Genomic DNA, 57,671 nt, shown 5'->3' with positions numbered 1-57,671 from the left:
GCTCCGGGATCACCAGCGGCGGCAGGAAGCGCAGCACGTTGCCGTAGGTGCCGGCGGTGAGGACCACCAGGCCCTCGGCGTGGCAGGCCTTGGCGATCGCGGCGGTGACCTCCGGGTTCGGCTCCTTCGAGCCCGGCTTCACCAGCTCGACGGCGATCATCGCGCCGCGGCCGCGGACCTCGCCGATCACGTCGAACTTCTCCTGCATCGCCCGCAGGCGGCCCAGCATGACCTCGCCGATCCGCTGCGCCCTGCCGTTGAGGTCCAGCTCCTTCATCGTCTCGATGGAGCCCAGGGCGGCCGCGCAGGCCACCGGGTTGCCACCGTAGGTACCGCCCAGGCCGCCGGCGTGCGCGGCGTCCATGATCTCGGCGCGACCGGTCACGGCGGCCAGCGGCAGACCGCCGGCGATGCCCTTGGCGGTGGTGATCAGGTCCGGGACGATGCCCTCGTCGTCACACGCGAACCACTGGCCGGTGCGGCAGAAGCCGGTCTGGATCTCGTCCGCGACGAACACGATGCCGTTCGCCTTCGCGTACTCCACGATCGCCGGCAGGAAGCCCTTGGCCGGCTCGATGAAGCCGCCCTCGCCCTGGATCGGCTCGATGATGATCGCGGCGACGTTCTCCGCGCCGATCTGCTTGTTGATGATGTCGATCGCCTGCGCGGCGGCCTCGGCGGCGCAGTTCTCCGCACCGGTCAGCCAGCGGTAGGGGTAGGCCACCGGCACCCGGTGGATCTCCGGGGCGAACGGACCGAAGCCCTGCTTGTACGGCATGTTCTTCGCCGTCAGACCCATGGTCAGGTTCGTACGGCCGTGGTAGCCGTGGTCGAACACCACGACGGCGGTGCGCTTGGTGTAGGCGCGGGCGATCTTCACCGCGTTCTCGACCGCCTCGGCGCCCGAGTTGAACAGCGCGGTGCGCTTCTCGTGGTCACCCGGGGTCAGCTCGTTCAGCTGCTCGGCGACGGCCACGTAACCCTCGTACGGGGTCACCATGAAACAGGTGTGCGTGAAGGCGGCCAGCTGCTCGCTCGCCTTGGCCACCACGGCCTCGGCGCTGTTGCCGACGTTGGTCACGGCGATGCCGGAGCCGAAGTCGATCAGCGAGTTGCCGTCCACGTCCTCCAGCACACCGCCGTTGGCACGGGACACGTACACCGGCAGGGTGGTGCCGACGCCGGCCGCCACCGCACCCAGCTTGCGGGCCTGCAGCTCCTGCGACTTCGGACCGGGGATCGCGGTGACCAGACGGCGCTCCTGCGGGAGCGGCGTTGCGGCGCTCATGGGGTTTCTCCAGACTTCTCGGCTCGGTGGTTCGCAGGCTACGGCCGCCCTCCCCGCCCAGGCATGCGCCACTCGGTAGCAGTGCGCCGTCCGACTTGTCCTGCGCGGCCAGCGCGGGTTGCGCGACTACCCGCAGGCCCCGCTCCACTACCCTGAGCGCGGGCGTGTCGCCGGTACGGCGGCATGGGTATGGCGGCACCGACGGCGGTCGGGCCGGGGCGGGCGAGGGAGCGGGGCCGTACATGGCACAGGACGGGTCACACCACCACGGCGAGCGCACCACCACCAGACCCCCGACCCCCCTGCCCCACCAACGGCCCGGCGCCTCCCCCTCGTCCTTCGACCTCCCCGCCTGGGCCTGCGCCCCCCGCCCCGAAGCCGAACCTGGCGTCTACCGCCTCGGCTACCGCCGGATCGACCCGGAGCGGTCGGAGGCGGCCAAGGTCGAGACCTGGCCGCTGCTGCTGCGGGCCGGGCTCAACGCGGTGGTGGCCTGGCTGGCCTTCGTCTACGGCACCCAGCTGGTGCTCCACGTGATCGTGATGACCGTTTGGGTCGAACACCCCACCGAGACCCTGGTGACCGTTGTCGGACTCTCCGTCAACCTCGTGGTTGCAGCAGCTGTCATCAAGGTCTTCGGCCGGATGGGCCGCTGGCCCGAGGTGTGGCGCCGGTACGTGGCGCCGCTGCTGTCGCGGACGGTGACGCAGGAGCAGCGCGCCGAGGAGGACGCCCCGGCGGCGGCCGAGGCGGCGCGGCGGCAGGACCCGTGGGACGGGCTGCGGCAGGGCGGCGCGGCCGACGCGGCGGCGCGGCTCGACGCGGAGACCGTGGGGGACGTCGACTACGTGCGGATCCAGCGTGCCTGGGAGTCCGCGCAGGCGGACCCGGTGTTCGTGCCGGCCTTCGCCGAGCAGGTGGCCGCCCGCGGTGCTGCGGCCTTCGCCCACCCCTCCGAGGCGCGTGTGCTGCCCGGCCGCGCCGAGCAGCACGATCTGCTGCTCGGTCAGGTCCGGCTCGGTACCGCGCAGGACGTGCCGAAGAACCCGTTGAGCCACCGGGCGGCCGGTTTCGCGCTGGATCCGGCGCTGCTGGGCACCTCGGTGCTGGCCGTGGGCCCGGCCGGGACGGGGAAGACCGCTCGGCTGGCCCGGCCGGTGGCGGAGGCGTTGTGCCTGCAGGCGCTGGCCGGCACCGCGTGTGCGGTGGTGGTCGGGTCAGCCGACGCCGATCTCGGCCCGGACGCCTGGTACGACGTGGTGATCGCGCCCGGGGACCTGTCCTCGGTGTACGGGCTGGACCTCTACGGCGCCGCGCGGGACCCGGACGAGGGGGCCGCCCGGCTGGCCGAGGCGCTGCTGCCGGAAGAGCTGACCGCCCGCGCGGAGAACGCCCGCACCGCGCTGCAGCAGGTGGTGGGACCGTTCCACGCCGCGTACGGCCGCTACCCGGGGGTGCGTGAACTGCGGGCGCTGCTGGGTGGTGATCCGGACGCGCTGGCGGCCCTGGTGAAGGCGCTCGGCACGGCGGGCCGGCTGGCGCTGCACGAGCGGGACCTGGAGTACCGCGAGCGCCAGCGGGACCGGGCGGACGACCCGGGGGCGCTGCTGGCGGACCGGCTGGCGCTGCTGGACCGGCCCGCCTTCGAGGGTGCCTTCACGACCGACGGCACCGGCCGGCCCCCGTTCGCGATGCGGGTGCTGGACCACCCGCTGCGGGTGCGGGTGAAGCTGCCCGAGCGCAGCCACCCCGAGGTGGCCCGGATGCTGTCCCGGCTGGTCGTGGGGCAGTTCGTCCAGGCGGCGGGGGTCCGCGAGGACCGCTCGCTGTTCGCGGGCCTGGTGGTCGACGACGCCTCGGCGGCGCTGGACGCCACCGCGGTGCGCGGGCTGCAGCGGATGCGCGGTGCGAACGCGGGCGCGGTGCTGTTGTTGCGCACCCTGGTGGACCTGCCGGAGGCGCTGCGGGCGCCGCTGTTCGGCGCGGTCGGCTGCCGGATGGCGTTCCCGGGGATCGCGCCGTGGGACGGGCGGCTGTTCTCGGAGGCCTGGGGGACGCACCTGGTGCAGGAGACGGCGGTCACCCACACCCCCGACACCTCCGGTGGGGTGATACGGCGGGCGGGGCGGGTCGGGCGGAAGGCGTTGTCGGGGACGACGGCGCAGACGGAGTCGGTGACGACGCGGGATGTGGAGCGGCTGCGGTGGTCGCCGTCGGACCTGGCGCACGCGTTGCCGGCGGGGCACGCGGTGGTGTCGTTGACGGCGGTGTCGGGGGAGCAGGTGCCGCCGTTGCTGGTGGATCTGCGGGGGTGAGTTCCGGGCGGGCCCCAGGGCGCGGCGGGAGACGGGGTGGAAGTCGCCTTCGAGGTGGATTCGGCAGTGCCGGTTGTCCGGAGCGTCCATAATGAAGGGGAGAGACCCTCACCATTCCCACGCCCCTCTCCTCGCCCGGCCGCAATGGCGCGGTCAGGTCGATCCCCCGAAGGTGCCATGCCCCCCACACTCGCCTCCGTCGTCCGCAACAGCTCGCTCCATCTGACGGTCCTCGCCGGCGCGGACCACCTGGAGCGGCCGGTCCGCTGGGTGCACACCAGTGAGCTGGACGACCCGACGCCGTTCCTGGAGGGTGGCGAGCTGCTGCTCACCACCGGTATCAAGCTGGGCCGTACGGCGGCGCAGCTGCAGGCGTACGTGCACCGGCTGGCCGATGCCGGGGTGGTGGGGCTGGGGCTCGGGGTGGGGTTGTCGCACACCGAGGTGCCGCAGCCGCTGGTGGACGCGGCGGCGCAGCGGGGGCTGCCGCTGCTGCGGGTGCCGGAGCCGACGCCGTTCATCGCGATCAGCAAGGTGGTGTCGGCGGCGCTGGCCGCGGAGCAGTACGAGGCGGTGACGACGAGCTTCGAGGCGCAGGAGGAGCTGACCCGGGCGGCGCTGGGCAAGGACGGTACGACGGCCGTGGTGCGCCGGTTGGCGGCGCGGCTGGGTGGCTGGGCGGCGCTGTACGACGGGTCGGGCGCGCTGTCGGTGGTGGCGCCGGACTGGGCGGCGCGGCGGGCCGGGCGGCTGGCGGCGGAGGTGGACCGGCTGCGTCGGCGGCCGGCGCCGTCGAGTGCCGCGCTGCAGGGGCGCGCGCCGGGGATAGACACGGCGGACGAGGACTACGTGGTGGTCCAGTCGTTGGGGGCGGACCGGCGGGCGCGGGGTTTCCTCGCGGTCGGGACCGAGGACCGGATCACGCCGACCGAGCGGTACGTGCTGAACGCGGCGGTGGCGCTGCTGACCCTCACCCTGGAGCGCTCGCGCGAGCTGCGGCAGGCGGAGGAGCGGATGGGCGCCGCGCTGCTGCGGATGGTGCTGGCGGGTGAGGTGGTGACGGCCCGGCAGGTGGCGGCGGGGCTGTTCGGCGGTCTGCCGGAGGGGACGATACGGGTCCTGGTGGCGGGTGCCGGTGCGGGGAACGCGGATGCCGCGGAGGCGCTCGGGGAGCTGGGCGACCGGGCGGAGCAGGCGGGTTCCCGGGTGGGCGAGAAGCTGCTGGTGGCGCGGGAGGACGGCGCGCACGGGCCGCGGCTGATGGTGCTGGCGCTGGACAACGGCGCGGTGCACCGGGCGTGCCTGGGTGCGGTGGAGGAGCACGAGGGCCTGTCGCTGGGCGTGTCGGCGCCGGCCGCGTTGGAGGAGGCCGGGACGGCGCACGCGCAGGCCGAGCGGGCGCTGGCGGTGGCGCTGCGCGGCGGCCGCCGGGCGGTGGACCACGAGGAGGTCGGCGCGGGTTCGCTGCTGCCGCTGCTCGGGGAGGACGCGGTGACGGCGTTCGCGGAGGGGCTGTTGCGGCCGCTGCGCGACCACGACCGGACGGCCCGCGGTGACCTGGTGGCGTCGTTGCGGGCGTGGCTGTCCAGGCACGGCCAGTGGGACGCGGCCGCGGCGGACCTGGGGGTGCACCGGCACACGCTGCGCTACCGGATGCGGCGGGTCGAGGAGCTGCTGGGCCGCTCGCTGGACGACACGGACGTGCGGATGGAGCTCTGGCTGGCTCTCCGTTCCGGCGAGGAGTAGACCACCCGGCCGGCACCGGCCCGAAAGCCTTGCCGCACCGCTCCCCGAGGCCTGCACGGACACCCGCCCCGAGGCCCGCACGGACACCCGCCCCGGGCTCGTTCGGACACCCGCCCGAAGGGCCGCCCGAACGCCCGCTCGGGCGCTCCGCTGGACGCGGTGGAGTGGCCCCGGACCCGAACGCTCCTAGTCGGCCAATCCGGTCGGCGCGCCGACCCACCTACCCTCGGGTTCTGGTCCCACGTCCGTGCGGGCCGTACGACGACGAGGAGAGGGCCGGTACCACGGTGACCACCACGTACGATTTCTGGCTCGCCGGCCGCCGGGCGAGCGGTGACGCCGACTTCGAGGTGCACAACAGCTGGGACGGCCGTCTGGTCGGCAAGGTGAGCATCCCGACCGAGGCCCAGGTCGAGGAGGCGCTGGACGCCGCCGTCGCCGCGCTGCCGGTGTTCGCCGCGACCCCGGCGCACCAGCGTGCCGCCGCCCTGGACCACGTGGCCAAGCGGCTGGCGGAGCGCACCGAGGAGCTCGCCCAGCTGATCACCGCCGAGAACGGCAAGCCGATCAAGTGGGCCCGTGGCGAGGTCGGCCGCGCGGTGTCGGTCTTCCGCTGGGCCGCGGAGGAGGCGCGCCGCACCAACGGCGAGACCATGCGGCTGGACACCGACCCGGGCGGCGTGGGCCGTTTCGCGGTGGTGCGCCGCTTCCCGCGCGGTGTGGTGCTGGGCATCGCCCCGTTCAACTTCCCGCTGAACCTGGTCGCCCACAAGGTCGCCCCGGCGATCGCGGTCGGCGCCCCGATCATCCTGAAGCCCGCTCCGGCGACCCCGCTGTCCGCGATGGTGCTGGGCGAGATCCTGGCCGAGACGGACCTGCCGGCCGGTTCCTGGTCGATCCTGACCGTGCCGAACGACCGGATGCCGGCGCTGGTGCAGGACGACCGCCTGCCGGTGATCTCGTTCACCGGTTCGGACAAGGTCGGCTACCAGATCATGGACTCGGTGCCGCGCAAGCACTGCACCCTGGAGCTGGGCGGCAACGCCGCGGCCGTGGTCCTCGCGGACTGGTCCTCGGAGGCCGACCTGGACTGGGCGGCCACCCGGATCGCGATGTTCGCCAACTACCAGGGCGGCCAGTCCTGCATCTCGGTGCAGCGGGTGATCGCCGACGCGTCGGTGTACGACGCGCTGGTGGAGAAGGTCGTGGCCAAGGTCAAGGCGCAGGTCACCGGTGACCCGAACGACTCCGCGACGGACGTCGGCCCGCTGGTCGACGAGAACGCCGCGAAGCGCGTGGAGTCCTGGGTGGAGGACGCGGTCGCCAAGGGCGCCAAGGTGCTGACCGGTGGCACCCGCGAGGGCGCGACCTACGCCCCGACCGTGCTGGCCGAGCTGCCCGAGGACGCGATCCTGGCCAAGGCCGAGGTGTTCGGCCCGGTGCTGTCGCTGCACAAGGTGGACGGCGTGGACGAGGCCTTCGCCGCCGTCAACGACTCCGCGTTCGGCCTGCAGGCGGGCGTGTTCACGCACGACGTGCAGACCGCCTTCCGCGCCCACCGGGAGCTGGAGGTCGGCGGTGTGATCATCGGCGACGCGCCGTCCTACCGCGCCGACCAGATGCCGTACGGCGGCGTGAAGGACTCCGGCGTCGGCCGTGAGGGCGTCAAGTACGCGATGGACGACTACACGGTCGAGAAGGTGCTGGTCCTGACCGGCCTCGACCTCTGATCGACTCGATCCCGGTCGGTCGGTTCGACCGCTGAACCGACCGACCGCCGAATCGGCCGACCGCCGAATCGGCCGACCGGCCATCCGGCCGATTGGCTGACCGATCGACCGATCGAGTGATCCGCTGACGCAGGGCCCGGTTCGACGAACCGGGCCCTGCGCGCGTTCAGCCGTCGTGCCCGGCCGCGGCGGCGACGGCCTCCTCGACGGTGGCGTTCCCGGCGACCAGCTCCAGGGTGAGTCCGGCGGCGCCGGGTTCGTGCAGCAGGGCGGCCAGGACGGCGGCCACGTCGGCCCGGTCCACCGCGCCGCGGGCGACCGAGGGGGCCAGCCGGACGAGGCCGGTGCCGGGGCCGTCGGTGAGCCGCCCCGGGCGCAGCACCGTCCAGTCCAGCGCGGTCCGGGCCCGTACCGCGTCGTCGGCGGCGCCCTTGGCGCGCAGGTAGGTCTCGAATACCTCGTCGGCGGGGTGGTGGGCGGCGGCGTCGGCGCCCATCGAGGAGACGATCACGTACCGGCGGACGCCGGCGATTTCGGCGGCGTCGGCGAGCAGGACGGCGGCGTCGCGGTCGACGGTGTTCTTGCGGGCGGCGCCGCTGCCCGGTCCGGCTCCGGCGGCGAAGACCACCGCGTCGGTGTCGGTGAGCAGTTCGGCGAGCCGGGGGGCGGTGGTGGCCTCCAGGTCGAGCAGCAGCGGCTCGGCTCCGGCGTCGATCAGGTCCCTGGCCTGTTCGGGGCGGCGGATGATCCCGGCGGGGCGGTCGCCGCGTGCGGCGAGCAGCCGTTCCAGTTCCATCGCGATCTGTCCGTGGCCCCCGGCGATGACGGTGCGCATGGCTCCGACGGTAGCCCGGGGGTGCCGCCTCGTCCTGGGGAAGCTCGCGGGGCACCGGGGAGGTGCCGGGGACCGGTGCGGTCGCGGACAGGACACAATGGGCCCATGACTTCGCTCGCCCACCCGCAGCTGCGCTTCACGCCCACCGTGGCGGACCCCTCCGGCCCCCGGGAGCTGGTGATCCTCGGCTCCACCGGGTCGATCGGCACCCAGGCCATCGACGTGGTGCTCCGCAACCCGGACCGCTTCCGGGTGGTCGCCCTGTCGGCGGCCGGTGGCCGGGTGGAGCTGCTGGCCGAGCAGGCGCTGCAGCTGGGTGTGCACACCGTGGCGGTGGCCGATCCCGCGGCCGAGCCGGCGCTGCGCGAGGCGCTGGCCGCGAAGGCGGCGGGCCGTCCGCTGCCGGCCGTGCTGGCGGGCCCGGACGCGGCGACCGAGCTGGCCGCCGTGGAGTGCCACTCGGTGCTGAACGGCATCACCGGGTCGATCGGCCTGCGGCCGACGCTGGCCGCGCTGGCGGCCGGCCGGGTGCTGGTGCTGGCCAACAAGGAGTCGCTGATCGTCGGCGGTCCGCTGGTGAAGGCGGTGGCGAAGCCGGGCCAGATCGTGCCGGTGGACTCCGAGCACGCGGCGCTGTTCCAGGCGCTGGCCGGCGGGACCCGTGCCGAGGTGCGCAAGCTGGTGGTCACCGCCAGCGGCGGCCCGTTCCGCAACCGCACCCGTGAGCAGCTGGCCGGGGTGACCCCGCAGGACGCGCTGGCGCACCCGACCTGGGCGATGGGCCCGGTGGTCACGATCAACTCGGCCACCCTGGTCAACAAGGGCCTGGAGGTGATCGAGGCGCACCTGCTGTACGACGTGCCGTTCGACCGGATCGAGGTCGTGGTCCACCCGCAGTCGGTGGTGCACTCGATGGTGGAGTTCACCGACGGGTCGACGCTGGCGCAGGCCAGCCCGCCGGACATGCGGATGCCGATCGCGCTGGGCATGGGCTGGCCGGACCGGGTGCCGGACTCCGCCCCCGCCTGCGACTGGACGAAGGCCGCCACCTGGGAGTTCTTCCCGCTGGACGACGTGGCGTTCCCGGCGGTGGAGCTGGCGCGTGAGGTGGGCACCCTGGGCGGTACCGCCCCGGCCGTGTTCAACGCGGCGAACGAGGAGTGTGTGGAGGCATTTCTGAAGGGCCGCCTCGCCTTCACCGGAATCGTGGACACTGTTGCCAAGGTCGTGGCCGAGCACGGACAGCAGGACGGTCGGTCGGCGGCCCCGGGAACTTCCCTGACGGTGGAGGACGTCCTGCACGCGGAGGACTGGGCGCGCGCCCGGGCCCGCGAGCTGGCGGCCGGCTGACGGTCGGCCGACGGCGGACTGACGGCCTCGATAGCGGTAGGACGAGACGATGAGCGGAGCGGCATGACGGAGGACCAGCGGTGGCAACGGTTTTGACGGTGGTCGGCATCCTGGTCTTCGTCATCGGGCTGCTCATCTCGATCGCCTGGCACGAACTCGGCCACCTCTCCACGGCCAAGCTGTTCGGCATCCGGGTGCCGCAGTACATGGTCGGCTTCGGCCCGACCCTCTGGTCGCGCCGCAAGGGCGAGACCGAGTACGGCATCAAGGCGATCCCGTTCGGCGGGTACATCCGGATGATCGGGATGTTCCCGCCGGGCGATGACGGCCGGATCACCAAGCGCAGCAGCTCGCCCTGGCGGACCATGATCGAGGACGCCCGCGAGGCCTCCTACGAGGAGCTCCAGGAGGGGGACGAGCACCGGCTCTTCTACACCCGCAAGCCCTGGAAGCGCGTCATCGTGATGTTCGCCGGGCCGTTCATGAACCTGGTCCTGGCGTTCGGGCTCTTCCTGACGGTCATGATGGGCTTCGGCGTCTCCATGAACGTGCCGACGGTCAGCACCGTCGCGCAGTGCGTGGTCAAGGCGGGCCAGCCGACCGACAACTGCCCGGCGGGCGCCCCGCAGACGCCGGCCGCGCAGGCCGGGCTGAAGGCCGGGGACAAGATCGTCTCCTTCGACGGCGACCGGATCCGCACCTACGACCAGCTCCAGGCGGACATCCGCCGGTCGGCCGGGCGGACCGTCCCCGTGGTGGTCCAGCGGGACGGGCAGCAGGTCACCCTCAACCCGACCATCGCCGTCAACGACGTCCAGAAGTACGACGGGAACAACGTCCCGATCAAGGGCCAGACCATCCAGGCCGGGTTCCTCGGATTCACTCCGGCGAGTGGTGTCGTCCGGCTGGGCTTCGGGCAGTCGCTCGACCGGATGTACGACATGGCCGAGGGCGGGGTGAAGTCGCTGGTCGCTCTGCCGGGCAAGATCCCCGGGCTGTGGAACGCCGTCGTCGGCGACGCCCCGCGCGATCCGGACTCGCCGATCGGCATGGTCGGCGCCGCCCGGGTGAGCGGCGAGGTCTTCTCCCTCGACATCCCCGGCACCCAGCGGATCGCGTTCTTCGTGAACCTGCTGGCCGGCATCAACCTGTCGCTCTTCCTCTTCAACATGCTGCCGCTGCTCCCGCTGGACGGCGGCCACATCGCCGGCGCGGTCTGGGAGGCGGTCCGCCGCCGATTCGCACAGCTGTTCAAGCGGCCCGATCCGGGCCCGTTCGACGTCGCCAAGCTGATGCCGGTGGCGTACGTCGTGGCCAGCATCTTCATCGGCTTCACGCTGCTGGTGATGGTCGCCGACCTGGTGAACCCGGTGAAGATCAGCTAGGGCGTTCGGGTACGGCGGGTGTGCTGGGGCCCGTTGCCGTGCCGTACCGTTGAGGCCGGGTGCGCGACGTCAGCGCACCCGGCCTCGGCCGTCCCAACGGCCGGGCGGTCGACCACACCTCTACCCCGGGGAACCCTGCGCACATGACCGCGATCTCGCTCGGTATTCCGTCCCTGCCGCTCAAGCCGCTCGCCAAGCGCCGGCACTCCCGGCAGATCATGGTCGGCAACGTGCCGGTCGGCGGCGACGCCCCGATCTCGGTGCAGTCGATGACCACCACCGTGACCTCGGACATCAACGCCACGCTGCAGCAGATCGCCCAGCTCACCGCGTCCGGCTGCCAGATCGTCCGGGTCGCCGTGCCCTCGCAGGACGACGCCGACGCGCTGCCGATCATCGCCAAGAAGTCGCAGATCCCGGTCATCGCGGACATCCACTTCCAGCCGAAGTACGTCTTCGCGGCGATCGACGCCGGCTGTGCGGCCGTGCGCGTCAACCCGGGCAACATCAAGGCCTTCGACGACAAGGTCGGCGAGATCGCCAAGGCCGCCAAGGACGCGGGCGTCCCGATCCGGATCGGCGTCAACGCCGGCTCGCTCGACAAGCGCCTGATGGAGAAGTACGGCCGGGCCACCCCGGAGGCGCTGGTCGAGTCCGCGCTGTGGGAGTGCTCGCTGTTCGAGGAGCACGACTTCCGCGACATCAAGATCTCGGTCAAGCACAACGACCCGGTCGTGATGATCAACGCCTACCGCCAGCTCGCCGCCGCCTGCGACTACCCGCTGCACCTCGGCGTGACCGAGGCCGGTCCGGCCTTCCAGGGCACCATCAAGTCGGCGGTCGCCTTCGGCGCGCTGCTGGCCGAGGGCATCGGCGACACCATCCGGGTCTCGCTCTCCGCCCCGCCGGCCGAGGAGATCAAGGTCGGCAACCAGATCCTGGAGTCGCTCGGGCTGCGCGAGCGCGGCCTGGAGATCGTCTCCTGCCCGTCCTGCGGCCGCGCCCAGGTGGACGTCTACAAGCTCGCCGAGGAGGTCACCGCCGGCCTGGAGGGCATGGAGGTGCCGCTGCGGGTGGCGGTCATGGGCTGCGTCGTGAACGGTCCGGGCGAGGCGCGCGAGGCCGACCTGGGCGTCGCCTCCGGCAACGGCAAGGGCCAGATCTTCGTCAAGGGCGAGGTCATCAAGACCGTCCCCGAGTCGAAGATCGTCGAGACCCTGATCGAGGAGGCGCTCAAGCTCGCCGAGCAGATGCAGGCGGCCGGCGTCGAGGCGGGGGCGCCGACCGTCGTCGCGGGCGAGTGAACCCGTAGCGTGTCCTGATGGCGCGGGGATGCCCGCGTGAAGTCTTCCGGAAGCGGGGCCGTCCGTTCGTGGACGGCCCCGCAGCCGTAGCCGGGTGGGGCCACGGAGTAGGGTGCGGCCAGAGTCGTCTCAGTGAGGTGCTGTCTCGATGCTCGATCGAGGTGTGATGCTCCCGAGCTCTTTCCAGGCCGCCCGGGCCCTGGCCACCACCCGGGTGCTGGAGCCGCCCGACCTCGCGGACGCCCTGGAGATCCTCCACCGCGACCCGGTCGCCAACGCCTTCGTCGCGACCCGCGTCGAGGCCGTCGGGCTCGACCCGTGGCGGCTCGGCGGGGAGATGTGGGGCTGGTACGACGGGGACGGCGCGCTGGACGCGCTCTGCTACGCCGGGGCGAACCTGGTCCTGGTCGACGCCGGGCCGGAGGCGGTCGCGGCCTTCGCCGAGCGGGCCCGCCGGCAGGGGCGGCGCTGTTCCTCGATCGTCGGGCCGGCCGAGGCCACCGCGGGGTTCTGGGCGCTGATGGAGCGCAGTTGGGGCCCGGCGCGTGAAGTCCGCGGCCACCAGCCGCTGTTGGCCACCTCGGTACCGTCGGCGGAGATCGCGCCGGATCCGCTGGTCCGCAGGGTGCACCGCAACGAGGTCGAGACGCTGATGCCGGCCTGCGTGGCGATGTTCACCGAGGAGGTCGGGGTGTCGCCGCTGGCGGGGGACGGCGGGCTGCTCTACCAGGCCCGGGTCGCCGAACTCGTTTCCACCGGGCGGTCGTTCGCGCGGTTCGGGGAGGACGGGCAGGTCGTCTTCAAGGCGGAGATCGGGGCCGTGACGCAGGGCGCCTGCCAGATCCAGGGCGTCTGGGTCGCGCCGGAGCACCGGGGCCGGGGGCTGTCGAAGTCGGGGATGGCGGCCGTCCTGGACATCGCGTTGCGGGAGGTGGCGCCCGTGGTGTCGCTGTACGTCAACGACTTCAACCTGCGGGCCAGGGCGGCCTATCGCCGGGTGGGGTTCCGGGAGGTCGGGGCGTTCATGAGCGTGCTGTTCTGAGGCCGTCGTCCGCACCGGACCGCCGTGTTCGGATCTTCCGCCGCGTCGCGGGGCCGCTGGTAGTAACGTCCGGAGCATGGATCAGCTGACCGGGGTGACGATCGGGGCCATCGACCTTGCGGCCTGGGCGCCGCAGGCGCTGGAGGTCCAGGCGGTGGCGTTCGGGCTGACGCCCGAGGAGGTCGCGGTACGGCTGCACATCGTCGGGCGGCACGCCCAGCAGCCGGGGGTGATCGCGTTCGGCGCGATGAGCGAGGGGCGGCTGGTCGGCTTCGGGTACGGGATGCCCAACCAGCGCGAGCACTGGTGGAGCACGGTGATCGAGCCCTACCTGACCGTCCGGGGGCACGCGGACTGGCTGGACGGCGTCTTCGCCGTGACCGAACTGCACGTGCTGCCGGAGTTCCAGGGACAGGGCGTCGGATCGCGGCTCATCCGGACGCTGTGCGAGCGCTCGGGACTGGACCGGAGCATCCTGTCGGCGATCGACGCGGAGACGCCGGCGCGGCGGTTGTACCGGGCGCTCGGGTACCAGGACCTGGCGCGGGCGGTGCGCTTCCCGGCGACGGAGCGGCTGTACGCGGTGATGGGGGCCCGGCTGCCGCTGCGGAGGTCGGAGGGCTGAGCGGGGCCGTCCGGCCGGAACGCGGTCAGAGCGAGCCGGCGAGTTCGAGGTGGAGTTCGGCGTCCTCGCGGCGGTCCGCGGCGAGGGAGCGCAGCGCCAGGTCGACGGAGCGGAAGAGGGCCCAGCCGCGCAGGCGTTCCTGGTCCACGTCGAGCGCGTCGGACAGCTGGTGGAGGCGCCGGCGGACGGCGGCGGGGACGCCGGGGGAGCCGAGCAGGGTGTCCGCGCGGTCCAGCGCGAGGCGGGCCAGGTCGTAGGCGCGCTCGCCGACGACGGGGCGCGGGTCGATGGCCAGCCAGGGGGCGCGGTCGGCGGCGAGGACGTTGCCGTGGTGGAAGTCGCCGTGCAGCAGGAAGGACTCCTCGGCGGAGTCGGCCAGGCTCCGGGCGGTCTCCAGGGCCTCGTCCACCAGGGCCTGCGCCTCCGCGGCGGCGGGGTGGGCGCGCTGCTCCACGACCCGGTCGGCGGTGGCGGCGACCCGCTGGGCGAGGGTGGGGAAGGGGTGTTCCCCGGGGAGTTCCACCCAGAGCCGGTGCAGCAGGCTGGTGGCCTCCAGCATGGCCTTGGGCTCGGCGAGGGAGCGCAGCGGGATCTCGCCGTGCAGGCGTTCCAGGAGGAGCACGCCCTCGGAGGGGACGGCGTCGAGGAGGAGGACGGCTCCGCGGCCGGCCCAGTGGGTGAGGGCCGCGTGCTCGTGGGCGGTCTCGGGGGTGAGCAGGCCGGCCTTGAGGACGGCGGGTGAGAGGTCGTCGCGGTGGACGTACGCGACCAGGCTCAGGCTGCCGCCGGGGTCGAGGACGCGTTCGAGGGTGAGGTCCCAGGCGGCGAGGTGGGCGGCCGCCCGGGCGGGGAGGGCGGCGAGCCACTGGCGGCCCGCTTCGCCCTGCGTGGCGGTGACGGTGTCCGTCAGCCAGGTGGGGACGGTGATGGTGGGTGCGGCTCCCGACATGGGTCCATTGTCGGGCTTCGGCGGCGCGGGCGGGGTGCTCGGGCGGGCGGGTGTCGCGGTTCCCGGTCCTCAGCCGGCGGTGGGCGAGGGGGTCGGGGCCTGGTCCTGGATGCCCGGGAAGGGCTGGTCGGGGGCGCCCCAGCGGTGGGCGCGGAGGGCGCAGTCGCGCAGGGCGTCCGCGGCGGTGAGCCGGTGCGGGGCGGGGACCGCGGCGACCAGGTCGGCGTAGACGGTGGTCAGGCGGGTTTCGAGGTGGGCGGCGAGCCCGGCGGCGTCCGCGGCGGAGGCGACCGGGAAGGGCAGCCGGTAGCCGCCGGCGGCGGGGGTGGGGGCGGCGCCGAGGGCGGCGACCAGACGCTGCCAGGTGTCGCGCTGGGCCTGGTGGGCGGCGTAGGCCGTGCGGGCGTCGGCGAGTCGGGAGTCCCCGGGCAGGTGGGCGCCGACGACGCCGTAGCCGTAGACCGCGGCGTGTTCGGCGCCGAGGGCGTTCTGGAGCGCGGTGAGGGCCGCGGGGGTGGGGCTCGGCGCGGGGGTGGCCGAGGGGGAGGCGGTGGCGCGGGCGGGCGCCGGTGGGGCCGGGGCGCCCAGGACCGCCGCGTGGACGCCGTTGGCGGCGGCGGCGGAGGCGAGCAGACGGGCGAGGGACGGGCTCGCGGCGTCCAGGTCGGCGAGGTGGGATTCGCCGGTCCTGCGCTCCAGCTCGGCCAGGCCGGGACCGGCGGGGGTGGGACCGGCGGGGGAGGGAGAGGTGGGGGAGGGACCTGCGGGGGAGGGAGAGGTGGACGTGGGAGCGGTGGTCACGGGCGGCGAGGGGACGGCCGCGGCGGTCAGGCCTTCGGCGAGGGCGGCGCGCTGCCGGGCGACCTCCGCGCGGAGGTCGGCGCTCCGGACGCCGGGCGGCGGGGGCAGGGTGTCGTACCCGGCGAGGAGGGCGTCGGTGGCGGCGATCGCGCGAAGGCGGACGGGGGTGTCCGGGTCGGGGCGCAGGCCCCCGGTGCCGGAGGCGGGGCCGGTGTGGTCGGCGGTGCAGGCGGTGAGGGTGAGCAGTCCGAGGGCCAGGAAGGTCCGTCGGCTGTGCGGCTGCATCGGGGTCACTCCGGGGCGTGTACGGGAGGACGGCCTCCCCGCCGGACCTCGTTGGCGTGAATGATTACAGAATCCCCACGTTCCGTGGCCCGGTTCGGGTACACCGGGCCCCGGGTGGGCACGTGTGAGCTTGCTCGCAGTGGGTGGCGTGCGAGCGGTCGGGGGTGGTCCGGAATCGGTGGTTGGGGGCTTCACCGGCTAGGCTTTGGGCCGAGCTGCCGTGACCCGGTGTGGCGCCGAGGGCGCGGGGCGACCTTCTGACAACAGCAGACGCGGCCGAGGAGTCCACCCGGATGAGCACCACCCACACCGACCGGCTGCGAGCGTTGCTGGAGCCGCTGGCCGCACAGGCCGGACTGGACCTGGAGGACGTCAGGGTCACCAAGGCGGGCAGCCGCCGGCAGGTGCAGATCGACGTCGACACCGACGGCGGCGTGGACATGGACACCATCGCCGAGTTCAGCCGGGTGGTCGGCGAGGCCCTGGACGAGTCGGACCTGATGGGGGACGACGCCTACCTGCTGGAGGTCGGCTCGCCGGGTGCGGAGCGTCCGCTGGTGCTGCCCCGGCACTGGCAGCGGGCCGAGGGCCGGCTGGCCGCGATCCACCTGGTCGACGGCGGGGAGATCGTCGCCCGGGTGCTGGAGGCCGACGAGGACGGCGCGCTGGTCGAGGTGCAGCCGGTGAAGGGGCGCGGCCGCCCGAAGGAGCGCCGTCTGGAGTACGGCGAGGTGGCCCGGGCCCGGGTCCAGGTCGAGTTCAACCGCAAGGACGACGAGAAGCTCCTGGACGAGGCCGCCGACTTCGACGAGGGGGACGACGGCGCCGAGTGACCCCCGGGTGCCGTACGACCATGACGAACGTGACGAAAGACGAGGAGGCGTAGCCGTGGACATCGACATGAGTGCCCTGCGCACGCTGGTCAACGAGAAGAACATCCCCTTCGACCTGCTGGTCGAGTCCATCGAGTCCGCCCTCCTCACCGCGTACCACCGCACCGAGGGCTCGCGCCGCCGCGCCCGGGTGCACCTGGACCGCAAGAGCGGCCACGTCACCGTGTGGGCCATGGAGGACCCGACGGAGCTGGACGAGGGCGTCGAGCCGAAGGAGTTCGACGACACCCCGAACGGTTTCGGCCGGATCGCGTCCAGCATCGGCATCCAGGTGATGATGCAGCGCCTGCGCGACGCCGCCGACGACCAGACCTTCGGCGAGTACGCGGGCAAGGAGGGCGACATCGTCACCGGTGTCGTCCAGCAGGGCAACGACCCGAAGAACGTGCTGGTCGACATCGGCAAGCTGGAGGCCATCCTGCCGCCGCAGGAGCAGGTCCCGGGCGAGGACTACCGGCACGGCACCCGACTGAAGTGCTACGTGGTGGCGGTCCGCCGCGGGGTCCGCGGGGCCTCGGTGACGCTGTCGCGCACCCACCCCAACCTGGTGAAGAAGCTGTTCGCGCTGGAGGTCCCGGAGATCGCGGACGGCAGCGTGGAGATCGCCGCCATCGCCCGCGAGGCCGGCCACCGCACCAAGATCGCGGTCTGGTCCCGCCGGGCCGGGCTGAACGCCAAGGGCGCCTGCATCGGTCCGATGGGCTCCCGGGTCCGCGCCGTGATGGGCGAGCTGCACGGCGAGAAGATCGACATCGTCGACTGGTCGGAGGACCCCCGCGAGATGGTCGCCGCGGCGCTGTCCCCCGCGCGGGTGACCAGCGTGGAGATCGTGGACGCCGCCCAGCGTTCCGCCCGGGTGATCGTGCCGGACTACCAGCTGTCGCTGGCGATCGGCAAGGAGGGGCAGAACGCCCGTCTGGCAGCCCGTCTCACGGGGTGGCGGATCGACATCCGGCCGGACACCGAGGGCCAGTCGGAGGACGGCGGCCGGGAATAGCCCGACCGGTCGTGCGTGTTGTCGTAGCCGTCGTCGCCGGTCCCCCGGGATCTGCGGGGCGGCGCCATGTCGCTTCGGAGGGGTAGACTTGCCTTCGTCTGGCCGGACGCACGTCCGAGCACGCCCGGAACGCACCTGCGTGGGCTGCCGCAAGCGAGCGGCCAAGCACCAGCTGTTGCGTGTCACGGCGGTCGAGGGCGAGTGCGTCCCCGATCCCCGTGGCGCACTGCCGGGCCGGGGCGCTCACCTGCACCCCGAACCGGCCTGCCTCGACCTCGCGGTCCGCCGTCGGGCGTTCCCCCGGGCCTTCCGGCTCCAGGGCGCGCTCGACACGGAGCGGCTCCGCGAGTTCATCGGGGAGCGGGTAGGCGGAGCCTCTTAGGCGGGCCACCTCCCGCGACGACCGCCGCTCCACGCGGCGGAAGAACCACCGCAACAAGCACAGCGTTCGGGAAGCCGCGCGCCGTGCCACCAGTCAGGTACCTCGCGATGTGGAAGTAGGTCGAGATTGCGATGAGCACTCGATGAGTACGCGATGAGTACGCGATGGGTACGCCCATGAAGTAGCGACAGTCCGGCGGACGAGACCCCCGGACTCATAGACAGGAGTGAAGTGGCTAAGGTCCGGGTTTACGAACTCGCCAAGGAGCTTGGCTTGGAGAGCAAGGCCGTCATGGCCAAGCTGACCGAGCTCGGTGAGTTCGTCCGTTCGGCGTCCTCGACGATCGAGGCGCCGGTCGTGCGCAAGCTGACTGACGCGCTTGGTGTGGCCCCCACCGGTGGTGGCGCTGCCAAGCCTGGCCCGCGGAAGCCCGCGGCGCCCCAGCCCGCGGCTGGTGCCGCGGGTGCACCCAAGCCGGGTGCTCCGACCCCGGGTCCGCGCCCTGGCGCGACCCCTGGTCCCCGCCCCGCACAGACCGCAGGTCCCGCTGCCGGATCGGCTCCCGCCGCTCCGGCCGCCCCCGCCCCCGCTGCCCAGCGTCCGGGTGCGCCGACTCCGGGCCCGCGCCCGGCCGCGCGTCCCGCCGCCCCGGCGGCTCCGGCGGCCCCGGCCGCGCCCGCGGCCGAGTTCTCCTCGCCGGCTCCGGCCGGTGACGCCCCGCGTCCCGCCGCTCAGGCCCCGCGCCCGAGCGGCCAGGCCTCCGGCGGCGCCCGTCCGGGCCCGCGTCCGGCCGGCCCGCGTCCGGGCAACAACCCGTTCACCTCGGGCAGCGCCACCGGCATGGGTCGCCCCGGCGACCGCCGCCAGGGCGCCCAGGGTGGCGACCGTCCGCGTCCGGCCGGTGGTCCCGGTGCGGGTGCTCCCCGTCCGGGTGGCGACCGTCCGCGTCCCGCCGGTGCCCCGGGTGCGGGTGCTCCCCGTCCGGGTGGCGACCGTCCGCGTCCGGGTGGTCCCGGTGCGGGTGCTCCCCGTCCGGGTGGCGACCGTCCGCGTCCGGCCGGTGCCCCGGGTGCGGGTGCTCCCCGTCCGGGTGGCGACCGTCCGCGTCCCGACGGCATGCCGCGTCCGGCCGCGCCGCGTCCCGGCGGCCCGACCCCGTCCGGCATGCCGCGCCCGAACCCGGGCATGATGCCGCAGCGTCCGGCCGGCCCGCGTCCGGGTCCCGGTGGCCGTGGTCCGGGTGGCCCCGGTGGCCGTCCGGGTGGTCCGGGTGCCGGTGGCGCCCGTCCGGGCTTCCAGGGTCGTCCGGCCGGTCCGGGCTCGCGTCCGGCCGGTGGCGGCGGCTTCGGCGGTCCGCGTCCCGGTGGCGGTGCCCCGGGTGGCGGCGGCGGCTTCGGCCCGCGTCCCGGCGGCTTCGGCGGTCGTCCCGGCGGCCCGGGTGCCCGTGGTGGCACGCAGGGCGCCTTCGGTCGTGGCCCGGGCGGTCGCCCGGCGCGCGGTCGCAAGTCGAAGCGGGCGAAGCGCCAGGAGTACGAGGCCATGCAGGCCCCGTCCGTCGGCGGTGTGATGCTGCCTCGCGGCAACGGCCAGACCGTTCGCCTGTCGAGCGGCGCCTCGCTGATGGACTTCGCGGAGAAGATCAACGCCAACCCGGCCGCGCTTGTCTCCGTCATGTTCAACCTCGGTGAGATGGTCACCGCGACCCAGTCGGTCTCCGACGCGACCCTTGAGCTGCTGGCCGGCGAGATGGGCTTCCAGCTGGAGATCGTCAGCCGGGACGACGAGGACCGCGAGCTGCTGGAGTCGTTCGACATCGACTTCGGTGCCAACGAGGGCGACGAGGACCAGCTGGCCCCGCGCCCGCCGGTCGTCACCGTCATGGGTCACGTCGACCACGGTAAGACCCGCCTGCTGGACGCCATCCGCAAGTCCAACGTGGTGGCCGGCGAGGCCGGTGGCATCACCCAGCACATCGGTGCCTACCAGGTGGTCACCGAGGTGAACGGCGAGCAGCGTCCGATCACCTTCCTCGACACCCCGGGTCACGAGGCGTTCTCCGCCATGCGTGCCCGTGGTGCCAAGTCCACCGACATCGCGATCCTGGTGGTCGCGGCCAACGACGGTGTCATGCCGCAGACGGTCGAGGCGCTGAACCACGCCAAGGCCGCGGGTGTGCCGATCGTGGTCGCCGTCAACAAGATCGACGTCGAGGGCGCCGACCCGACGAAGGTCCGCGGTCAGCTGACCGAGTTCGGCCTGGTGGCCGAGGAGTACGGCGGCGACACCATGTTCGTCGACATCTCCGCGCGCCAGGGCCTGCACATCGACCAGCTGCTGGAGGCCGTGGTCCTGACCGCGGACGCCTCGCTGGACCTGCGGGCCAACCCCGAGCAGGACGCGCAGGGTATTGCGATCGAAGCCCACCTGGACAAGGGCCGCGGCGCCATGGCGACCGTCCTGGTCCAGCGCGGTACCCTCCGCGTCGGTGACTCGATCGTCGTGGGCGACGCCTACGGCCGCGTCCGCGCCATGCTGGACGAGAACGGCAACAGCCTCGCCGAGGCCGGCCCGTCCCGCCCGGTGCTGCTGCTCGGTCTGACCTCGGTGCCCCGCGCCGGCGACAGCTTCATCGTCGTCGACGAGGACCGCACCGCCCGCCAGATCGCCGAGAAGCGCTCGGCCCGCGACCGCAACGCCGCCTTCGCGCAGCGTCGGGTCCGGGTGTCCCTGGAGGACCTGGACAAGGCCATCGCCGCCGGCTCCATCGAGCAGCTCAACCTCATCATCAAGGGTGACGTCTCCGGTTCGGTCGAGGCCCTTGAGGACGCCCTCGTCAAGCTGGACGTGGGCGAGGAGGTCGAACTCCGGGTCCTGCACCGCGGTGTGGGTGCCATCACCGAGTCCGACGTGGACCTGGCGATGGGCTCGGACGCCATCATCATCGGCTTCAACGTGCGCGCCGAAGGCCGTGCGCGTACCGCGGCCGACAAGGAAGGCGTGGACGTCCGGTACTACTCGGTCATCTACCAGGCGATCGAGGAGATCGAGAACGCCCTCAAGGGCAAGCTCAAGCCGGAGTACGAGGAGGTGCGCCTCGGCGCCGCGGAGATCCGCGAGGTCTTCCGCTCCTCCAAGTTCGGCAACATCGCCGGTGTCCTGGTCCGCGACGGCATCATCCGCCGCAACGCCAAGGCCCGCCTGCTGCGCGACGGCAAGGTCGTGGCGGAAGCCCTCACCATCGAGGGTCTGCGCCGCTTCAAGGACGACGCGACCGAGGTCCGCGAGGGCTTCGAGGCCGGTGTCACCCTGGGGTCGTTCAACGACATCAAGGTCGAGGACATCATCGAGACCTACGAGATGCGCGAGAAGCCGCGCGCCTAGTCGGTGTCAGCCGGGGCCGGTCGACGGGTGGTATTTCCGTCGACCGGCCCCGGTCTCGCTGTGTAGGGTCCGGGGTAGTTCAGACGTAGCGGCGTCAGCCCGTTCCGGGCTGCCCCCCCGAGGCCTTCCAGGTCGGCGAGACCTGTCACACATGTTCGTGGGAACACTCACCTTCGACCTGCTGCTGGGCGACGTCCACTCGCTCAAGGAGAAGCGTTCGATCGTGCGGCCCATCGTGGCCGAACTGCAGCGCAAGTACAGCGTGTGCGCTGCCGAGACCGGGAACCAGGATCTGCACCGCCGGGCCGAGATCGGCCTCGCGGTGGTGTCCGGCGAAGCCGGGTACGTCACCGAGATCCTGGACAGCTGTGAGCGGTTGGTCGCCGGCCGCCCCGAGGTGCAACTCCTCTCCGCGAGGAGGAGGTACCACAACGACGACGACGAATGAGAGCTGTGGAGCCGGTCGGCGGAAGTCGCCGTTCTCACACAGATCAGGACCGAGAGCGCCCGCAAGGCCGGGCGCGGGCCGGTACTTTGGGGCTTGGGCCCCGACGGGTGCGCAGCTCGCCCGGGTACCGGGCCCACTGCACGAGGAGGCAACGTGACCGACACCGCAAGGGCGCGCAAGCTCGCCGACCGCATCCAGGTGGTCGTCGCCCAGACCCTGGAGCGACGGATCAAGGACCCCCGGCTGGGGTTCGTGACCATCACCGACACGCGGGTGACCGGCGACCTGCGCGAGGCCACCGTCTTCTACACCGTCTTCGGTGACGAGACCGAGCGCCAGGCCACCGCGGCCGCGCTGGAGAGCGCCAAGGGCGTCATCCGCTCCGAGGTCGGCAAGATCGGGGTGCGCTTCACCCCGACGCTGACCTTCGTCGCGGACGCGCTGCCGGACAACGCCCGGAACATCGACGACCTGCTCGACCGCGCCCGGCACTCCGACGCCGAGGTGTGCACCCAGGCCGCCGGGGCGACCTACGCCGGCGACGCGGACCCGTACCGGGTCCCGGCGTCCGAGCGTGACGACGAGGACGAGTAGTCATGGCGGGTGAGCCGGCGAAGGCCGCCTCGCGAACCGGATCGACCACGGGGGCGCCCTCCACCATCACGGTGGAGGGTGCCCTCGCGGCGCTCCCGGGGCCGCGCGCCGAGGAGAGCGGGTTCGAGCTGGTCTGGCAGCAGGTGGTGGCGGAGATCGGGCGGGCCCGCTCGATCGACCTGATCTGCCACATCTGCCCGGACGGCGACGCGCTCGGCTCCTCGCTGGCGGCGGCGCTGGCGCTGCGCGCGCTCGGCAAGCAGGTGCGGGTCTCCTTCGGCGACGACCCGCAGGTCGTGCCCGAGTCGCTGGCCTTCCTGCCCGGCCAGGAGCTGATCGTGCCGGCCGCCGAGGTGCCGGACGTGCCCGAGCTGGTGCTGTGCTTCGACGTGGCCGCGGAGAGCCGGCTCGGCCTGCTGCACGACAAGGCCTTCGCCGCGCCCGTCCTGGTGGTGTTCGACCACCACGCCTCCAACCCGGGCTTCGGCACCCACCAGCTGATCGACCCGACCGCGCCGGCCACCGCCGTCCTGGTCGACGAACTGCTGCGCCGGCTCGGCGTCGAGCTCGACCGGGACCTGGCCGCCTGCCTCTACACCGGCGTCGCCACCGACACCGGCTCGTTCAAGTACCGGGCGACCACGCCCGCCACCCACGAACTCGCCGGCCGGCTGCTGGCCACCGGCATCCGGCACGACCTGATCTCCCGGCAGCTGTGGGACACCTCCTCCTTCGGGTACCTCAAGGTGCTCGCGGGCGCGCTCGACCGGGCCGTCTACGAGCCGGACGCGGCCGACGGCCTCGGCCTGGTGTGGACCTGGGTGCCGTACCAGGACCTGGCGCTGTTCAGCGTCACGGTCGAGGAGATCGAGGGGCTGATCGACATCGTGCGCCGCCCGGCCGAGGCCGAGGTGGCGCTGGTGCTCAAGCAGGACCCGGACGGCACGCTGCGCGGCTCCTCGCGCTCCAAGGGCGCGGTGGACGTCGCCGCGGCCTGTGCCGAACTGGGCGGCGGGGGGCACGTCTACGCGGCCGGATTCAGCGTCCGGGAGGACGTGGCCGCCGTGGTCGAGCGGTTCCGGTGCGCACTGCGCCCGGTACGTTGACCACCTGCTGACGTATTCCGAAGTTTTCAGAGAAAGAACTCGATGAAGCGCAAAGGCACCGGCCCGGACGGCCTGGTGATCGTCGACAAGCCCGAGGGCATCACCTCCCACGGGGTCGTCGCCAAGCTGCGGTGGCTGGCCGGCACCCGGAAGGTCGGGCACGCGGGCACCCTGGACCCGATGGCCACCGGCGTGCTGGTGATCGGCGTCGAGCGGGCCACCCGGCTGCTCGGCCACCTGATGCTCACCGCCAAGACGTACGAGGCGACCGTCCGGCTCGGCCAGACCACCGTCACCGACGACCGGGAGGGCGAGGTCACCGCCTCGACCCCGGCCGACGCCGTCACCCGGGAGGCGATCGACGCCGGGATCGCGGCGCTCACCGGCGAGATCATGCAGGTGCCGTCCAAGGTCAGCGCGATCAAGATCGACGGCAAGCGCTCGTACGCCCGGGTGCGCGAGGGCGAGGACTTCGAGCTCGCGGCCCGGCCGACCACGATCCACTCCTTCACCGTGCACGACCAGCGCGCGGCGGTCGCCGAGGACGGCACGCCGGTGATCGACCTGGACGTGACCGTCGAGTGCTCCTCCGGCACCTACATCCGGGCGCTGGCCCGGGACCTCGGCGCCGGGCTGGGCGTCGGCGGGCACCTGACCGCGCTGCGGCGCACCAAGGTCGGGCCGTACGGGGTGGAGTCGGCGCGCACCCTGGAACAGCTGGAGGCGGCGGTCACCGGCGACTCCGCCACGGGCCTGGAGGTGCTGCCGATCGCGGAGGCCGCGGCGGCCGCCTTCCCGCGCTGGGACCTGGACGAGGCCTCGGCGCAGAAGCTGTCGCACGGCGCGCGGCTCAAGGCGCCCGGGCTGGGCGTGGACGGGCCGATCGCGGTGTTCGGCCCGGACGGGCGCTTCCTCGCCCTGGTCGAGGAGAAGGGCGGGCAGGCGAAGCCGGTCGCGGTCTTCGTCGGCTGACGGCCCACCGCCGCCCGCGGCCCCACCGCCGCCCGCAGCTCCAGTACTGCGCGACATCCCCGCCGGGACTCCCGGCGGGGATGTCCCGTTCCAGGGGACCCCTCCGGTCGGACCGGATCACCCGCACGAGGGAGCGCACGAGGTGAACGCCCGTGGTGAGCGGCGTGGGCGCGGTCGGCGCGCCGCCCCGGCGGGCAGGCTCTCGGCGGTGAGCGAGCGACGGTCGAAGGGGCATTCATGTCGGGGTTTCCGGAGGGCGATCCGGGGCGGTACCTGCTGCGGATCCGCGACCTCAACGGGCGGCTGCACGGCTTAGGGTTCGTCGCCGACCCGCAGGGCGGGGTGCTCACCGCGCACGAGAGCGTGGCCGGGCTGGACCGCGTCGTCCTGCACACCCCCGGCGGGCAGACCCGGGTGCTCGGCCCGGACGCCGTCCTGCCGCTGCCCGAGCACGGGCTGGCGCTGCTGCGCACCGACGCGGTCGGCGGGCTGCCGGTGCCGCCGCTGCCGGCGGCCGCCGTCGGGGGCGGGCACGAGGTACTGCTGCCGGCGCTGGCGGGCGACGACGGCCGGGCGGTCGTGCTGCGCTGCGGGCTGCTCGGGGTCACCGGCGCGGGGTACGGCGGGCACCGGCTGGGCGGGGTGCTGCTGCTGGACGTGCCGGTGGTCGGCGGCGTCACCGTGCCGGCCGGCTCGCCGGTGCTGGACGCCCGCAGCGGGGCGGTGGTCGCGCTGGCCGCGCCCGCCGTCCGGGGCCCGCAGCACGGCGGGGCGCTGCCGGCGGTGGCGGTCGCGGGCGGGGCGGTGGAGGTCGCCGAGGCGCTGGCCGGGCTGCTGGCGCGCAACGCGGCGGCCGCGCCCGCGTACGGCCCGGCGCTCAACCTGGCCGGGGTGCTGAGGCTGACCGCGGCCCAACTGGCCGGCGCCGGGGCCGGACCGGGCCGGGTGGCCGCACTGGCCGCCGACCGGGTGGACCGGCCGGACGGCCTGACCGGGGACGAGCCGGCCGCGACCGTGACCGCGCTGGTCGGCGCCCCCGGCAGCGGGCGCTCCACCGAACTGGCCGCGCTGGCCGCCCGCCGTTCCGGCGCCGCCCGTCCGCTGCCCACCCTCTGGCTGCGCGGCGCCGACCTGCGTGCCGAGGACCGCTCGCTGGCCGAACCGGTGGAGCGGGCGCTGGCGGCGGCGGCGGCCGGGCTGGAGATCCCGGCACCGGCGCCCGAGCCGGTCGCGGCGCTGTGCGCGGCGGCCGGACGGCCGCTGCTGGTCGTGTTGGACGGCCCGGAGGAGGCCCCGGCGCGGCTGGACGCCCGCTGGCTGCGCGGCGCCGGGCAGTGGCTGACGGGCTGCGGGGCACGGCTGGTGACCGCCTGCGGCGAGGAGCTCTGGGAGCGGCTGGCGGCCGAGACCTGGGGCAGCGGCACGGCCGGTGCGGAGCGCGTCGGGGAGCCGCTCCCGGACGGGGACCTGAGCAGCGCCCCCACCGTCCGGATGGACGGCGGCGGCCCGGGCGCGCCGAGCCTGGCCGGGCAGCGGCTCGGTCCGCTGCCGGTCGAGGCCGCCGAGCGGGTGCGCCGCCGGTACGGGCTGCCGCCCGGCCGCCCGGCCGCCGCCGAGGACGCCCGGCACCCGCTGGCCGTCCGGCTGGCCGGGGAGCTGTGGGCCGAGGGGCTGCGCGACGGGCCGGTGCGCCGGGGCGAACTGTTCGGCGCCTTCCTGGACCTGCGCTGCCTGCGGGTGGCCCAGCGGCTGGCCGACGGCGGCCGGCCGCGCCGCCCCGGCGCGCACCGCCGGAGTGCGGCCCGGCCGCAGGGACCGCGCCACGGGCGGGTGCGCCGGCTGGCGGCGGCCGTGGCGGGCCGGGTGCACGAGGCGGCCCGGCGGATGCTCGGCAGCGAGCCCGGCGGCCTGGACCGGGCCGGCTTCGAGGAGCTGTTCCCGGTCGACGGCGGCTGGGCCACGGCAGTGCTCGCCGAGGGCCTGTTCGTCCCCGCCGGGCCCGGATTCCGGTTCGCGCACGGGGAGTTCGCCGACTGGCTGCAGGGCCTGCACCTGGACCTGGACGCGGCGCTGCGGCTGCTGCTCGGCGAGGCCGCGGACACGCCCCCGTCGCCTGCCGGGGCGTCGGCGGAGCGCGGCCGGGCCGCCGGGGCGAACTCCGTCCCCCGGCACCGGATCGGCCCGGTCGCCGCCGCGCTGCGCCGGGTGGGCGAGACCTGGGGAGCCCCCGCGCTGGACCCGTGGCTGCACCGGATCTGGCGCGCACTGGACCTGCGCCCGCCCGGCAGCGACCCCGCCTGGTGGGCGGCCCGGCTGCTCACCGCCGGCCTGGCCGCCAGCCCCGATCCGGTCGAACACCGGGCGCTGCTCGACCAGTTGGCCGGCCGGATCGCCGAGCGGGCCGCCGCGGCGGGCGGCGCGGCAGGCGGGGCGGCGGTGCTCCCGGCCGCCGGGCTCGGCTCCTTCGGCCCGGCGTTCTGGACCGGCCTCGGCCTGCCGGTCGAGGCCGAACTCGACCTGTTGCGAAGGCTGGTGGTCGCCGACGGCCCCGGCCGGCGCTACCTCGCCGCAGTGGCCGGGCGGCTGCGGAGCGACCCGGTCACGGTGTTCCCCCTGCTCTGCGCCTGGTTCGAGGACCCGCGCGGGCTGCCGGGCCGCCCGGGCGCCCACGGGTGCCCCGGCGTCGCCGACCTCGCGCACGACCTGCTGTACACCCACCGGTGGTTCGCCCTGGACGAGTTGGTCGACGCGCTGGCCGACGCCGCGCACCCGAGGGCGGACGCGCTGCTCACCGTGCTCGCCGCCGAGGAGCCGTCCGCGCTCTGCCGCGCGGTGGACCGCTGGAGCCACGACCGGCGGCCCGAGCGGCACGTCGCCGCGGCCGCGCACGCACTGCGGACCGCCCCGTACGCGACCGGTGCCGCGGCGGACCTGCTGCGCTTCGCCGCGCTGACCCTGCTCGCCCGCGAGGACGAGCCCGGCCTGCACGGCGCGGCGCTGGCGCTGCTGGTCGGCGACCCGGCGACCCGGGCCGAGTACCTGCCGGCCGCGCTCGCGCTGCACCGGGCGGGCGGCGACGCCTTCCTCACCCCGAGCGCGCTGGCCCCGGCCCTGGAGAGCGACCCGGGGCCCGTCCTGGCCGCGCTCGCCGACCGGCTGGCCGCGCCCGACCCGGCCACCGCCGAGACCCTGCGGGTGCTGGCCGACGCCTCGGCGCCGGTGGCCGTGCGGCAGGGCACCGAACTGGCCGCCCGGCTGCTGGCCGCGCACCCGGGACTGGCCGGTCCGGTCGCCGTCGACTACCTCGGCCGCCGGCTGGCGCGCGCGTCCGGTGCCGGCCCGGCCGACCGGCTGGAGCTGCGGGCGCTGCTCGGCGCCGCGCTGGCCGCCGGTGCGGCGGCGGTGCGGCGGCCGTTCGCCGAGGTGCTGTCCGTCCCGGTGGCCGACCCGGCGGCGGACGCGCTGCGCTGCGAACTGCTGGACACCCTGCTCGCCACCGAGACCGACCCCGCGGTGCTGACCGCCGTCGTGGAGCGCCTGGCCGAGCACTGCGCGGCCGAGAAGCCGGCCCGGGCCCGCGCGGTGCTGGCCCGGACGACGGCCGCGCTGGCGGACGCCGACGGGCTGCTGGTGCGCTGCGCCGGGCACTCCGCGGCCTTCGCCAGGCTGCTCGTCCGGTGGCCGAGCGACGCCGCCCCGGCCGCGCCGGAGGGTCCTCGGCTGGCCCGGATGCGGGCCCTGACGGCGGCCGGCCGGGACCCGCAGTACGCCGCCGCGGAGGCGGAACGCACGGCGCCGGACCGGGCCGTACGGCCGCCGGTGCGCTCAACCCGTATTCCGGTGCCTGAGCCGGGGCAGGCGCATGGCACGCTATAGGGGTTCGGGTTTTGAGCGTTTGAGCGTACAGAGGGTACGCGCCGTACGGAACAAGGAGCGGTTCGGGTGCAGCGCTGGCGTGGCCTGGAGGAGATCCCCGGTGACTGGGGACGCAGCGTCGTCACCATCGGCTCGTTCGACGGGGTGCACCGCGGGCATCAGCTGATCATCGGGCAGGCGGTCGAGCGTGCCCGCGAACTCGGCCTCCCCTCGGTCGTGGTGACCTTCGACCCGCACCCGCGCGAGGTGATCCGCCCGGGCAGCCACCCGCCGCTGCTCGCCCCGCACCCGCGCCGGGCCGAGCTGATCGCGGAGCTCGGCGTGGACGCGGTGCTGGTGCTGCCGTTCACCACCGAGTTCTCGAAGGAGTCCCCGGAGACCTTCGTCCGGCAGGTCCTGGTGGACGCGCTGCACGCGCGGGTCGTCATCGAGGGACCCAACTTCCGCTTCGGGCACCGGGCCGCGGGCGACGTGGCGTTGCTCACGGAGCTGGGCCGGGCGGACGACTTCGAGGTCGAGGTGGTCGACCTGCAGGTGTGCGGCACGGCCGGGGACGGCGAGCCGTTCTCCTCCAGCCTGACCCGCCGGCTGGTCGAGGCCGGGGACATGGCGGGCGCCAACGAGGTGCTGGGCCGCCCGCACCGGGTCGAGGGCGAGGTGGTGCGCGGCGCGCAGCGCGGCCGCGAGCTGGGCTTCCCGACCGCCAACGTCGAGACCGTCCCGCACAGCGCGGTCCCGGCGGACGGCGTGTACGCGGGCTGGCTGACCGCTGACGGCGAGAGGATGCCGGCCGCGATCTCGGTCGGCACCAACCCGACCTTCGACGGCACCGCCCGCACCGTCGAGGCGTACGCCATCGACCGGGTCGGCCTGGACCTGTACGGGCTGCACGTCGCGGTGGACTTCCTGGCCTACCTGCGCGGGATGGAGAAGTTCGACTCCATCGAGGCGCTGCTGGACCGGATGGCCGACGACGTCAAGCGCGCCCGCGAGCTGACCGACGGCGCCTGAGCGCCGCGAGCGGCGTCGACGGGGTTCCGAGCCCCGGGGACGCCGGAAGGGCCCGCCGTTGACCGGCGGGCCCTTCCCGTTCCGTCACTGCCGCGGTGCCTGCGGCGGGTAGCCGTAGCCGGGCGGCGGCTGGTAGCCCTCCGGTGCGGCCTGCGGCGCGGGCGCGGGGGGCTGGCCCTGGCCGGGCGGGTAGCCGTAGCCGGGCGCGGGGGGCTGGCCCTGGCCGGGCGGGTAGCCGTAGCCGGGCGGCGGGGGCTGGTAGCCGTCCGGTGCAGGTGCCGGGGGCTGGCCCTGGGCGGGCGGGTAGCAGTCGTAGTCGTAACCCGGCTGCGGCGTGCCCTGCTGTGGCCCCCAGGGCGCGCCGGGGGCGGGCTGCGGGGCCTGCGCGGCCTGGCCCTGGTAGGGCTGCGGCTGCGGGGCCTGCGGCTGCTGCCAGGCGGACTGCTGGGCGGCGGCCTGCTGGGCTCGGGCGATGTCCTCGCCGACCAGGGTGGCCAGTTCGAAGTACGCCTCGCGGACCTTGGGCCGCATCATGTCGAGGTTGACCTCGGCGCCGGCCGCCAGGCTCTCGTCGAACGGCACCACGACCACGCCTCGGCAGCGGGTCTGGAAGTGCGCGACGATGTCCTCGACCTTGATCATCTTGCTGGTCTCGCGCACCCCGGAGACCACCGTGATGCTGCGCTGGACCAGGTCCGCGTAGCCGTGCGCGGACAGCCAGTCCAGGGTGGTCGAGGCGCTGGAGGCGCCGTCCACGCTGGGGGTGGAGACGATGATCAGCTGGTCGGCCAGGTCGAGCACCCCGCGCATCGCGCTGTAGAGCAGGCCGGTGCCGGAGTCGGTCAGGATGATCGGGTACTGGCGGCCCAGCACGTCGATGACCTGGCGGTAGTCCGAGTCGTTGAACGTGGTGGAGACCGCCGGGTCGACGTCGTTCGCCAGGATCTCCAGGCCCGAGTTCAGGTCCTGCGAGGTGAACTGACGGATGTCCATGTAGCTGCGCAGGTGCGGGATGGCCGTGACGAGGTCGCGGATGGTCGCGCCGGTCTGGCGCTTGACCCGGCGGCCCAGGGTGCCCGCGTCCGGGTTGGCGTCGATCGCGATCACCTTGTCCTGGCGCTCGCTGGCCAGGGTCGCGCCGAGCGCGGTGGTGGTCGTCGTCTTGCCGACCCCGCCCTTGAGGCTGATCACGGCGATCCGGTAGCAGCTCAGCACCGGCGTGCGGATGATCTCCAGCCTGCGGGCCTTCTCGGCCGCGGCGGCCTTGCCGCCGAACTGGAACCGCGGCTGCTGGCGCTGCTGCTTGGGCTGGCTGCGCAGCAGCCGGTCCGAGGACAGCTCGACGGCGGCCGTGTAGCCGAGCGGCGCGCCGTGCGCGGTCTGCTGCGGGGCGGCGGCCTGCTGAAAGGCGGCGGGCTGCTGCGCCTGCGGCTGCTGCTGCCACGGCTGCGCGGGGCCCGGCTGCTGCGTCTGCTGCGGCTGGACGGGCTGGCCCGGGAGCGGCTGGCCGGGGAGCGGCTGGCCGGGCTGGGGCTGGCCGGGCTGGGGCTGGCCCGGCAGGGGCTGGCCGGGCTGCTGGTACGCGGCGGGCTGCGGCCAGCCGCCCTGGCGCGGGTCCACCGGGCCGGCCTGCGGGGCCGGAGCGGGCTGCTGCTGGGCGACGGGGGCCTGCTGGGCCTGGGCCGCCGCCTGCTGGGCCGCCCACGCGGCCTGCGGGTCCCAGGCGGCCGGCTGCTCCTGGGGGTGCTGCGGGCCCTGCAAGCCCTGCGGACTCTGCGGCGGGAGCGGCTGGGCGGGCGGCTGCGCGTAGGACTGCGGCGGGACGGGCTGCCCCGGCTGCGCGGTCGCGGCGGGTGCCGGGGCCGCCGGGTACGGCTGGGGCGCGGGCTGCTGTGCCGGGGCCTCCGCGGCCGGCCAGGCCGGGGCGGCGGCCTGCGGCTGCAGCGGGGCGGCGGAGGCCGACGGGGTGGCCGTCGGGAACGGGACGTGTTGGGCCTCGGCCTGCACGGGCGGCATCGGGGGCACCGGCGCGACGGGTGCGGGGGCCGGCGCCGTGGCCGGGACGGGTGCCGGGGCAGTGGCCGGCACGGCGGTCGGCGCGACCTCGGCCACCGGAGTCGGGACCGGGGCCGGAACCGGCGCGGCCGTCGGGGCCGGCGCCTGGTGCGGGACCGGAGCCTGCACCGGAGCCTGGGCCTGCGCCTGCACCGGAGCCGGAGCCTGCGCCGCCACCGGGGCAGCCGAGTGCGCCGCCTCCGCGGCGGGCGCGGGCACGGGCACCTGCGCGGGCGCGTCGGCCGGCCCGGCGGACGGGCTCACCGGAGCCGCTGGGGCGTCCGTCTGCACGTACCAGGACGGGGGAGTGTAGTCAGGCGCGTCCGACCAGTCGTCGTCGTCCTCTGCCGCGTTGTCGCCGACGTAGACGCCGTCCCGATCGCTGCTCACTCTGGCTCCCTCGTGTTCGCCGCCGCTTGTTCAGCGGTGCCGTTGCCGCATCAAAGACTAGGCCGTACGGCAACCCCTGCTGAAGGCGGCTTCGGTTCCGCGGCGGCCCGCCGGGTGCGGCGAGCCACCGCTCAGTCCATCCGGCGCGGGCCGCCGAGCACCTGCTGTTCCGCCTGCCCCGCCACGGCCCGTACGTACTGGCGACGCATCCGGGTCGCCCACAGGGTGAGGTCGTCGCCGAGGGTGGGCAGCGTGGCCACGTCCTCCGGCGGGAGCGACAGCACCCGGCCGGTCAGTTCCGCCTCCTGAGGGGAGATCCGCTGCACACCGACCAGGTCGGCGGCGTTAAGCACCCGGGAGGCGTTCGGCCCCAGGTACGGCAGCAGCGTCAGGGTGGTCTGCCAGGGCGCGGCGGAGAGCCGGCTGCGCGGCGGACGGGCGCCGAGGTCACGCACCACCAGGACGGGTGAGGCCACCGAGGCGCCCTGCGGCCCGAGCCGGCCGACCTGGTGGACCGTCACGCACGGCTGGCCGCCGCCGGCGGCCTGCGCCAGCGGTCCCCACAGCTGTCCGCGGGCGGTCTCCACCACGACCCGGGCGCCGATCGCGGCCGCGCGCAGGGCGATGACCTGCGCCGTCCACATGCCGCCGACCAGCACCAGGTCGTACGCGCTGGGGCGGAAGAGGCCGAGCACCGCGGGCAGCCCCTGCGGGTCGACGCCGATGACCACGCCGTCGTCGCCGACCGGGAAGGCCAGCGCGGCGAGGTCGGCGGGTTCGAGCACGTGCTTCTCCCGGCGCGGGCCGCGCAGCCCGAAGCCGGGCAGGATCCGCGGCCGGGTCCGGCGCTGCTCGGCGCCGGGCTGCGGGCCGAGGGCGGGATAGGTCTGGTACGCCATCAGGACGCTCCTCCCAGCGGCAGGGTGGCGAGCATGCCGGGGGCCTGCTCCAGGTCGAGGCGGACGAGGCCGAGGCCCGCGCTCTGCGCCCGGGTCTCCACCTGGCGGCCGGCCTGGCCGACCTCGCTCTCGCTGCGCCCGGTCACCCGCAGGTGTCCGCTGACGGTCACCGAGCCGCCGGTGCCGTGTCCGGCGGTCAGGCTGAAGGTGCTGGCCAGGGCCGGGGTGCCGGTGATCAGGTTGACCAGGTCCGGCGCGGCGATCCGGCCGGGCGAGCCGCCGGGGCGGCTCAGCTGCGGCCAGCGGGAGATCCAGTAGGTGGTGTGCCAGCGGTCGTCGATCCGCCAGAACCGGTTGCCCTCCTGGGTGCGGCGGGTGGTGCCGCCGCCGCTGCCGGTGCCCTGGCGGCCGGCCGTCGCGATCGGGTTGGCGCAGGCGGAGATGGACAGGGCGGCGATCAGCTCGCGCTCGTCCAGCACGGTCGCGTTGAACCCGGCGCTGTTGAGCCGTCCGGCCAGCTGGTCGGTCACCCGCTGCAGCGCCTTGCGGGCGCCCTCCTCGCCGCCGCCGCGGGCGCGGACGGCGGTCGCCGCGCGCTCCGGGTCGAGCTTGAGGGCGACCCAGGTCAGCCGCAGCCCGGGGGTGGAGGTGCCGTCCGGCAGCTCGCGGTAGGCGCGGGCCGCCAGCGACTGCTCGGGCAGGTGCGGGGCCGGGGCGGGTTGGGTGTGCTGGACCAGCTGCACGGACTCCAGGGTGATGTCGTCCACCGTGAGCGCCGAGCAGATCACGTCCAGCGGCAGCGGCAGGGCGGTGCGCACCGGGCGCAGCGGCTGGTCCTTCGCCTGGATGAGCAGCACCGAGCTGAGGAAGGTGCCGTCGCCGACCATGCCGGTCTCGCGGCGCACCGGGCGGCCGCCGAACTCGGCCTCGGTGGCGTGGGTGCAGGTGCGCAGCCCCGGTTCGAGCTCCAGCGCCGGCGCCAGGGCCGGGTCGGTGCCGGCCGGCGGCAGCAGCGTACGGGCCTGCTTGCGACGGGACTTGAGGGCGGATCGGACCCGCAGCAGCTCGGGGACGGTCCGGCCGCGCACCGGGACGGCGGCGAGGACGAGCAGCACCAGCGCGACCGCGCCGAAGCCGGCCGCGACCGGGCGGCTGATGGTCCAGCCGATCGCGACCAGGGCCACCGCGACCTCGACCAGGACGAGCTGTTGGAGTTTCAGCCGCCCGCCGAGCAGCCCGGGTCGGGGGTTGACGCGGACCTGGACGGCGCCGCCGCCACCCGCGTCCGGCTGCGGTCGGACGGGCCCCGGCTCGGCGGCCGGGCCGCCTTGCTGCGCCCGGCCGGACCGGCGCGACCTCCCGCCGCCCATGCTGCGGCGGCGTCCTGGAGCGGTCTGGCTTGGCATCCCCCGGTGGCCCTCTCTGATCCGTTGTCGCGGCCCGGCTGGCTGGTTCGCGGACCGTACCCGTACCGTACTCACCGTCTGCTGCCGCATCGTAGAGGGTTCGCGCCGGTTCGCGCCCGGCGGGTGGACCACGGGGCAGGTCGGTCTGACACGTCCGACAACGTCTGACTAGGGGGACGACGAGGATGGCATCGCGCCGGGACGAGCTCAACGCCTACACCTTCGCGCGCAAGCGGACGGTGGGGGCCTTCCTGCTGCCCTCCGGCGGCGGGAGCGACGAGGACGCGCCGCGTCCGGTGAAGGCGGTGCTCCCGAGCATCCTGGTCGGCGCGGTGGCCGTGGCCGGGTTCGGGGTCTGGGGGGTGTTCAAGCCCAGTGCCCCGCTGAAGTGGGACGACGGCAAGAACATCATCCAGGGCAAGCAGTCGACCACCCGGTACGTGGTGCTGACCGACCCGGACGGCAAGACCAAGCGGCTGCACCAGGTGCTCAACATGTCCTCGGCGCGGCTGGTGCTGCCCGCCGAGGCCAAGGTCGTGGTGGTCGACGACGGGGTGCTCGACCGCTACCCGAACCACGGTCCGACCATCGGCATCCCGTACGCGCCGGACAAGTTGCCGAGCAAGGACAACGCGAGCCAGTCGATGAAGTGGACGGTGTGCGACCGCCCGGGCTCGGACGAGAAGCAGGAGACCGTCAACCAGGCGGTGTTCGTGGCGGCGGGCGCGGACGCGGCGGCGCTCGCGGCCAAGGACCGGAAGCTCGGCCAGGACCAGCTGATGCTGGTGCAGCAGGCCGACGAGCAGCAGGTCTCCGCCGCGCCGGCGCCGGGTCAGCAGGCCGCCACGGGCCCGAAGGTCTTCCTGGTCGACGCGCAGGGCCGCAAGCACGAGATCGGTTCCCCGCAGTCGGACGACAAGGAGCGCAAGTCGCTGATCACCGCGGTCTTCGGGCCCAACGCGGTGCCGCAGCGGGTGAAGCGGGACTGGCTGGAGACCCTGGTCACCGGTACTCCGATCACCTTCCCGCAGGTCGAGGGGGCGGCGGACAGCCAGAACGCCAACTCCACCGTGCAGCTGGGGAACGCCGCCGACCGCCGGGTCGGCCGGCTGGTGCACTACCAGGACCGCAACTACGTGGTCGGCAAGGACCGGCTCTTCCTGGTCACCCAGTTCCAGGCGGACCTGATCCGGCAGAACCCGGCGTTCCAGATGCTCTACAAGTACGACCAGGACAAGAAGCCGCGCAGCGACGAGATGACCCCGGCCGACCAGTCCGTGTCGGGCAGCGAGACCCCGCTGCCGGGCACCGCGGCCGACTGGCCGCTGAAGTCCGGTGCGCCGGTGAACAACTGGCAGGACCGCCAGGACGCCCGGCTGGTGGTGTGCAGCACCTTCGACGGTGTCGCCGAGGACGGGAAGACGCCCAAGCGCAGCGTCTGGGCCGGGACTTCGTACCCCGCGCCGTACAACAACGGCGCCGGCGCCGCGTACGTGACCCCGGGTCACGGCCTGTTCTACCGCGCGCTGAACAACACCACCGCCGGCTCCGGCACCGACTTCCTGATCACCGAGACCGGGCTGCGTTACGCCGTTCCGGCGAACGGCGACGGTGGCCGCGGTGCGACCCCGACGCCGGGTGCGCAGCCCGGTCAGAGCGGTGCGGCGAAGCCGCCGACCCCGCCGTCGAGCACCCCGAACCCGGGGGCGCCGGACCAGCAGCAGGGCCAGCAGTCGGGGCCGCCGCAGGACGAAACCGGCGGCAACCAGGCGCGGTTGGGCTACCAGGGCCTCCAGCCGCTGCCGGTGCCGCACGAGTGGTCGGACCTGGTGCCGGCGGGCCCGCCGCTCACCGCGAAGAGCGCCGCGCAGCCGCAGAACGCCTGACCGGCCAAGCGCGGCAACGGAATTGGCCGCAGTGTCATGGTCTGGTAACTACTCCGTGCTCAGTGTTGGGCGAGCTGCGTGTGCCGACTACAGTGCTGCTGGGCATCACGCCTGTGATGCGGCGGTCGGGTCCTCCGGGGCCCTCCGCACACGCAATTGTTGTCTCATGGGGGACGGTGGAGCATGGCTCAGGGTCAGTTCACGATGACTGCTCAGGAAATGCTGGCTTTCGCCAATAAGATCGAGCAGGCCATCGGCCAGATCGAGGGCGAGCGCGCCAAGCTGATCAGCACGGTTTCGGGCATCACCGTCGGCTGGCAGGGCCAGGCGGCGACGGCCTACACGAACCTGCAGAACAAGGTCAACGAGGACATCGGGAAGCTCAAGGAGTCGCTGACCGCGATCAAGCACGCGATCGAGGCGACCACCAAGCAGTACGCGACCACCGAGGAAGAGCAGAAGGCGATGTTCTCCAACACCCAGGGCTGATCGGCGCACCCGCGCTGATCACCGGTCTGTTCCGAACCGCCGCTCGGCGGGGTGTCCGCCACTGACCGCGGGACGCTCCGCACCCTCGTCAAGGGAGACAACGTGTCCGACCACATTCTCGTCAACTTCCAGACCGTTCACAACGCCGCCGAGGAGGTCAAGGCCTCGGCCGGCCGCATCGAGCAGATGCTGAGCGACCTGAAGAAGGACGTCACCCGCATCGCCCAGAGCTGGCAGGGCAAGGCCCAGGAGGGCTACAAGATCCAGCAGGACAAGTGGGACTCGGCCGCCACCGACCTGCACACGACCTGCAACCAGATCGCGAGCTCGCTGGAGAGCGCGGCGCAGAGCTACCGCACCACCGAGGACAAGAACGCCAGCCTCTGGCACAACTGATCACGGGTTCCCATCGGGAACGACAGGGGCGGGTACCCGGGTTCCGGGCACCCGCCCCTCGGCGCGCGGCACGGGTGGACGACATGAGGGGTGGCAGGGTGGCCGGACGCGGGTACCGGAAGGCGGCCGCGGCACTGGCCGCGCTCGCGGTGCTGGGCGGCCCGCTCGCCGCTCCGGCGTACGCCGACGGCGGGACCGGCCTGGCCGCCGCGGGTGACTGCCCGAAGAACGCGCCCGACGTGCAGACCGTGCCGTGGTCGCTCCAGCGGATGCTGCTGGACGAGCTGTGGCAGGGCGGGCGGACCACGGGCAAGGGCGTGAAGGTCGCGGTCATCGACACCGGGGTCGACCGGGTCAACCAGCAGCTGGCGGGCCAGGTCGTGGCCACCGATCCGAACGTCGACAAGAGTGCCCCGACGCTGGTCGACAAGGTCCAGGAGGGCTCCAACCTGCTGGTCAACCGGGACACGAAGGAGCCGGTCCCCGGCCACTCCTACGAGGACCCGGTCGGTCACGGCACCAAGGTGGCCGGCATCATCGCGGCCCGCAGGAGCGACAAGACCGGCTTCGTCGGGCTGGCCCCCGACGCCCAGATCCTCTCGATCCGGCAGAACGACAGCGACGGCAACGGCGACGTCGCCACCCTGGTCCAGGCGATCAGGGAGGCCGTCGCCAAGGGCGCCAAGGTCATCAACATCTCCCAGGACGTGCGCGGCGCGGGTGACGCGCGCTTCGGCGGCTACCAGGAGCTGAAGGCCGCGGTCGAGTTCGCCGAGTCGAGCAAGGTCGTGGTGGTCGCCTCCTCCGGCAACGACGGCAAGGAGGGGGACACCTATCCGGGTGCCTTCCCGACCGTGCTGTCCGTCGGCGCCTCCGACCGCAACAACGAGCGCGCACCGTTCTCCCAGTACGGCTCCTTCGTGAAGGTGGCCGCGCCGGGCGTCGACATGCTGTCGACCGTGCCCGGCAGCGGCCAGTGCGTGGACAACGGCACCAGCTTCGCCGCCCCCTACGTCTCCGGGCTGGCCGCGCTGCTGGTCGGCGCCCACCCGGACTGGAAGCCGGCCCAGGTGCGGGCCTGGATCGAGCAGACCGCCCAGCGCACCCAGCGCGACCCGGACGTCTTCGTCGGCTGGGGCGTGGTGGACCCGGTCAAGGCGGTCACCAAGGCCCCCGACGTCGCGCCGATGGCCGCCACCCCGGACGCCCCGGTGCAGCTCGCCTCCGTGCCGATCGTGCCGCGGCCGGTCGGCCTCGGCGAGACCCAGGCCGACCGCGACGGCCGCACCGCGACGTACGTCCTCGGCGTCGGCGCGCTGCTGGTGGCCCTGCTGGTCGGCGGCGGCGTGGTGCTGCGCGACCACCGGCGCAAGTCCGCCGACTGATCCGGACGTCCCGGAAAGTTCCTCCGCCACGCGTGTAACACCGCCGCCCTCCCACCGCATCGATGAAGTGTCGGGGAGGACGGACCGCGGGGGGCGGCGGACATGGGGTGGATCAGGACCGGCCGGGAGGCCAAGGACGCGGAGTTCCTGGAACTCGTCGCCGGTCGCACCAGCCACCTGTACCGCTCGGCCTGCCTGCTCACCAGCGGTGACACCCACTACGCCGAGGACCTCGTCCAGGAGGCCCTCGGGCGGATGTACGTGCTCTGGCGGCGCAGCGCCTTCACCGGCGGCCGGGAGCGGATCGCCAACCCGGCGGCGTACACCCACACCGTCATGGTGCGCACCTTCCTCGCCCAGCAGCGCCGCCGCTCCAGCGGCGAGCGGCCCACCGACGCCCTGCCGGACTCGCCGGGGCAGGACGCCGACAGCAGCCTGCGGCTGACCCTCCTGGACGCGCTCGGCCGGATGCCGCCCAAGGACCGCGCCGTCCTGGTGCTGCGCTACTGGGAGGACCGCAGCGTCGAGGAGACCGCCGAGGTGATGCGGGTGTCCTCCGGTGCCGTCCGGACCCGCACCACCCGTGCGCTGGCCCGGCTGCGCGCCCTGCTCGGCGACTCGTTGGCCGAGCTCGCCGTCCGCTGAGACCGGCCCCGGCCCCGACCGGCACTTCCCGCAACCCGTGACCCGTGACCCAAGGAGACAGCCATGTCCGAACCGGACAAGTTCGAGGACGATCTTCTCTATGCCATCACTCGTACGGGTGAGGGCTTCCGCGCCGAGCAGGGCGGCCTGGTCGCGGGCGGCTACCAGCACGGCCGCCGCCGCTGGCGCCGCCGCTCGACCGCCGCCCTGGTCGGCGGCGCGGCCGCGCTGGCCCTGGTGGGCACCGGCGCGGTGTACCTGGTCGGCCGCCCGGCGAAGGACGCGGGCACCGTGGCGGCGTCCCCCGCCCGGACCTTCACCGCCGGCAGCGGCACCCCCGTGGCCACGCCGACGACGGCGCAGCCCTCCGCCCCGAACGTGGTCACCGGCGACGAGGTGCTGGCGACCCTCCGGGCCCTGCTGCCCAAGGGCGAGACCACCCAGGGCAAGGGACGCGGCACCGACGACGAGCAGACGAAGGGCACCTTCGCCGCCGCGGACGTGGTCTTCGACGACGGCCGGGGCAAGTCGCTGATCCAGATCGGCATCCAGAAGCACCGCCCCGGCCAGGGGCAGTCGAACAGCTGCCCAGCGGACCTGAAGCTCGCCCAGCTCGACTCCTGCACCGGGACGACCCTGCCCGACGGCTCCCGGCTCCAGCTCCTGCAGGGGTACGAGTACCCGGACAAGCGGGCCACCACCAAGGAGTGGCACGCCCTGCTGACCGGTCCGGACGGCCGGGAGATCAGTCTGAGCGAGTGGAACGCGGCCGCGGAGAAGGGTGCGCCGGACAGCCGTCCCGAGCCGCCGCTCACCCTCGACCAGCTGAAGGCGATCGTCACCGACAAGTCCTGGGACCGGGTCGTCGCGTCGGTCGGGTTCGACGGCGTCGACGTCACGGCGCTCGACCCGGGCCTGTCGCTGGAGGAGCGGGAGGCCACCCTGACCCGGCTGCTGCCGCCGGGGGTGACCGTGACCGGTCGCAGCGGCAGTCCGCTGGTGGCCACCTTCCAGCTGGCCCAGGGCCAGACCACCGGCTCGGTGGTGCTGCGGGTGGAGAACCGCGCGAAGTCCGCGGACGAGCAGGCCTACAAGGACGCGCTCACCCTGCCCGACGGGAACAAGGTGCTCACCCGGGGCGGCCCGGACGGCGCCGACAAGATGCCGCTCACCGTGAACGCCCTGCACCCGAACGGCATCGCGGTCACGGCCGCCCAGGGCCCGAGCGGCAAGCCGCTGCTCACCGAGGAGCAGCTGCGCGCGATCGCCCTCAGCCCGGCGTGGAAGGCCGGGAAGTAGCGGTGCGAACGCGGCGGTGCCCCGGGCTTGGGGGAGGCCCGGGGCACCGCTGTGTGGGGGAGGTGGGGGGGGGGGGGGGGGTCAGTCCTGCTGGTCCTCGGGGAGGCTGATCACCCAGCGGGTGTCCTGCCGGGGGCGCAGGTAGAACAGCCAGTAGAGGGTGGCGGCGGCGGTGATGCCGCCGGTCCACAGCAGGGGCTCGGTGTCCAGCTGGGTCATCACGTAGACCAGCACGGCGATCAGGACGACCGGGACGGCCGGCCACAGCGGCATCCGCCAGGCGGCGGCGTGCTTGTGGTGGGCGCGGCGGGAGAGCAGCGCGGCGATCGCGACCAGCAGGTACATCCCGGTGACGGCGACGCCGGTGATGTTGCTCAGCAGCTCGCCCTTGACGAAGCAGAGCGCGGCGCCGGGCAGGCCGACCGCCAGGGTGGCGATCCAGGGGGAGCCGAAGCGGCCGAGGGTGCCGAAGGCCTTGTTGACCGGCTCCGGCCAGGCCTTGTCACGGGCGGAGGCGAACAGCACCCGGGAGTTCTGGATGACCATGACGATGCCGGCGTTGATGATGGCCAGCGCGACGCAGAGGCTGATGAAGGTGCCGACCGCGGAGTTGCTCCAGGCGGTGACCATGCCGGAGATGTCGCCGGAGGTGAGGGTCTGCAGGTCGGGGGCGCCCATGGTGATGGCGACGACCGGGATCAGGATGACGGCGGCGGAGATGCCGAGCGTCCACAGCACGGTGCGCGAGACGTTGCGGCGGGGGTTCTCCAGCTCCTCGGAGAGGTAGACGGCGGTGGAGAAGCCCTGGGTGATGAACAGGGCGATGCCGAGCGCGCCGACGATGGCGCCGATGCTCACCGTGGCGGTGGCGCCGCCGTCCCCGGTGACCACGCCGTGCAGCAGGCTGGGGGCGTGGTCGTTGGCGTGGGCGAAGCCGAGCACCGAGACGACGCCGGCCGCGATGACCTCCAGGACCAGGAAGATGCCGGTGATCCAGGCGTTGGCGCGCAGGTCGAGCAGGCCGGCCAGGGTGGCGGCCAGCATCACGGCGGCGCCGGTCATGGCCTTGTCGACGTGCAGCACGGGGGCCAGGTAGTCGGCGGTGCCGAGCGCGATGACCGAGGGGACGATCATCACCACGATCAGCGAGAGCACGAAGACCAGCCAGCCCATCAGCCGTCCGGCCAGGGTGCCGACCATCGCGTACTCGCCGCCGGCGCTGGGGATCAGGGTGCCGAGCTCGGAGTAGCAGAACGCGACGGCGACGCAGAGCACGGTGCCGATGGCGATGGCCAGGGCGGTGGCGCTGCCGATGCTGGAGAACAGCTCCGGCACGATCACGAACAGCGTCGACGCCGGGGTGACGCAGGACAGCGTGAGCAGTGTTCCGCCCACGACGCCGATCGAGCGCTTGAGCTGCTGGGGCGCGGCCGCCCCGGCCGCCGAGGCGGCTACGGTCTGTGGCGGGCGAAGCGTGTCGGTCATGTGGCTTCCGATCGGCTCTGTGCGGTCCTGGGGTGGGAGCGGTATCGCCTCCGCTGGCTGGTGTGCTGGGTCTCTGGTCCAGTCGCTCCCGGGCCGCAATGGAACCTTGGGCGTATTGATCGCGTCAACGTCGGAACTGCTTCGGAATCCGTTGCGGCAAAAGGCATAAACATGCGATCCGATGATCACGTTCGGTCATTGCGCCGTTTGTCCGACTTGTTACCTTGGCTGGATCGCACCTGAATCGAAGGTGAACAAAGCGCTCGGGTCGGGATTCGAAGGTGCAGATCCGATCGGACGGTGGTAGGCCCAGGCGCCTCCCGAGGGGTGCGGCCACACCCCGGCCGGGTACGGGAACCGCAGCACCCGCCCGGAAAGATCTAGGTAACGTTTCAGCACCTGGGACGACGAAGGGGCCGGACTCGCCCGAGTCCGACCCCTCCGCTCACCGTCCGTGACGGCCGGCCCGGCTAGGCCACCGGCAGCCAGCCCGTCTGGACCATCTGCCCGCTGGTCGCGCGGCGCGACACGTACACCCCGCGGCCCGGCGGCAGCGCCTGCGGCTTGACCGTCCCCAGCAGCGCGCCCTCGTCCCGGTTCCCGGAGAGGATCACGCCCTGGCCGCCCAGCTCGCGGATGCGCTGCATCACCGGCTCGTACAGCGAGCGCCCGGCACCGCCCGCGCTGCGGGCCACGATCACCCGCAGGCCGATGTCCCGGGCGAACGGGAGGAACTCGGCCAGCGGCGCCAGCGGGTTGCCCGAGCCCGTCGCGACCAGCTCGTAGTCGTCGACGATCACGAACATGTCCTTGCCGCTGTACCAGCTGCGGTTGCGCAGCTGCTCCGCGGTGACGTCCGGGCCCGGCAGGCGGCGGGAGCAGGCCCCGCGCAGCATCTCCACCACGGCCGACATGGCCGGCTGCGCGGCCGCGTACTCGACCAGGTACTCCGCCGGCACCGCGCCCAGCAGCGCGCGACGGTAGTCGCCGACCACGATGCCCGCCTGGTCCGGCGTGTAGCGCTCGGTGATCTGCTTGATCAGCATCCGCAGCACCGCCGACTTCCCGGACTCGGTGTCGCCGAAGACGACGAACAGCGGGTCGGTCTCGAAGTTGACGAAGACCGGCGCGAGCTCCGCCTCGTCCACGCCGAAGGCCACACCGCGCTCCGGGTGCTCGAAGCCCTTCGGCAGCGAGTTCCCGTCCAGGACGGCCGGCAGCATCCGCACCTGCGGGGCGCGCGGCCCGCTCCAGGCCCCGCCGATCGCCGCGACCAGCCCGGACACGCCCTCCTGCAGGTCGTCCACGCCGGAGGAGCCGTCCAGGCGCGGCAGGCCGGACAGGAAGTGCAGCCGCTCCGGGGTGATGCCGCGGCCGGCCAGCGGCGGGACGTTCTGCGCCGCCCGGCGGTCCACCTCGGACTCCATCGCGTCACCGAGCTTCAGCTCGGTGCGGTTCTGCAGCAGGTCCTTCAGCGCCGGGCGGACCTCCGCGTACCGGGCCGCGGTGATGAGCAGGTGGACGCCGTAGCCGAGGCCGCGCTGGGCGATGTCGCCGATCACCGGCTCCAGGCCCTCGAACTCCTGCTTGAAGGTGTTCCAGCCGTCGATCACCAGGAACACGTCGCCGAAGGCCTCGTCCGGCAGCTGCCCGGCCGCCCGACGGGCCCGGTAGGTGCCGATGGTGTCGATCCCGGCGACCCGGAACAGCTCCTCGCGGCGGTTCATCACCCCGTGCACCTCGGAGACCATCCGGCGCACCTTGTCCACGTCCAGGCGCCCGGCCACCCCGCCGACGTGCGGCAGCCCGGACAGCGACCCGAAGCTGCCCGCGCCGAAGTCCAGCAGGTAGAACTGCACTTCGAGCGGGGTGTGGGTGAGGGCGAACGAGGCCACCGTGGTGCGCACCACGGTCGACTTGCCCGAACGCGGGCCGCCGACGACCAGGCCGTGGCCGGCCGCCCCCGCGTAGTCGACCTCCAGGATGTCCGTCTTCTGCTCGCGCGGCTTGTCCACGATGCCGATCGGCGCCCGCAGCCGGCCCACCGGGTAGCCGGTGGCGGTCAGCCCGCGCTCCGGCGCGACCTGCAGCGGCGGCAGCAGGTGGTCCATGCTCGGCGCCTCCTCCAGCGGCGGCAGCCACACCTGGTGCGCGGCCGGGCCCTGGCCGGACATCCGCTGGACGAACACGTCCAGCACGGTGTCCACCAGCGCGTCGTCCTGCTCCGGCACCGGCGGCGCCTCCTCCTCCACCGGGTCCGGCAGCTCCACGAAGGCCGCGGTGAACTCCACCGGGCGCGCGGCGACCCGCCGCCCGCCGGTCGACCGCTGCTGGCCCGGCGCCCGGTACGGCCCCGAGACGTAGGCGGCCTTGAACCGGTCCATCACGTCCTCGCCGAACTTGAGGTAGCCCACGCCCGGCACCGGCGGCAGGTGGTAGGCGTCCGGCACGCCGATCGCCGCCCGCGACTCCGCCGCGGAGAAGGTGCGCAGGCCGATCCGGTACGAGAGGTAGGTGTCCAGGCCGCGCAGCTTGCCCTCCTCCAGGCGCTGCGAGGCCAGCAGCAGGTGCACGCCCAGCGACCGGCCGATCCGGCCGATCTGGATGAACATCTCGATGAAGTCCGGCTTGGCGGTGAGCAGCTCGGAGAACTCGTCGATGATCAGCACCAGCGAGGGCAGCGGGTCCAGCGCCGCGCCGGCGGCCCGGGCCCGCTCGTACTCGTGGATGTTGGCGTAGTTGCCGGCCGAGCGCAGCAGCTCCTGGCGGCGGTGCAGCTCGCCCTCGATCGCGTCGCGCATGCGGTCGACCAGGGTGAGCTCGCCCTCCAGGTTGGTGATGACCGCGGAGGTGTGCGGCATGTCCGCCATGCCGGAGAAGGTCGCACCGCCCTTGAAGTCGGCGAGGACGAAGTTCAGGATCTCCGAGGAGTGCGTCATCGCCAGCGCCAGCACCAGGGTGCGCAGCAGCTCCGACTTGCCGGAGCCGGTCGCGCCCACGCACAGGCCGTGCGGGCCCATGCCCTCCAGCGCGGCCTCCTTGATGTCCAGGTAGACGTGCTCGCCGTTGGCGCCGACGCCGATCGGCACCCGCATCCGCTCGTGCTGGGCGCGCTGGCGCCAGCTGCGGTTCGCGTCGAAGGAGCCCGGGTCCCCGGAGCTCATCATGTCGGTGAAGTCCAGGTTGGACAGCAGCGGCTCGTCGTCCCCGCCGGCCGACACCCGGTACGGCGCCAACTGCCGTGCCAGCGCCTCGGACTGCCACACCGAGAGCAGGTCCGGCTTGCCGGTGTACGTCGCGCCGGAGGCCGAACGCAGCACCAGCTCCTCGGCGTTGACCGTCACCATCAGGTGCCCGCTGGGCTCGTCGACCTCGCCCGGGACCACCTCGATGACGGTCACGCCCTGCACGCCCTCCGGGCTCGCCAGCAGCGAGTCGTGCGGCACCCCGGCGCCGTCCATGACGACCACCAGGTGCGGCTGGTCCGCCGAGGGCGACGCGTCCCGGACGAAGCGCTGACGCCCGGCCAGCTCGTCCTGCAGCAGGTACTCCAGGTCGCCCAGGTCCGCGGCGAACAGCCGGCGCGAACCCGCGCCGTCGGCCTCCTTGCGGTGCTGGTTGTGCGGGAGCCACTTGGTCCACTCCCACTCCTCGGCCGCGCCGGGAGCCGCCGCGACCGCCACCAGCAGGTCGTCGGGCGAGTGCAGGGTGGTCAACTGGGCGATCATCGCCCGCACGTTGCCGTACACCGAGTCCGGGTCGCCGCACACCGTGATGTGGTAGAACGCCCGCAGCGACACTGCCAGCGGCAGGTCGTGCAGGGTGCCGTGCGCCTTCAGGAAGGAGTGCATGGCGGCCGCCGACAGCGGCTCCAGCTCGTCCATCGGCGCGGTCTGCGGCGCCACCAGCGGCGTGGACAGCTGCACCGGTCCGAGGCCCACCCGGATCTGCGCGAAGTCGCCGTCCGCGGTGCGCCGTTCCCACAGCCGCCGGCCGTCCTCGACGATCGACCACAGCTGGTCCGGCGCCGGGTTCAGGAACAGCAGCGCGCCGCGCTGGCGCTCCGCCGTGCGGCGCACCTGGCGGCGTGTCTGCTGCAGGTACTTGAGGTAGTCGCGGCGCTCGTCCGCCATCGCGGTCGAGCCGCCCTTGCGGGCCCGCACGATCTGGGCCAGCACCATGCCGACCGTCGAGGCGATCATCAGACCGCCCATGATCTTCATCGGGGCGGCCGCGCCGGGCGAGAAGAAGAACACCGCCGAACCGCCCATGCCGAGCATCGGCAGGATGCTCATCAGCCAGTCCTCGCCGCCCTGCCGAGGCAGTTCGGGCGGGCTCACCAGCTCCACCGGCTCGTCCGGCACGGTGGGCGGATAGGCCCTGGCCGGTCGCTTGACCGTGATCACACCCATGTGTCATCCACCCCGTGGCGTCGATCGATCACTTCGGCATCAGCCCTCACGCGACTGCGTACGGTCCGTACGGGAATCCGGCGGCTGAGGACGCCCCACACAGCGCAGCCCCCGTACCTTTGCGCAGGCGCCGATCCTAACGGTCGCTCCCGCACCGCCCGCCAGGCCCCGGTCACCAACCGAGCGGGTAGGGTAACGCCGCGCCAATTCGCGGCCCGGTCGGGCCGGTTCCACAGCCACACCGAGCGCCGCCGTGCCTCGGCACCGTCAACAAGGGGGAGCGCCACGTGCGTCGAAGGAACGAGGTGCGGCTCATGAGCGAGCGGAGCGGGCTCCTCATCGAACGCCGCGCACTGTGCGGAGCGCCTGCCGGGCGAAGCGAGGCCGGAGCATGAGCAGTGCTGCTGCCGCGACCGGCTACTGCCGGGTGACGGTCGTCGCCCCGGACCGCCGCATCGACGTCGCCCTGCCCGAGGACGTCCCGCTCGCGGACGTCTACCCCGAGGTGCTGCGGCTGGCCAACCAGAGCCAGCCCGACGGCACCCCCACCGGCTTCCACCTGGTCCGCCGCGACGGCACCGTCCTCGACAGCGGCCTGCCGCTGGCCGCGCAGCAGGTCCGCGACGGCGACCTGCTCGCGCTGCGCCCCTTCGCCGAGTCCCTCCCGCCCGCGGTCTACGACGACGTCGCCGACGCCATCGCCAGCGCCGTCGAGGCCGACCGCCGGTTCTGGTCCGCCGAACTGATGCGCGGCTTCGGCCTGATCGGCGCCGGGGTGCTGCTCACCCTGCTCGGCTTCGCGCTCTGGTTCTCCGACCTGCGCCACGACATGCACGGCCTGCCCGGCGTCCTGGCCTGCGTCACCGCGGTCGTGCTCACGGCGCTGGCCGGTGTGCGCGCCCGGGTCTACCAGGACGCCCACGCCGCCCTCGCGCTCGGCCTCGGCGCGCTGCCGCACGCCATGATCGGCGGCAGCGGCGTCATCGCCGTCGCCCATCCGTGGGACGGCCCCGGCCGGCTCCAGTTCCTGGCCGGCTGCGTGGCCGTCCTGGTGGTCGCCGTGCTGCTGACCGGCCTGCTGCCGGAGAAGGACGCGGTGTTCGTCGCCGCCGCCCTGGTCGCCGCCGCCGGCGCGCTCGCCACCTTCGCCGCCGTCCTGATGCCCGGGACCCCGGCCGGCCACATCGCCGCCGTCACCGGTGTCGCCGCCGTCGCCGCCGTCGGCTTCCTGCCCAGCCTCTCCGCCCGCTTCGCCCGGCTGCCGGTCGGCTTCAGCGCCCCCGGCCAGACCCGCACCCGCAGCCGCGACTACGACGAGGAGGCCGAGCGCGCCGAGGCCGTCCAGTACGAGAGGATCGCCCACCAGGCCCGCCGCGGCCACGAGGTGCTGGTCGGCCTGGTCGGCGGCTGCGCCGCGGTCGTGGTCGGCGCCTGCGCCGTCCTCGGCTTCACCGACGAGACCTTCCCCGAGCTGCTCGCCCTCGCCCTGGGCCTGGCCACCATGCTGCGCGCCCGGCTGTTCCGCTACACCGCGCAGGTCCTCAGCCTGACCGTGGCGGGCCTGCTCGGCCTGTGCCTGCTGATCGTCGGACTGTCCCTGCACACCCCGCAGTTCTTCCTGCGGGTGGCGGGCTCCACCACCCAGCTCGACCTGCGCACCGTCTGGCTGGCCGCCTGCATCGCCTTCGGTGCCGCGCTGCTCGTCGCGATCGCCCTGGTGGTGCCCCGGCTCGGCGTCTCCCCGTTCTGGGGGCGCATCCTGGACCTGGTCGACAGCCTCACCCTGATCGCGCTCGTCCCGCTGGCGCTCGCCGTCCTGGACATCTACCGGCTGGTCCGCGGCGCCACCGGCTGACCAGGCCCGCCCCCGGTGCCGCCCCCGGGCCCCGCTCCGCGGAGGAGCGCGCGCGACCCCTCCGGGCCGCCGAACGGCCGGGTGGGCGGCACTGGTACGCTTGGCCTTCGAGCGCAGCCGTGTGTCCGCCGCCCCTCCGTGGGCTGCAGAGTGCCGGCCGCGCTCACGACACCGAGTTCTCGATGAGTCCTGTGTTGTCGACCAGGACCGCTCGGTACACCCGAAGGAGTTGCAGTGGCTCTCGCCTCTGACGTCAAGAAGCAGATCATCGCCGAGTTCGGCCAGAAGGAGGGCGACACCGGCTCCCCCGAGGTCCAGGTCGCCATGCTCTCCCGCCGCATCTCGGACCTGACCGAGCACCTCAAGCTGCACAAGCACGACCACCACTCGCGCCGCGGCCTGCTGATCCTGGTCGGCCAGCGCCGCCGCCTGCTGCAGTACCTGGCCAAGAAGGACATCGAGCGCTTCCGTACGCTCGTCGACCGCCTGGGCATCCGCCGCGGTGCCGCCGGTGGCGCCCGCTAAGACCGCCGCTCGGGGCGGCTCCCCACACCGGGGAGCCGCCCCTCGCGCGTATGCCGCGGCCGTCTGGCCGCGGCGCCCTGACATAACAACTCGCGCGCACCTCCCCAGGTGGCCGAGGATTGCACCGTAGGGTTGTGGGCATGCCGGGTGATGGCGCACCAGAGCGCCACCCGGGCAGACAGACCCCAACCCCCCCGCGGGACGAAGGCTTCAAACGGAAGCCGCCCGCATCCGAGAGAGCGTCCAGACGCGGAACGCCCGTCCCGGCCCGGCAGCCGTGAGGCGCCGGTCCTCGGTAGTGGCCGTCGGAACCCCCGCAGACCGAGCGGGGCACTCCGGAGGCTTCGATCGAAGACCGGCCCGACTGCCGCCCTCCCTGACGAGGGCACCCAGGGCCACTCGACAGGCAGTGCGCGGGGACGCTCTCCCGGAGACGTACGAAAGAGGAGATCTTCCAGGTGGAAGAGAACGTGTTCTACGCCGAGGCCGTGATCGACAACGGTTCCTTCGGCACCCGTACCATCCGCTTCGAGACCGGCCGCCTGGCCCGTCAGGCCGCCGGCTCCGCCGTGGCCTACCTGGACGACGACACCATGGTGCTGTCGGCCACCAGCGCGTCCAAGCAGCCGAAGGAGCACTTCGACTTCTTCCCGCTGACCGTGGACGTCGAGGAGCGGATGTACGCCGCGGGCCGCATCCCCGGCTCGTTCTTCCGTCGCGAGGGCCGGCCCTCCGAGGACGCGATCCTCACCTGCCGCCTGATCGACCGCCCGCTGCGCCCGTCCTTCGTCAAGGGCCTGCGCAACGAGGTCCAGGTCGTCGTCACCGTGATGGCGCTCAACCCCGACCACCTGTACGACGTGGTCGCGATCAACGCCGCCTCCGCCTCCACCCAGCTGGCGGGCCTGCCGTTCTCCGGCCCGATCGGTGGCGTCCGCGTCGCGCTGATCAACGGCCAGTGGGTCGCCTTCCCGACCCACAGCGAGCTGGAGTCGGCCGTCTTCGACATGGTCGTCGCCGGTCGCGTCCTGCCGGACGGCGACGTCGCGATCATGATGGTCGAGGCCGAGGCCACCGACAAGACCATCAAGCTGGTCGAGGGCGGCGCCGAGGCGCCGACCGAGGAGGTCGTCGCCGCCGGCCTCGACGCCGCCAAGCCGTTCATCAAGGTCCTCTGCGCCGCGCAGTCGCAGCTGGCCGCCCAGGCCGCCAAGCCGACCGGTGAGTTCCCGGTCTTCCTGGACTACCAGGACGACGTCCTCGCCGCGCTGACCGCCGCCGTCAAGGACGAGCTGGCCCAGGCCCTGACCATCCCGGGCAAGCAGGAGCGCAACACCGAGCTGGACCGCGTCAAGGCGCTGGCCGCCGAGAAGCTGCTCCCCGAGTTCGAGGGCCGCGAGAAGGAGATCAGCGCCGCCTACAACGCGCTGACCAAGAAGATCGTCCGCGAGCGCGTCATCACGGACAAGGTCCGCATCGACGGCCGCGGCGTCACCGACATCCGCACCCTGGCCGCCGAGGTCGAGGCCATCCCGCGGGTGCACGGCTCGGCCCTGTTCGAGCGCGGCGAGACCCAGATCCTGGGCGTCACCACGCTGAACATGCTCCGCATGGAGCAGCAGCTGGACACGCTCTCCCCGGAGACGCGTCGCCGCTACATGCACAACTACAACTTCCCGCCGTACTCCGTCGGCGAGACCGGCCGCGTGGGCTCGCCCAAGCGCCGCGAGATCGGCCACGGCGCGCTGGCCGAGCGGGCCATCCTGCCCGTGCTGCCCTCCCGCGAGGACTTCCCGTACGCCATCCGCCAGGTCTCCGAGGCGCTCAGCTCCAACGGTTCCACCTCGATGGGCTCGGTCTGCGCCTCGACCATGTCGCTGCTGAACGCCGGTGTGCCGCTGAAGGCCGCCGTCGCCGGCATCGCGATGGGCCTGATCTCCCAGGAGATCGACGGCGAGACCCACTTCGTCACGCTGACCGACATCCTCGGCGCCGAGGACGCGTACGGCGACATGGACTTCAAGGTCGCCGGTACCCGCAACTTCATCACCGCCCTCCAGCTGGACACCAAGCTGAACGGCATCCCGGCGTCGGTGCTCGCCGCCGCGCTGAAGCAGGCCAAGGACGCCCGCCTGCACATCCTCGACGTGATGAACGAGGCCATCGACTCCCCGGACGAGATGTCCCCGAACGCGCCGCGCATCATCACCATCAAGATCCCGGTGGACAAGATCGGTGAGGTCATCGGCCCCAAGGGCAAGATGATCAACCAGATCCAGGAGGACACCGGCGCCGAGATCACGATCGAGGACGACGGCACCATCTACATCGGTGCCGCCGACGGCCCGGCCGCCGAGGCCGCCCGCACCACGATCAACCAGATCGCCAACCCGACCATGCCGGAGGTCGGCGAGCGCTACCTGGGCACCGTGGTCAAGACCACGACGTTCGGCGCGTTCGTGTCGCTGATGCCGGGCAAGGACGGCCTGCTGCACATCTCGCAGATCCGCAAGCTGGCCGGTGGCAAGCGCGTCGAGAACGTCGAGGACGTCCTCGGCGTCGGCGCCAAGGTCCAGGTCGAGATCGCCGAGATCGACCCGCGCGGCAAGCTCTCCCTGATCCCGGTCATCGAGGGCGAGGAGGCCGGCGAGGCCGCTTCCGAGTGAAGCGCCGCTAGCTGACCCCTTGCGGCCCGTACGCCTCCCGGCGTGCGGGCCGCACCCCGTTGTCCACACGCTTACGTCCGCACGTGCCTTCCTCGCGTGCGTTTCCTCTGGAGGTACCCCCCGTGGCGCAGGCCCCGGCGGTAAAGCAGCGTCCCGGCACCACCCGGACCCTGCTCAAGGGCGTCGACGGCGCCGGCACGGTGCGCCGCACCGTCCTCCCCGGCGGCCTGCGGGTCGTCACCGAGACCCTGCCGACGGTGCGCTCCGCGACCTTCGGCATCTGGGTCGGCGTCGGCTCGCGGGACGAGACCCCGCAGCTCAACGGCGCCACCCACTACCTGGAGCACCTGCTCTTCAAGGGCACCGAGCGGCGCAGCGCGCTGGACATCTCGGCGGCCCTGGACGCGGTCGGCGGCGAGATGAACGCCTTCACCGCGAAGGAGAACACCTGCTACTACGCCCGGGTCCTGGACACCGACCTGCCGCTGGCCATCGACGTGGTCTGCGACATGCTCACCGGCTCGCTGATCCGCACCGAGGACGTGGAGGCCGAGCGCGGCGTCATCCTCGAAGAGATGGCGATGGCCGAGGACGACCCGGGCGACGTGGTGCACGACCTGTTCGCCAAGGTGATCTACGGCAGCGGCCCGCTCGGCCGCCCGATCCTCGGCACCCAGGAGACCATCAGGACGCTCACCCGGGACCAGATCGCCGGCTTCTACCACCGGCGCTACCGCCCCGAGCAGCTGGTCGTCGCCGCGGCGGGCAACCTCGACCACCGCAAGGTGGTCAAGCAGGTCGAGCAGGCCTTCGCCCCGGTGCTCGCCCGCTCCGACGCGGCCCCCGCCGAGGCCCGCCGCGGCGTCAAGGCGCTGCGGACGGCCGGCAAGGTCGAGGTGCTCAACCGGTCCACCGAGCAGGCCCACCTGGTGCTGGGCGTGCCCGGGGTGCCGCGGCACGACGAGCGCCGCTGGGCGATGGGCGTGCTCAACGCGGCCCTGGGCGGCGGGATGAGCTCCCGGCTGTTCCAGGAGGTCCGGGAGAAGCGCGGCCTGGCGTACTCGGTCTACTCGTACTCCTCGTCGTACGCGGACAGCGGCCTGTTCGGCATCTACGCCGGCTGCCAGCCCAAGCGGGTCGAGGAGGTGCTGCGGATCTGCCGCGCCGAGCTGGCCAAGGTGGTCGCCGACGGCATCACCGAGGAGGAGCTGCAGCGCGCGATCGGGCAGATCTCCGGCTCCACCGTGCTCGGCATGGAGGACACCGGCTCGCTGATGAACCGGATCGGCAAGGCCGAGCTCAGCTACGGGCACCACCTGTCGGTGGACGACATGCTGGCGCGGATCGCGTCGGTGACCCTGGAGGACGTCCACGAGGTGGCCCGTGATGTGCTGGGCGCGTACCGGCCGTCCCTGGCGCTGATCGGCCCGGTCAACGACAAGCGGGCCGCCAAGCTCGCCGAGCTGCTGGTGTGAGAGGACTTTCGCTATGACGCTGCGTGTCGCCGTGATCGGGGCCAAGGGCAGGATCGGCTCCGAGGCGGTCAGGGCCGTCGAGGCCGCGCCCGACATGGAACTGGTGGCCGCCCTGGGCCGAGGGTCCGCGCTGGAGGAGCTGACCGAGGCCGGGGCACAGGTCGTCGTCGAGCTGACCCATCCGGACTCGGTGATGGGCAACCTCGACCACTGCCTGCACCACGGCATCCACGTGGTCACCGGCACCACCGGCTGGACGGACGAGCGGCTCGCCACCGTCCGCGGCTGGCTGGACCAGGCCCCGGAACTCGGTCTGCTGATCGCGCCCAACTTCTCCATCGGCGCGATCCTCGGCATGAAGTTCTCGCAGATCGCGGCGAAGTACTTCGAGTCGGTCGAGGTGGTCGAGCTGCACCACGACCGCAAGGCCGACGCCCCCAGCGGCACGGCCACCCGGACCGCGCAGCTGATCGCGGCCGCCCGTGCCGAGGCCGGCCGCCCGCCGCAGCAGGACCCGACCACCCACAGCCTGCCCGGCGCGCGCGGCGCCGACGTGGACGGGGTGCCGGTGCACGCCGTCCGGCTGCGCGGGCTGCTCGCCCACCAGCAGGTGATGTTCGGCGACACCGGTGAGACGCTCACCATCCGGCACGACTCGCTGCACCACAGCAGCTTCATGCCGGGCATCCTGCTGGGCGCGCGCAGGGTCGTCGGGACGCCGGGGCTGACCTTCGGCCTCGAACACTTCCTGGACGTGTGACCGTGGTGATTCCAGGGAGCGTGACATGACCTCTCGTACCGGCTTCTTCGTCCTGTCCGGCGTGCTGCTGCTGGTCGCCCTGCTCTGCGTGGGGGAGGGCGTCCAGCTGATCGCCACCGGCAAGCCGCTGGGCATCGGCATCGGTGTCTGCGCCTTCGTCATCCCGGTGATCGGCGTCTGGTTCCTGCGCCAGACCGTCCGCTTCGGCCGGGACAGCGAGCGGCTCGCCCGGGAGCTGGAGGCCGAGGGCGGCCTGCCGGTGGACGAGCTCAAGCGCAGCACGGGCGGGCGGATCGACCGGGCCTCGGCCGACGCGGTCTTCGCGCGCCGGCAGGCCGAGGCCGAGGACGCGCCGGGCGACTGGCGGGTCTGGTTCCGCCTCGCCGTGGCCTACGCCGACGCCGGGGACACCCCGCGTGCCCGCAAGACCATGCAGCACGCCATCAAGCTGCACAGCACCGAACCCGCAAGGAGTAACGCGTGAGCGACGAACCGACAGCCCCCAGCTTCCGCAGCGACGTGACGGTGGAGCTGGTCCGCAGCTCCGCCGCCGACTCGGACGTCATCTGGGCGGCCCGCGTCTCGACCGCGGGGGAGCAGTCCCTGGAGGCGCTCTCGCAGGACCCGGAGAAGTCCAAGGGCCTGATCAACTTCCTGATGCGGGACCGGCACGGCACGCCCTTCGAGCACAACTCGATGACCTTCTTCATCAGTGCGCCGATCTTCGTGTTCCGGGAGTTCCACCGGCACCGCAGCGGCTGGTCGTACAACGAGGAGTCCGGCCGCTACCGCGAGCTGCACCCGGTCTTCTACGTCCCGGCGGAGGACCGCAAGCTGGTCCAGCAGGGCCGCCCGGGCAAGTACGAGTTCCACGAGGGCACGCCCGAGCAGCACAGGACCACGACCGAGGCGATGGAGGCCTCGTACCGCGAGTCCTACACCCGCTACCAGGAGATGCTGGCGGCCGGGGTGGCCCGCGAGGTGGCCCGCGCGGTGCTGCCGGTCGGCCTGTTCTCCTCGATGTACGCGACCTGCAACTCGCGCTCGCTGATGCACTTCCTGTCGCTGCGGACCAAGCGGGACAACGCGACGGTGCCGTCCTTCCCGCAGCGCGAGATCGAGATGGTCGCCGAGCAGATGGAGCAGCAGTGGGCGCAGCTCATGCCGCTCACCCATGCGGCCTTCGAGAAGCACGGCCGAGTCGCCCCCTGACCTGGGACGACAGGCATATGGGCAGAGTGTCTGGCATGTCTGGATTGCGGCTTTTCTAGCCGCTCCCTACATTCGTGAGCACGGATTCCGGTGCTGCCCGAACCCCCGAGCGGGCAGCACCGGAATCCCATTGCACCGCCCGTTCCCGCCGCTCATCGCCGCTGCCCCTGTCCGAACCCTGGACCGGTGTGGAAACCGCCCCACCGCCTACGAGTAGTTTTGGACGCATGGCTCCGATCTCCACCCCCCAGACGCCGTTCGGCCGGGTCCTGACCGCGATGGTCACCCCGTTCACCGCCGACGGCGGACTCGACCTCGACGGCGCCCAGCGCCTCGCCACGCACCTCGTCGACTCCGGGAACGACGGCCTCGTCGTCAACGGCACCACAGGTGAGTCTCCGACCACCAGCGATGCCGAGAAGGCCCAACTGGTCCGCGCCGTGGTGGAGGCGGTCGGGGATCGCGCCCACGTGGTGGCCGGTGTCGGCACCAACGACACCCACCACAGCATCGAGCTGGCCCGGCAGGCGCAGGCCGCCGGTGCGCACGGCCTGCTGGCCGTCACGCCGTACTACAGCAAGCCCCCGCAGGAGGGCCTGTACCGGCACACCGTCGCCCTGGCCGACGCGACCGAGCTGCCGGTCATGCTGTACGACATTCCGGGCCGCAGCGGGGTGGCGCTGAGCCACGAGACGCTGGTCCGCCTCGGCGAGCACCCGCGGATCGTCGCCAACAAGGACGCCAAGGGCGACCTCGGCGCCGCGGCCTGGGCGATCGCCCGCTCCGACCTGGCCTGGTACTCCGGCGACGACATCCTGAACCTGCCGCTGCTGTCGGTCGGGGCCGTCGGCGTGGTCAGCGTCGTCGGACACGTGGTGGCCGGCGAGCTGCGCACGATGATCGAGGCCCACCTGGCCGGCGATGTGGTCAAGGCCACCAGCGCGCACCAGCGCCTGCTGCCGGTGTTCAGCGGTATGTTCCGCACGCAGGGTGTGATCCTCACCAAGGCGGCGTTGGAACTCCAGGGCCTGCCGGCCGGCCCGCTGCGACTGCCGCTGGTGGGCGCGACGGCCGAGGAGATCGCGCGATTGAAGCAGGATCTCGCCGCCGGCGGGGTACACCTCTAAGCAGACACAGACGTGCGCGCCCCGGCTCGCCGGACCCCCGGGTCCGCCGCTGGACCGGACCGAAGGCGCGAGAGCACAGACCCAGTAGGAAAACGACACTGAGTACGCACGCCATATGTCTCCGGGGGAGGACCCCGGGCATATGGCGTGCGTCGTGAGGAGAGTCTTTTGAGCCACCCGCACCCCGAGCTCGGCGCGCCCCCGGCCCTGAAGGAGGGCGCCCTCCGTATCACTCCGCTCGGCGGCCTCGGCGAGATCGGCCGCAACATGACGGTCTTCGAGTACGGCGGCCGCATCCTGATCGTCGACTGCGGCGTCCTCTTCCCGGAGGACGAGCAGCCCGGCGTGGACCTGATCCTCCCGGACTTCAGCTACATCCGGGACCGCCTCGACAAGATCGACGGCATCGTGCTCACCCACGGGCACGAGGACCACATCGGCGCCGTCCCGTTCCTCCTGCGGGAGAACCCGGACATCCCGCTGATCGGCTCGAAGCTGACCCTGGCCCTGATCGAGGCCAAGCTCGCCGAGCACCGGATCCGCCCGTACGTGCTGGAGGTCAAGGAGGGCGAGCGCGAGCGCATCGGCCCCTTCGACTGCGAGTTCATCGCGGTCAACCACTCCATCCCGGACGCCCTCGCCGTGGCCGTCCGCACCCCCGCCGGCATGGTCGTGGCCACCGGTGACTTCAAGATGGACCAGCTGCCGCTCGACGGCCGCCTCACCGACCTGCCGACCTTCGCCAAGCTGGCCGAGGAGGGCATGGACCTGCTGCTGGTGGACTCCACCAACGCCGAGGTCCCCGGCTTCATCCCGCACGAGCGGGACATCTCGGCGGCGCTGCGGAACGTCTTCGCCAACGCCGACAAGCGCATCATCGTCGCCTCCTTCGCCAGCCACGTGCACCGCATCCAGCAGGTCCTGGACGCCGCGCACGAGTACAAGCGCAAGGTCGCCTTCGTCGGCCGCTCGATGGTCCGCAACATGGGCATCGCCCGTGACCTGGGCTACCTGAAGGTCCCCGGCAACATGGTCGTGGACGTCAAGCAGCTGGACGACCTCCCGGACAAGGAGGTCGTGCTGATCTGCACCGGTTCGCAGGGCGAGCCGATGGCCGCGCTGTCCCGGATGGCCAACCGCGACCACCAGATCCGCATCGTCGAGGGCGACACCGTCGTCCTCGCGTCCTCCCTGATCCCGGGCAACGAGAACGCCGTCTACCGGGTGATCAACGGCCTGACCCGCTGGGGCGCCAAGGTCGTGCACAAGGGCAACGCCAAGGTGCACGTCTCCGGCCACGCCTCGGCCGGCGAGCTGCTCTACTTCTTCAACATCTGCAAGCCGCGCAACCTGATGCCGGTCCACGGCGAGTGGCGCCACCTGCGCGCGGCCGCCGAGCTGGGCGTAGCCACCGGGGTGCCGCGCAACCGCGTGGTCATCGCCGAGGACGGCGTCTGCGTCGACCTTGAGGGCGGCGTCGCCCGGATCGTCGGCAAGGTGCAGGCCGGGTACGTCTACGTGGACGGCGCTTCGGTCGGCGACATCAGCGAAGCCTCGCTCAAGGACCGCAAGATCCTCGGCGAGGAGGGCTTCATCTCGGTCTTCGTCGCGGTCGACTCGACCAACGGCAAGATCATCGGTGGCCCGACCATCCAGGCCCGCGGCTCCGGCATCGACGACAACGCGTTCGTCCCCGTCGTCGCCAAGCTCCAGGAGGCCCTGGACCGCTCGGCGGGTGACGGCGTGCTGGAGCCCCGCCAGGTGCAGCAGCTGGTCCGCCGGACCATCGGCAAGTGGGTCGCGGACAACTACCGCCGCCGGCCGATGATCCTGCCGGTCGTGGTCGAGGTCTGACGCTCGCTCGTCGAGCCCTGACGCTCGTTCGTCCCCGGCCGAGGCCGGTTTGACGTGGGGCGGCCCGGTGCGTAATGTTCTCCGGGTTGCCCCACGGGACGGCCCCTCGGAAACGGGCTCGAATCTGAATTCGAG

At 73.4% G+C, this 57,671-nt stretch carries 42 protein-coding genes (1 of these 42 running past the window's edge); 33 read left to right on the top strand and 9 right to left on the bottom strand.

The genetic code is table 11. The features are described from left to right. Positions 1-1,288, bottom strand: the 5' portion of a protein-coding gene (gabT, locus tag ACIRST_RS34050; protein WP_350525476.1) for a 4-aminobutyrate--2-oxoglutarate transaminase. The gene continues 68 nt to the left of window position 1, outside the view; only the first 1,288 of its 1,356 coding nucleotides appear in the window; its start codon is at positions 1,286-1,288; its stop codon lies beyond the left edge, outside the window. A gap of 242 nt (positions 1,289-1,530) precedes the next feature. Here gabT and ACIRST_RS34045 point away from each other — a divergent pair, with 242 nt between their 5' ends. From ACIRST_RS34045 to ACIRST_RS34035, 3 genes are all read left to right on the top strand, one after another. Further along, positions 1,531-3,603: an ATP-binding protein gene (locus ACIRST_RS34045; protein WP_350525475.1), complete on the top strand. Its 2,073-nt coding sequence runs from the start codon at positions 1,531-1,533 to the stop codon at positions 3,601-3,603. A gap of 177 nt (positions 3,604-3,780) precedes the next feature. Beyond that, complete coding sequence (locus ACIRST_RS34040) at positions 3,781-5,349, top strand: PucR family transcriptional regulator (RefSeq protein WP_402807292.1); 1,569 nt, start codon at positions 3,781-3,783, stop codon at positions 5,347-5,349. A 287-nt stretch (positions 5,350-5,636) separates the two neighbouring features. Next, positions 5,637-7,079, top strand: coding sequence for an aldehyde dehydrogenase family protein (locus ACIRST_RS34035; protein WP_350525473.1), 1,443 nt, complete (start codon positions 5,637-5,639; stop codon positions 7,077-7,079). A 166-nt stretch (positions 7,080-7,245) separates the two neighbouring features. Here the strand turns inward: ACIRST_RS34035 and ACIRST_RS34030 are convergent, their stop codons facing one another. After that, the gene (locus ACIRST_RS34030) at positions 7,246-7,914 is read right to left on the bottom strand and encodes an NAD(P)-binding oxidoreductase (RefSeq protein ID WP_402807290.1); all 669 of its coding nucleotides are present in this window, start codon (positions 7,912-7,914) and stop codon (positions 7,246-7,248) included. A 105-nt stretch (positions 7,915-8,019) separates the two neighbouring features. On the opposite strand from ACIRST_RS34030, the gene dxr reads away from it, so the two are divergent. From dxr to ACIRST_RS34005, 5 genes are all read left to right on the top strand, one after another. Further along, positions 8,020-9,264: a 1-deoxy-D-xylulose-5-phosphate reductoisomerase gene (gene dxr / locus ACIRST_RS34025; RefSeq protein WP_402807287.1), complete on the top strand. Its 1,245-nt coding sequence runs from the start codon at positions 8,020-8,022 to the stop codon at positions 9,262-9,264. An 80-nt stretch (positions 9,265-9,344) separates the two neighbouring features. Then, on the top strand, positions 9,345-10,649 hold the full coding sequence (locus ACIRST_RS34020; protein WP_350525470.1) for a M50 family metallopeptidase: 1,305 nt from the start codon (positions 9,345-9,347) through the stop codon (positions 10,647-10,649). Between the two features lie 143 nt (positions 10,650-10,792). Continuing rightward, positions 10,793-11,953, top strand: coding sequence for a flavodoxin-dependent (E)-4-hydroxy-3-methylbut-2-enyl-diphosphate synthase (ispG, locus tag ACIRST_RS34015; protein ID WP_350525469.1), 1,161 nt, complete (start codon positions 10,793-10,795; stop codon positions 11,951-11,953). Between the two features lie 166 nt (positions 11,954-12,119). Further along, the gene (locus tag ACIRST_RS34010) at positions 12,120-12,995 is read left to right on the top strand and encodes a GNAT family N-acetyltransferase (protein ID WP_350525468.1); all 876 of its coding nucleotides are present in this window, start codon (positions 12,120-12,122) and stop codon (positions 12,993-12,995) included. Between the two features lie 76 nt (positions 12,996-13,071). Beyond that, positions 13,072-13,620, top strand: a complete 549-nt coding sequence (locus ACIRST_RS34005) for a GNAT family N-acetyltransferase (RefSeq protein ID WP_402807282.1) — start codon at positions 13,072-13,074, stop codon at positions 13,618-13,620. Positions 13,621-13,645: 25 nt separating this feature from the next. Here the strand turns inward: ACIRST_RS34005 and ACIRST_RS34000 are convergent, their stop codons facing one another. Further along, on the bottom strand, positions 13,646-14,569 hold the full coding sequence (locus ACIRST_RS34000; RefSeq protein ID WP_402807279.1) for an aminoglycoside phosphotransferase family protein: 924 nt from the start codon (positions 14,567-14,569) through the stop codon (positions 13,646-13,648). A gap of 69 nt (positions 14,570-14,638) precedes the next feature. After that, positions 14,639-15,655, bottom strand: a complete 1,017-nt coding sequence (locus ACIRST_RS33995; protein ID WP_402807348.1) for a DUF4439 domain-containing protein — start codon at positions 15,653-15,655, stop codon at positions 14,639-14,641. Positions 15,656-15,948: 293 nt separating this feature from the next. Between ACIRST_RS33995 and rimP the strand changes: the two genes are divergently transcribed. The 10 genes from rimP (at position 15,949) to ACIRST_RS33945 (ending at position 29,315) form a co-directional block, all read left to right on the top strand. Next, entirely contained in the window at positions 15,949-16,488 is a 540-nt protein-coding gene (gene rimP, locus ACIRST_RS33990; protein WP_350525465.1) for a ribosome maturation factor RimP, read from the top strand. A gap of 55 nt (positions 16,489-16,543) precedes the next feature. Beyond that, positions 16,544-17,545, top strand: a complete 1,002-nt coding sequence (gene nusA / locus ACIRST_RS33985; RefSeq protein ID WP_350525464.1) for a transcription termination factor NusA — start codon at positions 16,544-16,546, stop codon at positions 17,543-17,545. Positions 17,546-17,633: 88 nt separating this feature from the next. Beyond that, positions 17,634-17,927, top strand: coding sequence for a YlxR family protein (locus tag ACIRST_RS33980; RefSeq protein ID WP_350525463.1), 294 nt, complete (start codon positions 17,634-17,636; stop codon positions 17,925-17,927). A 231-nt stretch (positions 17,928-18,158) separates the two neighbouring features. Continuing rightward, positions 18,159-21,308, top strand: coding sequence for a translation initiation factor IF-2 (gene infB / locus ACIRST_RS33975; RefSeq protein WP_350525462.1), 3,150 nt, complete (start codon positions 18,159-18,161; stop codon positions 21,306-21,308). Positions 21,309-21,459: 151 nt separating this feature from the next. After that, on the top strand, positions 21,460-21,756 hold the full coding sequence (locus ACIRST_RS33970) for a DUF503 domain-containing protein (protein ID WP_030397729.1): 297 nt from the start codon (positions 21,460-21,462) through the stop codon (positions 21,754-21,756). A gap of 153 nt (positions 21,757-21,909) precedes the next feature. Further along, positions 21,910-22,350, top strand: coding sequence for a 30S ribosome-binding factor RbfA (gene rbfA, locus ACIRST_RS33965; RefSeq protein ID WP_402807274.1), 441 nt, complete (start codon positions 21,910-21,912; stop codon positions 22,348-22,350). 2 nt (positions 22,351-22,352) lie between these two features. Beyond that, on the top strand, positions 22,353-23,456 hold the full coding sequence (locus ACIRST_RS33960) for a bifunctional oligoribonuclease/PAP phosphatase NrnA (protein WP_396552411.1): 1,104 nt from the start codon (positions 22,353-22,355) through the stop codon (positions 23,454-23,456). A gap of 42 nt (positions 23,457-23,498) precedes the next feature. Further along, on the top strand, positions 23,499-24,428 hold the full coding sequence (gene truB / locus ACIRST_RS33955) for a tRNA pseudouridine(55) synthase TruB (RefSeq protein WP_350525459.1): 930 nt from the start codon (positions 23,499-23,501) through the stop codon (positions 24,426-24,428). A gap of 237 nt (positions 24,429-24,665) precedes the next feature. Beyond that, positions 24,666-28,304, top strand: coding sequence for a serine protease (locus tag ACIRST_RS33950; protein WP_402807270.1), 3,639 nt, complete (start codon positions 24,666-24,668; stop codon positions 28,302-28,304). Positions 28,305-28,370: 66 nt separating this feature from the next. After that, positions 28,371-29,315 carry a bifunctional riboflavin kinase/FAD synthetase gene (locus tag ACIRST_RS33945; RefSeq protein WP_350525457.1) on the top strand — a complete coding sequence of 315 codons (945 nt, stop codon included), beginning with the start codon at positions 28,371-28,373 and terminating at the stop codon, positions 29,313-29,315. An 84-nt stretch (positions 29,316-29,399) separates the two neighbouring features. Here the strand turns inward: ACIRST_RS33945 and ACIRST_RS33940 are convergent, their stop codons facing one another. The 3 genes from ACIRST_RS33940 to eccE form a co-directional block, all read right to left on the bottom strand. After that, positions 29,400-31,760 carry a MinD/ParA family protein gene (locus tag ACIRST_RS33940; RefSeq protein WP_402807267.1) on the bottom strand — a complete coding sequence of 787 codons (2,361 nt, stop codon included), beginning with the start codon at positions 31,758-31,760 and terminating at the stop codon, positions 29,400-29,402. Between the two features lie 131 nt (positions 31,761-31,891). After that, positions 31,892-32,659 (bottom strand): hypothetical protein, encoded by a 768-nt coding sequence (locus ACIRST_RS33935; protein WP_350525455.1) that lies wholly within the window; start codon positions 32,657-32,659, stop codon positions 31,892-31,894. Further along, positions 32,659-34,065: a type VII secretion protein EccE gene (gene eccE / locus ACIRST_RS33930; protein WP_402807265.1), complete on the bottom strand. Its 1,407-nt coding sequence runs from the start codon at positions 34,063-34,065 to the stop codon at positions 32,659-32,661. The genes ACIRST_RS33935 and eccE overlap by 1 nt, the downstream gene beginning before the upstream one ends. Before the next feature lie 185 nt (positions 34,066-34,250). Here eccE and eccB point away from each other — a divergent pair, with 185 nt between their 5' ends. The 6 genes from eccB (at position 34,251) to ACIRST_RS33900 (ending at position 40,165) form a co-directional block, all read left to right on the top strand. Beyond that, entirely contained in the window at positions 34,251-35,951 is a 1,701-nt protein-coding gene (gene eccB, locus ACIRST_RS33925) for a type VII secretion protein EccB (protein ID WP_402807262.1), read from the top strand. Between the two features lie 204 nt (positions 35,952-36,155). Further along, entirely contained in the window at positions 36,156-36,440 is a 285-nt protein-coding gene (locus ACIRST_RS33920; protein ID WP_402807260.1) for a WXG100 family type VII secretion target, read from the top strand. A gap of 102 nt (positions 36,441-36,542) precedes the next feature. Beyond that, the gene (locus ACIRST_RS33915; protein ID WP_402807257.1) at positions 36,543-36,836 is read left to right on the top strand and encodes a WXG100 family type VII secretion target; all 294 of its coding nucleotides are present in this window, start codon (positions 36,543-36,545) and stop codon (positions 36,834-36,836) included. A gap of 83 nt (positions 36,837-36,919) precedes the next feature. Continuing rightward, positions 36,920-38,221, top strand: coding sequence for a S8 family serine peptidase (locus tag ACIRST_RS33910; RefSeq protein ID WP_350525450.1), 1,302 nt, complete (start codon positions 36,920-36,922; stop codon positions 38,219-38,221). 102 nt (positions 38,222-38,323) lie between these two features. Further along, a complete protein-coding gene (locus tag ACIRST_RS33905; RefSeq protein WP_402807254.1) occupies positions 38,324-38,866 on the top strand; it encodes a SigE family RNA polymerase sigma factor in 543 nt (180 codons plus the stop codon). 63 nt (positions 38,867-38,929) lie between these two features. Continuing rightward, positions 38,930-40,165, top strand: a complete 1,236-nt coding sequence (locus tag ACIRST_RS33900; protein ID WP_402807251.1) for a hypothetical protein — start codon at positions 38,930-38,932, stop codon at positions 40,163-40,165. Positions 40,166-40,246: 81 nt separating this feature from the next. Here the strand turns inward: ACIRST_RS33900 and ACIRST_RS33895 are convergent, their stop codons facing one another. Together ACIRST_RS33895 and eccCa are read right to left on the bottom strand one after the other, a co-directional pair. After that, positions 40,247-41,650, bottom strand: coding sequence for an APC family permease (locus tag ACIRST_RS33895; protein ID WP_350525447.1), 1,404 nt, complete (start codon positions 41,648-41,650; stop codon positions 40,247-40,249). Positions 41,651-42,120: 470 nt separating this feature from the next. Beyond that, complete coding sequence (gene eccCa / locus ACIRST_RS33890; RefSeq protein ID WP_402807247.1) at positions 42,121-46,062, bottom strand: type VII secretion protein EccCa; 3,942 nt, start codon at positions 46,060-46,062, stop codon at positions 42,121-42,123. 391 nt (positions 46,063-46,453) lie between these two features. On the opposite strand from eccCa, the gene eccD reads away from it, so the two are divergent. The 9 genes from eccD to ACIRST_RS33845 all read left to right on the top strand — a co-directional run bounded on the left by eccD (position 46,454) and on the right by ACIRST_RS33845 (position 57,536). Then, positions 46,454-47,917: a type VII secretion integral membrane protein EccD gene (gene eccD / locus ACIRST_RS33885; protein ID WP_350525445.1), complete on the top strand. Its 1,464-nt coding sequence runs from the start codon at positions 46,454-46,456 to the stop codon at positions 47,915-47,917. 234 nt (positions 47,918-48,151) lie between these two features. Continuing rightward, positions 48,152-48,442: a 30S ribosomal protein S15 gene (gene rpsO, locus ACIRST_RS33880; protein WP_030245440.1), complete on the top strand. Its 291-nt coding sequence runs from the start codon at positions 48,152-48,154 to the stop codon at positions 48,440-48,442. A gap of 458 nt (positions 48,443-48,900) precedes the next feature. Next, positions 48,901-51,108, top strand: coding sequence for a polyribonucleotide nucleotidyltransferase (locus ACIRST_RS33875; RefSeq protein ID WP_402807244.1), 2,208 nt, complete (start codon positions 48,901-48,903; stop codon positions 51,106-51,108). Between the two features lie 122 nt (positions 51,109-51,230). Beyond that, positions 51,231-52,583 (top strand): pitrilysin family protein, encoded by a 1,353-nt coding sequence (locus ACIRST_RS33870; RefSeq protein WP_350525443.1) that lies wholly within the window; start codon positions 51,231-51,233, stop codon positions 52,581-52,583. 13 nt (positions 52,584-52,596) lie between these two features. Beyond that, on the top strand, positions 52,597-53,343 hold the full coding sequence (gene dapB, locus ACIRST_RS33865) for a 4-hydroxy-tetrahydrodipicolinate reductase (protein ID WP_350525442.1): 747 nt from the start codon (positions 52,597-52,599) through the stop codon (positions 53,341-53,343). 25 nt (positions 53,344-53,368) lie between these two features. After that, positions 53,369-53,827 (top strand): tetratricopeptide repeat protein, encoded by a 459-nt coding sequence (locus ACIRST_RS33860; RefSeq protein ID WP_350525441.1) that lies wholly within the window; start codon positions 53,369-53,371, stop codon positions 53,825-53,827. Further along, complete coding sequence (thyX, locus tag ACIRST_RS33855) at positions 53,824-54,555, top strand: FAD-dependent thymidylate synthase (protein WP_402807241.1); 732 nt, start codon at positions 53,824-53,826, stop codon at positions 54,553-54,555. Before ACIRST_RS33860 ends, thyX begins: the two co-directional genes overlap by 4 nt. Before the next feature lie 227 nt (positions 54,556-54,782). Next, on the top strand, positions 54,783-55,682 hold the full coding sequence (gene dapA, locus ACIRST_RS33850) for a 4-hydroxy-tetrahydrodipicolinate synthase (RefSeq protein ID WP_402807239.1): 900 nt from the start codon (positions 54,783-54,785) through the stop codon (positions 55,680-55,682). A gap of 168 nt (positions 55,683-55,850) precedes the next feature. Then, on the top strand, positions 55,851-57,536 hold the full coding sequence (locus ACIRST_RS33845; protein WP_402807237.1) for a ribonuclease J: 1,686 nt from the start codon (positions 55,851-55,853) through the stop codon (positions 57,534-57,536). Positions 57,537-57,671: the final 135 nt, after the last annotated feature.

The organism is Kitasatospora sp. NPDC101447 (assembly GCF_044767225.1).
In the GTDB taxonomy this organism is placed as follows: domain Bacteria; phylum Actinomycetota; class Actinomycetes; order Streptomycetales; family Streptomycetaceae; genus Kitasatospora.
This window is presented reverse-complemented; position numbering and strand designations above follow the sequence as displayed.

Excerpts from the sequence above, each read along its gene's own strand:
- rimP (WP_350525465.1), top strand. The coding sequence starts at position 15,949 with ATGAGCACCACCCACACCGACCGGCTGCGAGCGTTGCTGGAGCCGCTG.
- ACIRST_RS33920 (WP_402807260.1), top strand. The coding sequence starts at position 36,156 with ATGACTGCTCAGGAAATGCTGGCTTTCGCCAATAAGATCGAGCAGGCC.
- ACIRST_RS33905 (WP_402807254.1), top strand. The coding sequence starts at position 38,324 with ATGGGGTGGATCAGGACCGGCCGGGAGGCCAAGGACGCGGAGTTCCTG.
- eccE (WP_402807265.1), bottom strand. The coding sequence starts at position 34,065 with ATGCCAAGCCAGACCGCTCCAGGACGCCGCCGCAGCATGGGCGGCGGG.
- ACIRST_RS34045 (WP_350525475.1), top strand. The coding sequence starts at position 1,531 with ATGGCACAGGACGGGTCACACCACCACGGCGAGCGCACCACCACCAGA.
- ACIRST_RS33970 (WP_030397729.1), top strand. The coding sequence starts at position 21,460 with ATGTTCGTGGGAACACTCACCTTCGACCTGCTGCTGGGCGACGTCCAC.
- ACIRST_RS33860 (WP_350525441.1), top strand. The coding sequence starts at position 53,369 with ATGACCTCTCGTACCGGCTTCTTCGTCCTGTCCGGCGTGCTGCTGCTG.
- ACIRST_RS34030 (WP_402807290.1), bottom strand. The coding sequence starts at position 7,914 with ATGCGCACCGTCATCGCCGGGGGCCACGGACAGATCGCGATGGAACTG.
- ACIRST_RS33960 (WP_396552411.1), top strand. The coding sequence starts at position 22,353 with ATGGCGGGTGAGCCGGCGAAGGCCGCCTCGCGAACCGGATCGACCACG.
- ACIRST_RS33995 (WP_402807348.1), bottom strand. The coding sequence starts at position 15,655 with ATGCAGCCGCACAGCCGACGGACCTTCCTGGCCCTCGGACTGCTCACC.
- eccD (WP_350525445.1), top strand. The coding sequence starts at position 46,454 with ATGAGCAGTGCTGCTGCCGCGACCGGCTACTGCCGGGTGACGGTCGTC.
- ACIRST_RS33910 (WP_350525450.1), top strand. The coding sequence starts at position 36,920 with ATGAGGGGTGGCAGGGTGGCCGGACGCGGGTACCGGAAGGCGGCCGCG.
- truB (WP_350525459.1), top strand. The coding sequence starts at position 23,499 with ATGAAGCGCAAAGGCACCGGCCCGGACGGCCTGGTGATCGTCGACAAG.
- ACIRST_RS33900 (WP_402807251.1), top strand. The coding sequence starts at position 38,930 with ATGTCCGAACCGGACAAGTTCGAGGACGATCTTCTCTATGCCATCACT.
- eccB (WP_402807262.1), top strand. The coding sequence starts at position 34,251 with ATGGCATCGCGCCGGGACGAGCTCAACGCCTACACCTTCGCGCGCAAG.
- ACIRST_RS34040 (WP_402807292.1), top strand. The coding sequence starts at position 3,781 with ATGCCCCCCACACTCGCCTCCGTCGTCCGCAACAGCTCGCTCCATCTG.
- dapB (WP_350525442.1), top strand. The coding sequence starts at position 52,597 with ATGACGCTGCGTGTCGCCGTGATCGGGGCCAAGGGCAGGATCGGCTCC.
- eccCa (WP_402807247.1), bottom strand. The coding sequence starts at position 46,062 with ATGGGTGTGATCACGGTCAAGCGACCGGCCAGGGCCTATCCGCCCACC.
- dapA (WP_402807239.1), top strand. The coding sequence starts at position 54,783 with ATGGCTCCGATCTCCACCCCCCAGACGCCGTTCGGCCGGGTCCTGACC.
- ACIRST_RS33950 (WP_402807270.1), top strand. The coding sequence starts at position 24,666 with ATGTCGGGGTTTCCGGAGGGCGATCCGGGGCGGTACCTGCTGCGGATC.
- ispG (WP_350525469.1), top strand. The coding sequence starts at position 10,793 with ATGACCGCGATCTCGCTCGGTATTCCGTCCCTGCCGCTCAAGCCGCTC.
- ACIRST_RS33895 (WP_350525447.1), bottom strand. The coding sequence starts at position 41,650 with ATGACCGACACGCTTCGCCCGCCACAGACCGTAGCCGCCTCGGCGGCC.
- dxr (WP_402807287.1), top strand. The coding sequence starts at position 8,020 with ATGACTTCGCTCGCCCACCCGCAGCTGCGCTTCACGCCCACCGTGGCG.
- ACIRST_RS33935 (WP_350525455.1), bottom strand. The coding sequence starts at position 32,659 with ATGGCGTACCAGACCTATCCCGCCCTCGGCCCGCAGCCCGGCGCCGAG.
- ACIRST_RS34010 (WP_350525468.1), top strand. The coding sequence starts at position 12,120 with ATGCTCCCGAGCTCTTTCCAGGCCGCCCGGGCCCTGGCCACCACCCGG.
- ACIRST_RS34005 (WP_402807282.1), top strand. The coding sequence starts at position 13,072 with ATGGATCAGCTGACCGGGGTGACGATCGGGGCCATCGACCTTGCGGCC.
- ACIRST_RS34000 (WP_402807279.1), bottom strand. The coding sequence starts at position 14,569 with ATGTCGGGAGCCGCACCCACCATCACCGTCCCCACCTGGCTGACGGAC.